Annotated in this window: 37 protein-coding genes; 16 read left to right on the top strand and 21 right to left on the bottom strand. The window is 65.8% G+C overall.

The window, feature by feature from the left end; genetic code table 11:
• Positions 1–132: 132 nt before the first annotated feature.
• Positions 133–2,004, top strand: a complete 1,872-nt coding sequence (locus ACG97_RS04080; protein WP_238377249.1) for a methyl-accepting chemotaxis protein — start codon at positions 133–135, stop codon at positions 2,002–2,004.
• A 63-nt stretch (positions 2,005–2,067) separates the two neighbouring features.
• Positions 2,068–3,006 carry a homocysteine S-methyltransferase gene (gene mmuM, locus ACG97_RS04085; protein WP_047966056.1) on the top strand — a complete coding sequence of 313 codons (939 nt, stop codon included), beginning with the start codon at positions 2,068–2,070 and terminating at the stop codon, positions 3,004–3,006.
• A 58-nt stretch (positions 3,007–3,064) separates the two neighbouring features.
• On the opposite strand, the gene ACG97_RS04090 is transcribed toward mmuM, so the two are convergent.
• Entirely contained in the window at positions 3,065–3,667 is a 603-nt protein-coding gene (locus tag ACG97_RS04090) for a LysE family translocator (protein WP_047966057.1), read from the bottom strand.
• 116 nt (positions 3,668–3,783) lie between these two features.
• Here ACG97_RS04090 and ACG97_RS04095 point away from each other — a divergent pair, with 116 nt between their 5' ends.
• Both ACG97_RS04095 and ACG97_RS04100 read left to right on the top strand, forming a co-directional pair.
• Positions 3,784–4,659 carry a LysR family transcriptional regulator gene (locus tag ACG97_RS04095; protein ID WP_047966058.1) on the top strand — a complete coding sequence of 292 codons (876 nt, stop codon included), beginning with the start codon at positions 3,784–3,786 and terminating at the stop codon, positions 4,657–4,659.
• 159 nt (positions 4,660–4,818) lie between these two features.
• Complete coding sequence (locus ACG97_RS04100; protein WP_047966059.1) at positions 4,819–5,454, top strand: YitT family protein; 636 nt, start codon at positions 4,819–4,821, stop codon at positions 5,452–5,454.
• A 3-nt stretch (positions 5,455–5,457) separates the two neighbouring features.
• Here the strand turns inward: ACG97_RS04100 and ACG97_RS04105 are convergent, their stop codons facing one another.
• On the bottom strand, positions 5,458–6,711 hold the full coding sequence (locus ACG97_RS04105) for an MFS transporter (RefSeq protein ID WP_047966060.1): 1,254 nt from the start codon (positions 6,709–6,711) through the stop codon (positions 5,458–5,460).
• A gap of 96 nt (positions 6,712–6,807) precedes the next feature.
• On the opposite strand from ACG97_RS04105, the gene ACG97_RS04110 reads away from it, so the two are divergent.
• Together ACG97_RS04110 and ACG97_RS16855 are read left to right on the top strand one after the other, a co-directional pair.
• Positions 6,808–7,707 carry a LysR family transcriptional regulator gene (locus ACG97_RS04110; RefSeq protein WP_047966061.1) on the top strand — a complete coding sequence of 300 codons (900 nt, stop codon included), beginning with the start codon at positions 6,808–6,810 and terminating at the stop codon, positions 7,705–7,707.
• Between the two features lie 248 nt (positions 7,708–7,955).
• Complete coding sequence (locus ACG97_RS16855; protein ID WP_053068055.1) at positions 7,956–9,545, top strand: response regulator; 1,590 nt, start codon at positions 7,956–7,958, stop codon at positions 9,543–9,545.
• Between the two features lie 67 nt (positions 9,546–9,612).
• On the opposite strand, the gene dbpA is transcribed toward ACG97_RS16855, so the two are convergent.
• The 9 genes from dbpA to rsxA form a co-directional block, all read right to left on the bottom strand.
• Positions 9,613–10,995, bottom strand: a complete 1,383-nt coding sequence (gene dbpA / locus ACG97_RS04120; RefSeq protein WP_047966101.1) for an ATP-dependent RNA helicase DbpA — start codon at positions 10,993–10,995, stop codon at positions 9,613–9,615.
• Positions 10,996–11,236: 241 nt separating this feature from the next.
• Entirely contained in the window at positions 11,237–12,715 is a 1,479-nt protein-coding gene (locus tag ACG97_RS04125) for a DegQ family serine endoprotease (protein WP_238377250.1), read from the bottom strand.
• Between the two features lie 71 nt (positions 12,716–12,786).
• Positions 12,787–13,419 (bottom strand): endonuclease III, encoded by a 633-nt coding sequence (gene nth / locus ACG97_RS04130; RefSeq protein WP_047966062.1) that lies wholly within the window; start codon positions 13,417–13,419, stop codon positions 12,787–12,789.
• Positions 13,416–14,138: an electron transport complex subunit E gene (locus ACG97_RS04135; RefSeq protein WP_047966063.1), complete on the bottom strand. Its 723-nt coding sequence runs from the start codon at positions 14,136–14,138 to the stop codon at positions 13,416–13,418. The genes nth and ACG97_RS04135 overlap by 4 nt, the downstream gene beginning before the upstream one ends.
• The gene (locus ACG97_RS04140) at positions 14,135–14,764 is read right to left on the bottom strand and encodes an RnfABCDGE type electron transport complex subunit G (RefSeq protein ID WP_047966064.1); all 630 of its coding nucleotides are present in this window, start codon (positions 14,762–14,764) and stop codon (positions 14,135–14,137) included. The genes ACG97_RS04135 and ACG97_RS04140 overlap by 4 nt, the downstream gene beginning before the upstream one ends.
• Positions 14,764–15,765 carry an RnfABCDGE type electron transport complex subunit D gene (locus ACG97_RS04145; RefSeq protein WP_047966065.1) on the bottom strand — a complete coding sequence of 334 codons (1,002 nt, stop codon included), beginning with the start codon at positions 15,763–15,765 and terminating at the stop codon, positions 14,764–14,766. Before ACG97_RS04145 ends, ACG97_RS04140 begins: the two co-directional genes overlap by 1 nt.
• Positions 15,762–17,681, bottom strand: a complete 1,920-nt coding sequence (gene rsxC / locus ACG97_RS04150) for an electron transport complex subunit RsxC (RefSeq protein WP_047966066.1) — start codon at positions 17,679–17,681, stop codon at positions 15,762–15,764. Before rsxC ends, ACG97_RS04145 begins: the two co-directional genes overlap by 4 nt.
• Entirely contained in the window at positions 17,678–18,253 is a 576-nt protein-coding gene (rsxB, locus tag ACG97_RS04155) for an electron transport complex subunit RsxB (RefSeq protein WP_047966067.1), read from the bottom strand. Before rsxB ends, rsxC begins: the two co-directional genes overlap by 4 nt.
• Positions 18,250–18,831, bottom strand: coding sequence for an electron transport complex subunit RsxA (gene rsxA / locus ACG97_RS04160; protein WP_202902697.1), 582 nt, complete (start codon positions 18,829–18,831; stop codon positions 18,250–18,252). Before rsxA ends, rsxB begins: the two co-directional genes overlap by 4 nt.
• Positions 18,832–19,101: 270 nt before the next feature.
• On the opposite strand from rsxA, the gene ACG97_RS04165 reads away from it, so the two are divergent.
• Together ACG97_RS04165 and clpB are read left to right on the top strand one after the other, a co-directional pair.
• Positions 19,102–21,135, top strand: a complete 2,034-nt coding sequence (locus ACG97_RS04165) for a methyl-accepting chemotaxis protein (RefSeq protein ID WP_047966068.1) — start codon at positions 19,102–19,104, stop codon at positions 21,133–21,135.
• A 252-nt stretch (positions 21,136–21,387) separates the two neighbouring features.
• Positions 21,388–23,964, top strand: coding sequence for an ATP-dependent chaperone ClpB (clpB, locus tag ACG97_RS04170; RefSeq protein ID WP_047966069.1), 2,577 nt, complete (start codon positions 21,388–21,390; stop codon positions 23,962–23,964).
• An 81-nt stretch (positions 23,965–24,045) separates the two neighbouring features.
• On the opposite strand, the gene ushA is transcribed toward clpB, so the two are convergent.
• Entirely contained in the window at positions 24,046–25,680 is a 1,635-nt protein-coding gene (gene ushA / locus ACG97_RS04175) for a bifunctional UDP-sugar hydrolase/5'-nucleotidase UshA (protein ID WP_047966070.1), read from the bottom strand.
• A gap of 114 nt (positions 25,681–25,794) precedes the next feature.
• Positions 25,795–27,480: a glutamine--tRNA ligase/YqeY domain fusion protein gene (locus tag ACG97_RS04180; RefSeq protein ID WP_047966071.1), complete on the bottom strand. Its 1,686-nt coding sequence runs from the start codon at positions 27,478–27,480 to the stop codon at positions 25,795–25,797.
• A gap of 375 nt (positions 27,481–27,855) precedes the next feature.
• Here ACG97_RS04180 and ppk2 point away from each other — a divergent pair, with 375 nt between their 5' ends.
• Positions 27,856–28,674, top strand: a complete 819-nt coding sequence (gene ppk2, locus ACG97_RS04185; RefSeq protein WP_202902699.1) for a polyphosphate kinase 2 — start codon at positions 27,856–27,858, stop codon at positions 28,672–28,674.
• Positions 28,675–28,787: 113 nt separating this feature from the next.
• On the opposite strand, the gene ACG97_RS04190 is transcribed toward ppk2, so the two are convergent.
• The 5 genes from ACG97_RS04190 to ACG97_RS04210 form a co-directional block, all read right to left on the bottom strand.
• A complete protein-coding gene (locus ACG97_RS04190; protein ID WP_047966073.1) occupies positions 28,788–29,765 on the bottom strand; it encodes an NAD(P)/FAD-dependent oxidoreductase in 978 nt (325 codons plus the stop codon).
• 144 nt (positions 29,766–29,909) lie between these two features.
• A complete protein-coding gene (locus tag ACG97_RS04195) occupies positions 29,910–31,085 on the bottom strand; it encodes an HD-GYP domain-containing protein (protein ID WP_047966074.1) in 1,176 nt (391 codons plus the stop codon).
• 120 nt (positions 31,086–31,205) lie between these two features.
• A complete protein-coding gene (hrpA, locus tag ACG97_RS04200; protein WP_047966075.1) occupies positions 31,206–35,165 on the bottom strand; it encodes an ATP-dependent RNA helicase HrpA in 3,960 nt (1,319 codons plus the stop codon).
• A gap of 248 nt (positions 35,166–35,413) precedes the next feature.
• Positions 35,414–35,782, bottom strand: coding sequence for a glutaredoxin domain-containing protein (locus ACG97_RS04205; RefSeq protein WP_047966076.1), 369 nt, complete (start codon positions 35,780–35,782; stop codon positions 35,414–35,416).
• Positions 35,783–35,864: 82 nt separating this feature from the next.
• Positions 35,865–36,659, bottom strand: a complete 795-nt coding sequence (locus tag ACG97_RS04210; protein WP_047966077.1) for a DeoR/GlpR family DNA-binding transcription regulator — start codon at positions 36,657–36,659, stop codon at positions 35,865–35,867.
• Positions 36,660–36,832: 173 nt separating this feature from the next.
• On the opposite strand from ACG97_RS04210, the gene ACG97_RS04215 reads away from it, so the two are divergent.
• Positions 36,833–37,627 carry a Cof-type HAD-IIB family hydrolase gene (locus tag ACG97_RS04215; protein ID WP_047966078.1) on the top strand — a complete coding sequence of 265 codons (795 nt, stop codon included), beginning with the start codon at positions 36,833–36,835 and terminating at the stop codon, positions 37,625–37,627.
• A 222-nt stretch (positions 37,628–37,849) separates the two neighbouring features.
• On the opposite strand, the gene ACG97_RS04220 is transcribed toward ACG97_RS04215, so the two are convergent.
• The 3 genes from ACG97_RS04220 to ACG97_RS04230 all read right to left on the bottom strand — a co-directional run bounded on the left by ACG97_RS04220 (position 37,850) and on the right by ACG97_RS04230 (position 42,852).
• Positions 37,850–39,328 carry a methyl-accepting chemotaxis protein gene (locus ACG97_RS04220; protein WP_047966079.1) on the bottom strand — a complete coding sequence of 493 codons (1,479 nt, stop codon included), beginning with the start codon at positions 39,326–39,328 and terminating at the stop codon, positions 37,850–37,852.
• Positions 39,329–39,560: 232 nt separating this feature from the next.
• A complete protein-coding gene (gene pta, locus ACG97_RS04225) occupies positions 39,561–41,648 on the bottom strand; it encodes a phosphate acetyltransferase (protein WP_047966080.1) in 2,088 nt (695 codons plus the stop codon).
• A 10-nt stretch (positions 41,649–41,658) separates the two neighbouring features.
• Positions 41,659–42,852 (bottom strand): acetate kinase, encoded by a 1,194-nt coding sequence (locus tag ACG97_RS04230; protein WP_047966081.1) that lies wholly within the window; start codon positions 42,850–42,852, stop codon positions 41,659–41,661.
• A 487-nt stretch (positions 42,853–43,339) separates the two neighbouring features.
• Between ACG97_RS04230 and ACG97_RS04235 the strand changes: the two genes are divergently transcribed.
• From ACG97_RS04235 to ACG97_RS04260, 6 genes are all read left to right on the top strand, one after another.
• A complete protein-coding gene (locus tag ACG97_RS04235; protein WP_047966082.1) occupies positions 43,340–44,449 on the top strand; it encodes an aromatic ring-hydroxylating dioxygenase subunit alpha in 1,110 nt (369 codons plus the stop codon).
• Between the two features lie 68 nt (positions 44,450–44,517).
• Positions 44,518–45,042, top strand: coding sequence for a hypothetical protein (locus ACG97_RS04240; RefSeq protein ID WP_047966083.1), 525 nt, complete (start codon positions 44,518–44,520; stop codon positions 45,040–45,042).
• The gene (locus tag ACG97_RS04245) at positions 45,039–45,878 is read left to right on the top strand and encodes a DMT family transporter (RefSeq protein ID WP_047966084.1); all 840 of its coding nucleotides are present in this window, start codon (positions 45,039–45,041) and stop codon (positions 45,876–45,878) included. Before ACG97_RS04240 ends, ACG97_RS04245 begins: the two co-directional genes overlap by 4 nt.
• Complete coding sequence (locus tag ACG97_RS04250) at positions 45,879–46,709, top strand: DMT family transporter (RefSeq protein WP_238377251.1); 831 nt, start codon at positions 45,879–45,881, stop codon at positions 46,707–46,709.
• Positions 46,710–46,758: 49 nt separating this feature from the next.
• Positions 46,759–47,115 carry an STAS/SEC14 domain-containing protein gene (locus ACG97_RS04255; RefSeq protein WP_047966085.1) on the top strand — a complete coding sequence of 119 codons (357 nt, stop codon included), beginning with the start codon at positions 46,759–46,761 and terminating at the stop codon, positions 47,113–47,115.
• Between the two features lie 58 nt (positions 47,116–47,173).
• On the top strand, positions 47,174–49,477 hold the full coding sequence (locus ACG97_RS04260) for a Tex family protein (protein WP_047966086.1): 2,304 nt from the start codon (positions 47,174–47,176) through the stop codon (positions 49,475–49,477).
• Positions 49,478–49,643 lie beyond the last annotated feature (166 nt).

Consider the following 49,643-nt stretch of genomic DNA (forward strand, 5'->3'; position numbering starts at 1 on the left):
CGCAGAATACAAAATTCCGTTGTTAACGAAATGCCATGAAATGGCTTTGTGAATATAAACAAATAACCACAGGTGGGCTTAGTAGTACTATGCCGCACCATAACTTACAAAATTCAGTGGGGAATACACATCATGATGTCATTGCGTACTCGCCTGATGGCCTTCGTGCTGCTGGTACTGACGGTACTCGCGGTCATGTTCTGTGCCGTCGCGTACTGGAAAATGAGCGACGCCCTGTCCAGTGCTATCCGTAACGAAATCAATCAGGCCGCCAACAGCAAGGCGAGCTTTGTTGCAGAGTGGGTGTCCACCCGCCAGAAGATCGTCGCCTCGGCGCTGCCGCGCTTCGGTACCGGCGAATTGCAGCCGGTGCTGGACCAGGCGCGCGATGCCGGTGGTTTTGACGACATGTACATCGGTCAGCCGGACAAGACTATGACCCAGTTCACCGGTGCGCCGAAAGTACCGGAAGGCTACGACCCGACCGGGCGGCCATGGTATCTGGCGGCCAAGGATGCGACCGGCCCGATCGCGTCGCCACCTTATATCGATGCTGCCACCAAGCGTCCGATCATCACCTTCGCCCAGGCGCGCAAGGATGGCGGCCAGCTGGTGGCCGTGGCCGGTGGTGACGTGACGCTGCAGCGCGTGGTGGACGAAGTGGTTGCCGCCAAGCTGCCGGGTGACGGCTATGCCTTCCTGGTGACCGGCGACGGCACCGTGATTGCGCACCCGGAAAAAGAATCCGGCCTGAAAAAGATCGGCGAGGTGGTGGCCGGCTACGACATGAACGCGGTGAACAAGGATGGCCAGATCGTGGACGTGTCGATCAACGGTGACGCCACCCTGACCGCGCTGTATCCGGTGGGCAAGACCGGCTGGTTCCTCGGCGTGATGGTGCCGGTGGCCGCCGCAATGGCTCCGGTAACGCAGCTGCTGATGGTGATGGTAGGCCTGCTGGTGATCGGCCTGGTGGTGTCCGGCATCTTCGCCTACGTTGGCGTGGCGCGCATGCTGTCCGGCCTGTCGGTGCTGCGCAATGCGATGCGTGAAGTGGCCAGCGGCCACGGCGACCTGACCAAGACGCTGCCGGTCGGCAACCGTGACGAAGTCGGCCAGATTGCCGAAGCCTTCAACCAGTTCGTGGCCAAGCTGCGCGAGATGTTCCTCACCGTGCGCGACGAATCCGATTCGCTGGCGCGCGACGCCGCCGACCTGAACCGCGTGGCGGAGCAGATCGCCCAGGATTCGCGCGTGCAGTCGTCGGAACTGTCTTCGACCGCCGCCACCATCGAACAGATCACCGTCAGCATCAACCACATTGCCGACCACGTTGGCGAAACCGAAGTGCTGGTGTCGCGTTCGCGTGACAACTCGCTGGATTCGCACCGCGCGATGGCGGAAGTGGCGCGCGAGGTGGAATCCATCGTTGGTGCCGTGTCGTCGCTGCAGGGCGTGATGTCCAACCTGTCCGGCCAGTCCGAGCAGATCAAGGGCATTGTCGGCGTGATCCGCGACATCGCCGACCAGACCAATATGCTGGCGCTGAATGCGGCGATCGAAGCGGCGCGTGCCGGCGAGCAGGGCCGCGGCTTTGCCGTGGTGGCCGACGAAGTGCGCAAGCTGGCCGAGCGTACCGCCAGCGCCACGGTGCAGATCGCCGAGCTGATCGATACCGTGATCCAGAAAACCGGCGAGGCGATCAACCATGCCGACGCCACCAACGCGAAAGTGGAAACCGGTGTCACCCTGTCGCGTGAAGCGGCCAGCAAGGTGGAGCTGATCAAGGGCAACGCCGAAGAGATCTCGACCCGCATGGGCGAAATCACTTCCTCCACCGCCGAGCAGGGTATCGCCACCAACGAAATGGCGCGCAGCGCCGAGCGAGTCAACTCGATGGCGCAGCAGACCGACAGCAGCCTGCAGGAAGCGCTGGCGACGATCCAGGTACTGGCCAGCCGCGGCGACCAGCTGAAGGCACTGGTATCGCAATTCCGTCTGTGATACATCTTGCATGCAGCAAGCCCCGGCCTGTGCCGGGGTTTTTCTTTTTGTGGAGTCTGTTCAATGTTTGCCAATCCTTTTGCCCGTTTTCAGGATGCCCCGCTGGTGCTGGATGGCGCGATGGCGTCCGAGCTGGAGCGTCGCGGTTGTGACCTGAATGACGCGTTGTGGTCGGCGCGGGTGCTGATCGAGCAGCCGGAGCTGATCCGCCAGGTGCACTTCGACTACTTTGCCGCCGGTGCCGATGTCGCCACCACCGCCAGCTACCAGGCGTCGTTCAGCGGCTTTGCCAAGCGCGGCCTGGACGAAGCCGCCGCCGCGGAACTGATGCAGCGCTCGGTGCAGCTGGCGCAGCAGGCGCGCGACGAGTTCTGGGCCGATGCGGCCAACCATGCCGGGCGCCAGAAGCCGCTGGTGGCGGCCTCGGTGGGTCCGTACGGCGCGATGCTGGCCGACGGTTCCGAATACCGTGGCGACTACGGCCGCAGCGAAACCGAGCTGATGGACTTCCATCGCCCGCGCATTGCCGCCTTGCTGGCCGCAGCGCCGGATCTGCTGGCGTGCGAGACCATTCCCTGCGCGGTGGAGGCGCGTGCCATTGCCCGCGTGCTGCAGCAGGACTTTCCGCAGGCAGCGGCGTGGATCAGCTTCTCCTGCCGCGATGACGCCAACCTGAGCGACGGCACGCCCTTGCTGGCGGCGGTAGCCGAGCTGGAAGCCTATCCGCAGATCGTGGCGGTGGGCGTCAACTGCACCGCGCCGCGCCATATCGTGCCGCTGCTGCAAACGTTGGCCGCACAGACCGGCAAGCGGCTGCTGACCTATCCCAACTCCGGCGAAGCCTACGACGCGGTGACCAAGACCTGGCACGGCAGCAGCGATCCGCTGGCCTTTGCCGAGGCGGCGCGGCAATGGCGTCTGGCCGGTGCCAGCTGCATCGGCGGCTGCTGCCGCACCTCGCCGGACGACATCCGCGCGCTGGCCGGCTGGCTGCGCGGCTAAGACTGTTCGGCGGCAAGCTCAGCCACGGCGACCATTTGGTCGCCGTTTTTCATGGCATCTACTGCAGCAGCGGGCCGGCGGCGAGCAGGCTGCCCAGCGCCATCAGCAGCAGGCCGATGCCGCGGTTGAGCCACAGCTGCACGCCGAGCAGGCGCTGGCGCAGACCGTCCTGCGCCAGCAGCACCGCCACCAGAGAAAACCACAGCACGTGCGCCAGCGACATGAACAGGCCGTAACCGAGCAGCACCGGCAGCGGCGTGCTGGCGGCGACGACCTGGGTGTAGGTGCTGATCACGAACAGCATGGTCTTGGGGTTGAGCGCATTGGTGAGGAAACCGTTGCGCAGCGCGCGGCCATGGCTGTCCGGCGCCGCCGCCTCGTTGACGGCGCCGCTGCGGAAGGTGCACCAGCCGACATACACCAGATAACCGGCACCCAGCACGCGCAGCAGCTGCAACAACAGCGGCGTCTGTTGCAGCAGGCTGGCGCCGAGCAGGGTGTACATCACGTGCACCTGTACGCCGAGGCCGATACCGAGTGCGGCGGCGAGGCCGGCGCGTTTGCCGTACAGCAGGCTGTTGCGGCTGATCATGGCGAAGTCGGCGCCGGGGCTGATCACGGCGAGCAGGGTAATGGTCATCACGGCAAACAGTTCGGTCATTGCGTATACTTTCGGTTAGTTTGGTGCGGGGTAAACGGATGACCGTCATTGTCACGCTTTGCCCTGGCAATGAATAACGATGGTTTTTGCCTGATTTACGTGAGAAAAACTAACCGATGAGCTTTGCCGCACTGCCGTCGCTGAACGCCTTGCGCGTGTTCGAGGCCGCTGCCCGTCACGGCAGCTTCGTGCGCGCGGCCGACGAGCTATGCGTGACGCACGGCGCGGTCAGCCGCCAGATCCGCCTGCTGGAAGAGCAGCTGGGCGTGGCGTTGTTCGAGCGCCGCAACCGTGCAGTCTTCCTCAGCGCCGCCGGCACCCGGCTGTTTGCCGCCTGCGGCGAGGCGCTGCACACCCTGCAGCAGGCGGTGACGCAACTGCAGCCGACCGCCACGCCGCCGCTGGCGGTATCGTGCGAGCCGACGCTGGCGATGCGCTGGCTGATTCCGCGCCTGCCACAGTTCCATGCGCTGCATCCCGATATCGAGGTCCACCTCAGCGCCGCCGGCGGCGCAGTGCGGCTGGAGAGCGGCCATGTCGAGCTGGCGATCCGGCGCGAGGACTTTGCCTTGCCGGCGCACTACTGCGTGCAAAGGTTGGCCGCAGAGCATGTCGGGCCGGTCTGTCGCGAGCAGGCGGCGGCGGTGCGGCTGCACACCCGTTCGCGGCCGCAGGCGTGGCCGGAGTGGCAGCGCTTGCAGCCGGCGGCCGCGATGGCGCTGGCCGGCAGCCGCGAGTTCGAGCACTTCTACCTCAGCCTGCAGGCGGCGCTGGCCGGGCTGGGGGTGGCGATGGCGTCGCTGTTCATGGTGGCCGACGATCTGGCGGCGCAGTCACTGCAGGCCCCGGCCGGCTTTGTCGCCGACGGCAGTCACTACGTGCTGCTGTCGCTGCAGCCGCTGGCGCAGGATGCGCGGCAGCAGGCGTTTGCCGCGTGGCTGGCGCACAGCATGCAGCAGACGCTGACCTTGCATGCAAACAGGATAATCTGAGCGTGGTGGCTCGGCATTTATATTGCGCCGAATTAATGGTTATGCCGTTATGTGTGCAAAATTTTGCCATTCACGGGTTTTTTGATCTGGATTCATTGCCTTCGGCGCACGGCTGGCTACAATCCGCGGCTGACATATTGCACTGCGGAATAATTCGAGATGACGAGCGCCAGCCACACCCTGTTGGATCCCGAAACCAACGACGTTTCCCATACCCTGCTGGAAGACATTCTGGCCATCCTGGTCGGCACCCTGCTGGTGGCCTTCGGCGTGGCGATGTTCAAGCAGGCCGGCCTGCTCACCGGCAGCACCGCCGGTATCGCCTTCCTGATCCACTACCAGAGCGGCATTCCGTTCGGGGTGGTGTTTTCGCTGATCAATGTGCCGTTCTACTGGCTGGCGGTGAAGCGCATGGGCTGGGCGTTCACCATCAAGACCTTTGTCGCGGTCAGCCTGCTGTCGCTGTTCTCCGGGCTGCACGCGCAGTTTGCCCATTTCGGGCCGCTGGATCCGTTCTACAGCGGCGTGGTCGGCGGCCTGATGATGGGCATGGGCTTTATCGCGTTGTTCCGCCACAAGGCCAGCCTCGGCGGCATCAACATCCTGGCGCTGTACCTGCAGGACCGCCACGGTATCCGTGCCGGCAAGCTGCAGCTGGGTGTCGACCTGATGATCCTGCTGGCGTCGCTGTTCATGGTCAGCGTGCCGGCCTTGCTCGGCTCCATCCTCGGCGCGCTGGCGCTGAACATGGTGATCGGCTTCAATCACCGGCCGGACCGCTATATCGCGATGTGAGGCTCAGGCGCCGGGCAGCGGCGGCAACCGGCGCAGGTGCAGGGCGATGGCCAGTGCCGCCAGCAGCAACAGGCTGAGGCAGGCGGCCACGCCCGGCCAGCGGTGCGATTCCCACAGCACGCCGGACAGCGTGCCCATCACGCTGGAGCCGGCGTAGTAGGCGGTCAGGTAACACGCCGACGCCAGCGCCCGAGCCTGCAGTGCGCGGCGCCCAACCCAGCTGCTGGCCACCGAGTGCGCGCCGAAGAAGCCGAAGGTGAACAGCGCGACGCCGCCGACCACCAACCATAGCTGCTGCGGCAGCGTCAGCAACAAGCCGGCCGCCATCACCACGATCATCAGCCACAGCACATTGCGCCGCCCGAGGCGGTCGGCGAGGGTGCCGGCCCACGCCGACGACCAGATCCCCACCACGTACAGCAGGAACACCAGGCCGATCTGGCTCTGGCTGAGGCCGAACGGCGCCTGCAGCAGGCGGTAGCCGAGGTAGTTGTACAGGCTGACGAAGCAGCCCATCAGCAAAAAGGCGGACAGGAACAGCCACGGCAGGCCGGCGTCGGCAAAGTGACGGCGACCGTTGTGCCACAGCTGCGCCAGACTGCCGCGTGCCGGCTGGAAGTGGCGCGATGCCGGCAGCTGCTTCCACACCAGTGCCGCCGCCAGCAGCCCGATGCCGCCCAGCACCGCCAGCGCCAGCCGCCAGCCGGCGATATCGGCCAGCAGCGCCGCCAGATAGCGGCCGCTCATGCCGCCCAGCGCATTGCCGGCGATATACAGCCCCAGCGCCTTGCCCAGCGAGCTGGCTTCCACTTCCTCACTCAGATACGCCATCGCCACCGCCGGCAAACCGGCCAGCACCATGCCGAAGGCGGCGCGCGACCAGACCAGCGCGGCAAAGCTCTGCGTCAGCGTTGCGGCCAACGTCAGCAGCGCCCCGACCAGCAGGGCGGCCACCATCAGCGGCTTGCGCCCGAGGCGGTCGGCCAGCAGGCTGGCCGGGATCAGCATCAGTGCCATCGACAGCGTGCCGGCAGAGAGCACGGTACTGGCGTGGGCGGCGCCGCTGCCGAATTCGGCCGAGAACAGCGGCAGCAGCGGCTGCACGCCATAGAGCATGGCGAAGGTGGCAAAGCCGGCGCAGAACAGCGCCCAGCCGGTACGACGGTAGGCGGCGGAGCCGGTGACCAGCTTGCCGGGGGCGGGCGCGGCCGGCGTGACGGAGCAGGGGGGTGACAGGGGTGCGCAATAGCTGGTCATGGCAAGGTACCGGGCAGAAGACAGGCTGATGCTAGGCTTGGCCAATCTGGCAGTCCAATATATATTTCAGTAGTTATTCATATCTAAAAGCGATTAATGGAACTGCGCCATCTGCGTTATTTCGTCACCGTGGCCGAAGAGCTGCACTTCACCCGTGCCGCCGAACGGCTGCACATCGGCCAGCCGCCGCTCAGCCAGCAAATCCAGGCGCTGGAGGCCGAGCTGGGGGTGCAACTGTTCCAGCGCAGCAAGCGGCGGGTGCTGCTGACCACGGCCGGCGAACGCCTGCTGTTGCGGGCGCGGCGTCTGCTGGCCGATGCCGAGGCCGCCGCCGAGGAAGCGCGCCGGGCCGGTCGCGGCGAGGTCGGCGAGCTGCGCATCGCGTTCACCTCGTCGATGCCGCTGGCCGGCGTGCTGCCGGATAGCCTGCGCCACTATCGCGAACGCTATCCGGCGGTCAGCCTCAAGCTGGAGGAAATGTTCAGCGGCGACCAGTACCTCGCGTTGCAGCAGCAGCGGCTGGATGTCGGTTTCGTGCGCTACAACGGAGATGAGGTGGTGCCTGGCATCCGCCGCCGCGAGCTGCGCCGCGACCGGCTGTGCGTGGTGATCCGCCGCAACCACCCGCTGGCGGCGCGCCCCCGGCTGGCGTTTGCCGAGCTGCGCGACGAAGGCTTCATCGTCTACCCGCCGGGGGTGTCCACCGGGCTGCCGGCGCTGATCCGGCAGCTGGCGCAGGCGGCCGGCTTCCAGCCGCGCATCGCGCAGACCTCCGGCGAGGCGATGACGCAGATCGCGCTGGTCGCCGCCGGGCTGGGCATCGCCATCCTGCCGTCGCCGCTGGCCTGCGTGCAGCTGGACGGGGTCTGCTACATCCCGCTCACCGATGCCGCCGCCTACCTGTCGATGGCGGTGGCGACCCGTGAGCAGGAATCGTCGCCGCTGGTGGCTGCGTTTCTGGACGTGCTGCCAACGTTGGCCGCAATCGCGCCGTAGCGCGTGCTGCGGGTGAAAAATGGCGCCGTAGCGCTGTCGGACGCAGTGATCTGCGCCACCTTGCCGCCCTGGCGTGGCGGCTGTGCCGCGTGCGGCTTGATCCACGGCAACACTGGCCGGCAGCGGGGTTCGCAACTATGGTAGTAACACCGGCTTTGCTGTATTTTTAGCCTCACGCCGCTGTGGTTGCAGCACTGGAGCAGGCCGTTTCGGCGGCAGATAACGATAAGAAAAACAAAGGAGGGCGTGTGAACACGTTCGATGAAAGCACCACGGTGCTGATTATTGAGGATTCGCATACCGTGCGGCAGTCGCTGCGCGCGATGCTGGCCCAGGTCGGCATCGCCCGTTCCGAGGCGGCGGTCAATGCCGCCGACGGTTTGCAGCGGATACGGCGCAAGCAGTTCGACGTCGTGCTGTGCGACTACAACCTGGGCGACGGCATGAGCGGGCAGGAGCTGCTCGAGCTGCTGCGCCGCAGCAATGCCTATCCGCTGACCTCGGTGTGGATCATGATCACCGGCGAGCGCAAGTACGAGCGCGTGGTCGCCGCCGCCGAAGTGGCGCCGGACGACTACATCCTGAAGCCGTTTTCCAGCCAGACCCTGTTCGACCGCCTGCGCCTGGCGCTGCAGCGCAAGCTGTTCCTGCGCCCGGCCCACCTCAAGCTGCTGGCCGGCGAGGTGTCGCAGGCGCTGCTGATCCTGCGCCAGCTGGAGAGCATTGCCGAAAACAATGTGCAGGTGATGGACGTGCTGCGGCTGATGGCGGAGACCTACATGCTCAACGACCAGTTCAGCGAGGCGCGGCAGGTGTACGAGAAGATCCTGGCGATGAAGGCGATCCCGTGGGCGAAGATGGGCATGGTGCGCATCCTGAAGGAACAGGACGACATCGAGCAGAGCACGGTCATCCTCAACGAGATCATCGCCGACGCCCCCAACTACACCGATGCCTACGATGCGCTGGCACAGAACCTGACCCACGGCGGCCAGTTCCAGGAGGCGCTGTCGATCCTGGAAAAGGCGGTGGCGCTGTCGCCGCGCAACTTCCAGCGCCTGTGCGCCTGTGGCGAGACGGCGCTGAACGTCGGCGACCCGCTGAAGGCGGCCACCTACCTGGAAAAGGCGGTGCTGATCGGGCGCAACAACAGCGCCTTCGGCCCCGGGGTCATGGTCGACCTGCTGCAGGCCTACAGCGAGGGCGAGCAGCTGGAGAAGATGGATCGCCTGTCGCAGGAGCTGGGCGGCCTGCTCAAGGGCGAGGCCGACCAGTTTCTGCTGCTGGTCTGTCGCGCGCTGTCGACGCTGGGGCGCAAGCGCTATACCGATGCCATGGCGTTGCTGCGTCAGGCGGCGGCCTTTCTGCTGCTGCCGCAAACCGGCTGGCGCGACGCTACCCGCTTCATCGAGGCGGTGGCCCGCCTGCCGCAGGACATCGACGGCTACTGTGCCGGTGAATGGCTGCAGCAGCTGGCCTTGCGCTTCGTGAAGAATCACCAGGACGTCACGCTGATGACTGCGCTGTCGCGCGACAACCAGGTGATGATCGCGGCGATCGAGGCGGCGCACACCACGCTGCAGGCGGCCAACGATCAGGCGGTGGCGATGGCGAAGAACGGCCAGAAACAGCAGGCGGCACTGATGCTGTACGGCGTGGCGACGCAGACCCGCAACGACCGTCTCGGCATGAACGCCTGTTCGCTGCTGCTGCAGGACAGTGCGCCGGAGAGCCTGGACAAGGTGCTGCAGCTGATGAAATGGCTGCCGCAGGACCACGAACGGGTGCAGGGCTTCAACGCCATCCTGTCCAAGCGCGAGATACTGTCCGAAGGCTGAGCCGGCGGCAGGTCACGAAAAAGCCCGGATCGGTGATCCGGGCTTTTGCATGCGGCGGGGTGGTGGTTTAGCTGACGAAGCGCATCTTGTAGCTCTTGGCCTTGATCTTGCCGACCGACAGCCGTTCCATCGCCTGCTGCGCGATGCCGCGCTCCAGTGCGACGAAGGTGCAGAACTCGAACACCATGATTTTGCCGACCTGGCTACCGGCAATGCCGCCTTCGCCGGTCAGCGCGCCGAGAATGTCGCCCGGGCGCAGCTTGTCACGCTTGCCGCCGCCGATTTCCAGCGTCAGCATCGGTGGCAGCAGCGGGCCGCCGGGTGCCGGCTTCAGCTCGCTGACTTCACCCCAGATCAGCGGCGCCTTCTGGTATTCCTCTACCGCCGAGGCGCGGCGCGCGTCGCTGGGGCTGACCAGGGTTAGCGCCAGGCCGTGCTTGTCGCCACGGCCGGTGCGGCCGATACGGTGGATGTGGATTTCCGGATCGTGCGCCACGTCGACGTTTATCACCAGATCGAGGTCCTTGATGTCCAGGCCGCGGGCGGCGACGTCGGTGGCGACCAGCACCGTGGTGCTCTTGTTGGCAAAGCGCGCCAGGATCTGGTCGCGGTCGCGCTGTTCCAGTTCGCCGTATAGCGCCAGTGCGGAGAAGCCGGCCTGTTCCAGCTCGGCCACCAGCTCCTTGCAGCGCAGCTTGGTGTTGCAGAACGCCAGCGCCGAGCTGGGGCGCACGCTTTGCAGCGCGCGCGCCACCACGTCCAGACGCTGGTCGGGGTCGATCTCGTAAAACCACTGCTCGATCTTGCTGTCGTCGTGCAGCGATTCCACCTTCACCTGCTGCGGGTTCTTCATGAACTGCTCGGCCAGCTTGCGGATATTGTCCGGGTAGGTGGCGGAGAACATCAGCGTCTGGCGCTGGCGCGGGCAGGCGCGCACGATGCCGACGATTTCTTCGATGAAACCCATGTCCACCATGCGGTCGGCCTCATCCAGCACCAGCGTTTTCACGCCGCTGAGGTTCAGCGATTCGCGGAACAGGTGATCCTGCAGCCGGCCGGGGGTGCCGACCACGATGTGGGCGCCGTGCTCCAGCGAGGCGCGTTGCGGCGCCATCGGCGTGCCGCCGCACAGGGTGATGACCTTGATGTTGTCGATGGCGCGCGCCAGACGGCGGATTTCCTGCGCCACCTGGTCGGCCAGTTCGCGCGTCGGGCACAGTACCAGTGCCTGCACGCCGAACCAGCGCGGATTCAGGCTGTTGATCAGGCCCAGTGCGAACGCCGCCGTCTTGCCGCTGCCGGTCTTGGCTTGCGCGATCACGTCACGGCCATCGAGGATGGCGGGCAGGCTTTCGGCCTGGATCGGCGTCATGCTGTGGTAGCCGAGGCTATCCAGATTGGAGAGCAGGTTTTGCGGCAGGGAGAGCGAGGAGAATTTGGCTTTGTTCACAATGACTTGGCGTTGATTAATCAGCAAGGGGCGGAGTGTAGCAGCAAGGGCGGCTGCGGCCAACCTTTCAGCGGTGGCGGGTGGCAAATCGGTGGCTGGGCGCAGGTAGTACTAAGCGGCTTGTTGTGCGGAGTTGTCTGGCTGGCTGGCGGGCGTGGATAGGAATGTCAGCCGGCCCCAGATGCGAACAACCCCGCCGTAGCGGGGTTGTGCACGATGACGGCAAGGTTGGCCGCACGCGTCAGTTCAGGCGCAGCGGCACGTACAGCGTGCTGTCCTGGCGGCGTACCAGCAGTGCGATATTGCCCTTGGCGTTTTGCAGCGCGCGTTCGAAGCTGCGGATGTTGCTGATCTCCATCTGGTTCAGGCCGATGATCACGTCGCCGTTCTGCAGCCCGGCCTGCGCCGACACGCCCTGCGCCTGCTGGATCACCAGCCCGCCGCGCACGCCCAGTGCTTCCTTGTCTTCCGCGCTCAGCTCGGACAGGGTCAGCCCCAGCTGGTCGAAGCGGTAGCTCTGCGGCAGCGCCGGGCTGTTGTTGCCCTGTGGCGTGGCCAGCTGTTCGCCCGGCAGTTCGATCAGGGTGGCGTCGATATTGCGCTCGCTGCCCTTGCGCCACACGCCCAGCTTGATGGTGGCGCCCGGCGGCTGGTCGCCGACCATGCGCGGCAGGTCGCGCGAGTTCTCCACCACCTGGCCGTTGAGGCGCAGGATGATGTCGCCCACCAGCAGGCCGGCCTTGCTGGCCGGGCCTTGCGGCTCGACACGCACCACCAGCGCCCCGCGCGGCCGGTCAAGGCCGAAGGACTGTGCCAGCTCTTTCGACACTTCCTGGATATGCACGCCCAGCTGGCCGCGGCTGACCTTGCCGCTGGTCTTCAGCTGGTCGGCCACCTTCATCGCCAGGTCGATCGGGATCGCGAACGAGATGCCCATGAAACCGCCGGAGCGGCTGTAGATCTGCGAGTTGATGCCGACCACTTCGCCCTTGAGGTTGAACAGCGGGCCGCCGGAGTTGCCGGGGTTGATCGCCACATCGGTCTGGATGAAGGGCACATAGCTCTCGTCCGGCAGGCTGCGGCCCTTGGCCGACACGATGCCGGCGGTGACGGTGTTCTCGAAGCCGAACGGCGCGCCGATCGCGGCCACCCATTCGCCGACTTTCAGCGCGTCCGGAGTGCCGATCTTGACGGTCGGCAGGTTGGCCGCGTCGATCTTCAGTACCGCTACGTCGGTGCGCTTGTCGAGGCCGATCAGGCGCGCGCGCATTTCACGCTTGTCGGTGAGCATCACCTTGATCTGGCTGCTGCCGCTGACCACGTGGGCATTGGTGAGGATGTAGCCGTCCTGGCTGAACACGAAGCCGGAGCCGAAGGACACGCTGTCCTGTGCCGGCGCCGGGTCCTGCTGCGCGTTCGGCGGCATGAAGCGGCGGAAGAATTCGTACAGCGGATCGTCTTCCGGCACCGGAATCGGCAGCTCGCTCTGGCGCGGGGTGCTGTCGGCGCGGCTGGCCTGGATGTTGACCACGGACGGGCCTTCGCGCTCCACCAGCAGGGTGAAGTCGGGCAGCAGCATGGCGACCTGGCCGTTTGCCTGCGCCGGAATGGCGACGGTGGAAACCGGCTTTTCGTCTTTGAACAGGCCTTCGATCTTGCCGCAGCCACCCAGGGCAGCGGCGATGGCGGCCACGATGAGCAGCCTTGTGTACGGATTCACCTCGGTATTCCTTTTAATGGTGTACTTTGCAGATGAGGTTTTGTCGCAAAACTTCAACTGGCAGGGAACTATCATAGCGGTTTTGCCGGATATTCGCAGAGGTCCGCGATGATGCAGCGCCAGCACTCCGGCTTGCGTGCCTTGCACACGTAGCGGCCGTGCAGGATCAGCCAGTGGTGGGCGTCGAGCCGGTATTCGGCCGGGATCAGCCGCACCAGCTTGTCCTCCACCTCGCGCACGTCCTTGCCGGGGGCGAGGCGGGTGCGGTTGGCGACGCGGAAAATGTGGGTGTCGACGGCGATGGTCGGCTGGCCGAAGGCGGTGTTGAGCACCACGTTGGCGGTCTTGCGGCCAACCCCTGGCAGCGCCTCCAGCGCCTCGCGCTGCTGCGGCACCTCGCCGCCGTGCTGTTCCAGCAGGATGCGGCAGGTGGCGATGGTGTTCTTCGCCTTGGTGCGGTACAGGCCGATGGTCTTGATGTACTCCTCCAGCCCTTCCTCACCCAGCGCCAGCATCTTGTCCGGTGTCGGCGCCACTGGGAACAACAGCCGGGTGGCCTTGTTGACGCCGACGTCGGTGGCTTGCGCCGACAGCAGCACGGCGATCAGCAGCTGGAACGGTGTCGCGTACTCCAGCTCGGTGGTGGGGTGCGGGTTCTGCGCCTGCAGGCGGGCAAAGATCTCGGCGCGGATGGCTTTGTTCATTCGGTACTCGCTACGCTTGAAGTCGGGGATGCCGCCTGGCTGGCACGCCGGGTGGCGCTGCGGCGGGCGCGTTCGTCCAGCCAGTTCTTGGCGGCGATCAGCAGCGCGAGGCCGATGAAGCCGCCCGGTGGCAGCATCGCCAGCAGGAACTGGTAGTTGGCCTCGGCCGGCACCAGGTGCAGCACCAGCGCGTGGCCGGCGTCACCCAGCAGCAGGTGTGCGCCGTCAAACAGCGTGCCCTTGCCCAGCACCTCGCGCAGGCCTCCGAGCAGCAGCAGCACCAGCGTCAGCCCCAGTCCCATCATCAGGCCGTCCAGTGCCGCCGCGCGCACGCTGTTGCGCGAGGCAAACGCCTCGGCCCGCGCCAGCACGATGCAGTTGGTGGTGATCAGTGGAATGAAAATGCCGAGCACCAGGTACAGGCCGTGCAGCCAGGCGTTCATCGCCAGATCGACGCAGGTCACCAGCGTGGCGATGATGATGATGAACACCGGATTGCGGATGTCGTTGGGGATCCACTGCCGCGCGGCCGCCACCGCGCTGCCGGAGAGGGTGGTCACCAGCGTGGTGGCCAGCCCCAGCGCCAGCGCGTTGATGGCGGTGTTGCTGATCGCCAGCACCGGGCACAGCCCCAGCAGTTGCACGAGGCCAGGGTTCTGTTTCCACAGCGCGTTGTGGCAGATGTCGCGCCAGCGGCTGGCGCTTGCGGGTGTGGTCATGGCGTATTCCGGGGCAGCAGAGTGCTGCGGTAGCGGTGGAAGGCGGCCACGGTGCGGCCAACCGCGGCGGTGACGGCGCGGGCGGAGACGGTAGCGCCGCTGACGTAGTCGAATTCGCCGCCATCCTTGCGCACGCGCCACGCCGGCAGGTTGGCCGCGCCCTTGCCGCCGAACTGGCGCGCCCATTCGCTGCGCGCGAGGTCGATGTAGTCGCCAAGGCCGGGGGTTTCCTGGTGCTTGACCACCCGTACCGCGTGCACGCTGCCATCCGGCAACAGGCCAATCAGCAAGCGGATGCGGCCGCTGTAGCCGTCCGGCGCCACGTTTTCGAACACCAGGCCGCTGACGCGGCCCTGGCGGCGCGCGGTATAGAACGCCAGCGCTTCAGGGCTGCCGAACGCCTGCTGGATGGCCGGCGGTAGCGGCTGGCGGCTGGCGGGCAGCACGTTGTCGAAGCTGGCCGCGGGCAGCGTCTGTGCCAGCAGCGCACTCTGCGCGGCGAGCTCGTTGGCGGCGACGGTGCGGTGGGTGGTCAGCCAGGTGCCGCCCAGCAGCAGCGTGGCGGTGGCGGCGAAACCGGCCAGGATCAGCGCGCTGCGTTGCGCCTGTTGCCACGGGCGGCGCATCAGGAACGCCCCTTGCGATGGCCGAACACGGTGGGGCGCGTGTACTGGTCCAGCAGCGGCACCGTCATGTTCATCAGCAACACGGCAAAGGCGATACCGTCCGGGAAGTTGCCGAACACGCGAATGACGTAGGTCAGCAGCCCGACACCAAAGCCGAAGATCAGCCGTCCCTTGGGCGTACTGGCGCCGGACACCGGATCGGTGACGATGAAGGCCGCCGCCAGCAGGGTGCCGCCTTGCAGCAGGTGCAGCAGCGGCGATGCGTACTGTGCCGGCTGCCACAGCCACAGCGGCAGCGCCAATGCCAGCAGCCCGGCCAGCATCGCCAGCGGCGTCTGCCACGGGATCAGCTTTTGCTGCCACAGCCACAGGCCGCCGGCCAGCCAGCCCAGCGCGATCAGCCCCTGCGCCGACGATTGCGGCAACAGCCCGGCCAGCGCCTGGCCCTGGCGCAGCCCGGTCTTGAGCACGTCCAGCGGCGTGGCGCTGCTGATCGCGTCCGGCACGCTGCCGGGCGCCAGCGTGTGCAGGAAGATCCACTGCCACTGTGCCGCGGCGTCCAGCGGCAGCTGCGGGCTGCCCCACTGCGCCATCTGCGCCGGGAACGACACCACCATCAGCGCAAAGCCGGCCATCGCCGGATTGAACGGGTTGTTGCCGAGGCCGCCGTACAGCTGCTTGGCGACGATGATGGCGAACAGGGTGGCGACCACGATCATCCACCAGCTGCCCAGCGGTGGCAGCGACAGCGCCAGCAGCCAGGCGGTGACGATGGCGGACAGGTCTTTCAGTGCCGGCCACACCGCCATGCCGCGCAGGCGCAGCATGACGGCCTCGGCGCCCAGTGCGGTGAGGCTGGCCAGCAGCAGTTGCAGCAGTATGCCGATGCCGTTGCAGTAGACGGACAGGGCGATGCCGGGCAGCAGCGCGGCGAGGACTTTCAGCATCACCGTGGACACGGTGGCCGGTTTGGCGATATGGGTCGAGTGGATGGCGGTCATGAGTCGGGTTGTTGTTTGGCCCTGGCTTGATCAGCGGCCGCCTTGCGTGCGGCGGCACGCGTCATCGCGGCGGCGATGGCCGCCTGCTTGGCGTCGTCGAGCCCGCTGCTCTGCGGTGGCGGGGAAGGTGGCTGGCCGCTGGCGGCCTTGGCTTCGTCGTCGGCACTCTTGCGCGCGGCGGCACGCGCCATCGCCGCGGCGATGGCCGCCTGCTTGGCGTCGTCGAGCCCGCTGCTCTGCAGAGGCGGGGCAGGTGGCTGGTCGCTGGCGGCCTTGGCTTCGTCGGCGGCGTTCTTGCGCGCGGCGGCGCGGGCCATTGCGGCGGCAATCGCCGCCTGCTTGGCGTCATTCAGGCCGCTGCTATGCTGTTCCGGCAGTGGCGCCGCTTCGCGCTGCGCGGCGGCCCGTGCCATGGCAGCGGCGATGGCGGCCTGTTTCGGGTCGGAGGTGGGCGCAAGGTTGGCCGCAGCGCTGTGGCCGGGTGTCTGGCGTGCGGCGGCCTGGGCTGCTGCCTTGTCGGCGAGACGCTGCGCTTTTTCGGCCTTGTCGCGCTGCAGGCGGAACTGGCGGAATTCGTGGCGCTGCCGCGCGAGATTGGCGGCGTTCTTGTCGCGCTCGGCGGCCCAGATCTCGCTCTTGGCGAATCGGTAGTAGTCGACCAGCGGAATCTGGCTGGGGCAGACATAACTGCAGGCGCCGCACTCGATGCAGTCGAACAGCTGCCACTGCTGCGCCTTGTCGAAGTTCTTCGCCTTGGCGAACCAGAACAGGTCCATCGGCTGCAGCGACACCGGGCAGGCGCTGGCGCAGTCGCCGCAGCGGATGCAGGCCTGCGCCGGCGGCCGCGGCGGGAACAGCGCCGGCGACTTGACGAGCAGGCAGTTGCCGGCCTTGGTCAGCCCGGCGCCAAGATCGGGCAGGGTAAAGCCCATCAGCGGGCCACCCATCACCACCTCGTGGCTGTCGCGGTGTGGCTGCGCCAGGGCCAGCAGGCTGGCGAGCGGTGTGCCGATCAGTGCCTCGACGTTGGCCGCAGCGTCCACCGCGCCGGTAAGGGTGACGATGCGGCTGATCAGCGGCTCGCCGTGCAGCACCGCGCGGCCGATGGCGTAGACGGTGGCGACGTTGAAGCACTGCACACCGTGTTCGGTGGCGCGCACGCCGTGCGGAATGGCCTTGCCGGTCAGCACGTGGATCAGCTGCTTGGCGCCACCGCTGGGGTATTTGGTTGGCACTGCCACCACGCGGTAGCCGTGCGCGGCGGCGGCGGCCTGCATCGCGGCGATTGCCTGCGGCTTGTTGTCCTCGATGCCGATCAGCACCTGGCGCGCCTGCAGTGCATGGCGGGTGACGGCGATGCCCTCGCAGATGGCGTCGGCGCGCTCGCGCATCAGGCGGTCGTCGCAGCTGATGTAGGGTTCGCACTCGGCACCGTTGATGACCAGTGTCTCCAGCGGGCTGACGCCGAGCTTGAGATGGCTGGGGAACACAGCGCCGCCGAGGCCGACGATGCCCATCTGCGCCAGGAAGTCGCGGATCTCGGCGCCGCTGCGCTGCGGCCAGTCGTACAGCGGCTGGCGATCAGTCCAGCGCTCCTCGCCGTCGCTGTCGAGGGTGATGCACAGTTCCGGCAGGCCGGATGGATGGGCGAACGGCTGCGGCGCGATGGCGCTGATCACGCCGGAAGTCGGCGCGTGCACCGCGGCCGACAGGCGGCCGTCGGCGGTGGCGATCAGCTGGCCCTTGGCGACACGGTCGCCGACCGCGACGCAGGGGCGCGCGGCATTACCCATGCTCTGGCGCAGCGCGACGTGCAGCTGCGGCGGCAGCGGTGCCTGGCGGATCGGCGCGGCGCTGGATTGCGCCTTGTTTTCCGGCGGGTGGATGCCGCCGGGAAAATCGAACAGCGGCATCATGGCTTGGCTCCGCTGGCGATGGATTTGATCGGGATGGTGGGGTAGCGCCACTGCCAGTTGGTGAGTTCGCTGCCCGGCGGAATCATGCGGATGCAGTCGACCGGACACGGCGCCAGGCACAGCTCGCAGCCGGTGCACTCGCTGGCGATCACGGTGTGCATCTGCTTGGCGGCGCCGAGGATGGCGTCCACCGGACAGGCCTGGATGCACAGGGTACAGCCGATGCAGGTGGCCTCGTCGATCAGCGCCACCGCCTTCGCTTTCGGCTGCGGCGCGCCCTCGCCGAACGGCTTGAACTCGACGCCGAGCAGCTCGGCCAGCTTGCGGATGCCGTCCTCGCCGCCGGGCGGGCACTTGTTGATGTCGTCGTTGCCGGCGGCCAGCGCCTCGGCGTAGGGGCGACAGCCGGGATGGCTGCACTGGCCACACTGCGTCTGCGGCAGGATGGCGTCGATCTTGTCCACCAGCGGGTTGGCCTTGACGCGGAAGCGCACCGAGGCATAGCCGAGAATGGCGCCCAGCAGCAGCGCCAGCAGCAGCATCAGCGCCACCGCGATCAGCAGTTCGCTCATTGCACCAGCCCCCCGAAACCCATGAAGGCGAGGCTCATCAGCCCGGCGGTGACCAGCGCGATCGCGGTGCCGCGAAACGGCAGCGGTACGTCGGCGCCTTCCAGTCGTTCGCGCATGGCACCGAACAGGATCAGGATCAGCGAGAAGCCGAGTGCGGAGCCGAGGCCGAACACCAGCGCCTCGGCAAAGCTGTGCTGTGCCTGCACGTTGAGCAGCGGTACGCCCAGCACCGCGCAGTTGGTGGTGATCAGCGGCAGGTAGATGCCCAGCGACTGGTACAGCACCGGGCTGGTCTTGTGGATCACCATTTCGGTGAACTGCACGATGGCGGCGATCACCACGATGAAGGACAGGGTGCGCAGGTACTCAAGATCGAGCGCGACCAGCAGCAGGTTGATCAGGTGGCTGCTGCCGGAGGCCAGCGTCAGCACGAAAGCGGTGGCGGCACCCATGCCGATGGCGGCTTCCAGCTTTCTGGATACCCCCATGAACGGGCACAGCCCGAGCATGCGCACCAGTATCACGTTGTTGACGAGTACGGTGCTGACCAGCAGCAAAAAGTAGTGTTGCAAATCCATTCCGGGGCCCGGTAAGCGTTATCCGCGGATTATCCGTGTTCACCGGTGCCGCTTCAACCTTGATCTGGATAAAGCGGCAGCCGGTTTTTGCCACGGTGGAGCAAATCTTGCTTGTCCACGCGAACGCGACTGTGTCACTGTATGCCTGTATACAGTTGCCAAAGTGGCCGTCCGCAACACGGGCGGCCGTTTTCCGCCAGCGCGGCGCTACCCCGCCGCCGCCGGCGTGACGGTGAGATGCCGGAATAAAAAAACGATAAGGAAGCAAGGATGAAGCGTGCGATCAGCATCGGCACCCGTCTGGTCTGGGCCCAGGTGGCCCTGATGTCACTGTTGGTGGTCGCCCTGATGGTGCCGGCCTATCTGTTTTCGCAAAAGCTGCTGTTCGAGCGCACCCAGGCGGTGCAGCAGCAGCTGATCCACCAGTCGGCCAATATGGCGGCCGGCTTCGACGACGCGCTGAAAATCTCCGCCCAGCAGTTCGAGCGCATGTTCATCGCCAGCTTCAGCGGCGCCTTTGCCGTGGCGGCCGAGGAGAAGGTCGATACCGGCGGCCAGCTGCTGCCGTCGCTGAAGGTGGGCGGGGTACTGCTCAACAACAATCACGATCTCGCCGGCGAGTTCGCGGTGCGCAGCGGCAACCCGGCCTCGGTGCTGGTCAAGGACGGCGACGACTTCTACCGGGTGTCGACCTCGCTGCTGACCGCCGACGGCCGCCGCGCGGTCGGCAGCAAGCTGGAGCGCAGCAGCCCGGTGTATGAGCGGCTGAGCCGCGGCATGCCGTTCCAGGGCAAGGTGGTGATGTTCGACAAGGAATACGTGGTCAGCTACAGCCCGCTGAAAAACGAGAACGACCAGGTGATCGGTGCCACCTCGGTGGCGCTCAGCGCCAGCGAGGGCGTCGGCGGCCTGCTGGCACGCCTGTCCAAGGTCAAGCTGGGCGACTCCGGCCATATCGTCATCATCGGCGCCGACAAGAACAGCAGCGAATTCGGCCGCTTCGTGCTGCACCCGAAACTGACCGGCCGCACCATCGACAAGGACGTCGATGCCGGCGGCCAACCTTACCTGGCCGAGATGCTGAACCAGGCCAGCGGCAGCCGCACCGTGCGCAAGCTGGACGACAACGGCAAGCCGGCCGAGCACATGCTGACCTGGCAGCGCTTTGACGCCTGGGGCTGGGTGATCGTCAGCGACGAGCTGACCGCCGAGCTGCAACGCGACAACAACATCCTGCTGCAGGGCCTGATCGGCGGCTGCCTGTTGCTGGTGGTGTTGCTGTCGCTGTCGCTGTGGCTGCTCACCGGCCGGCTGGTGGCCCGGCCGGTGCGGCTGCTGGTCAAGGCCGTCGGCGAGGTGCGCGACAGCAGCGACCTGACCCGCCGCCTCGACATCCCGCGCCGCGACGAAATCGGCGAGGTGGCCGGCGCGCTCAACAACCTGCTGGAGAGCTTCCGTCAGTCGCTGAACCGCACCCGCGCCCACGCCGAGGAGCTGGAAGCCGCTGCGCACGAGCTGGCCGGCAAGGCGGAAACCGCCGCCGTGGCCGCCGGTGAACAGCGCGACAGCGCCGGCGTGATGGACAGCCATGCCCGCCAGCTGAATGACGGCGTGCACCGTATCGAACACGTCGCCGGCGAGGCCAGCCGCGCCGCGCGCGCGTCCAGCGACGCCGCCAGCCAGGGTAGCCAGAGCCTGGTGGCGGCGGTGGACGAGGTCAACCGCATCGCCAACACCCTCGGCGCCGCAGAGGGCAGCCTGCACAGCCTGGAAGGCAGTGCCAGCCAGATCACCAGCATCATCAAGGTGATCCGCGACATTGCCGACCAGACCAATCTGCTGGCGTTGAATGCCGCGATCGAGGCTGCACGTGCCGGCGAATTCGGCCGCGGCTTTGCCGTGGTCGCCGACGAGGTACGCAAGCTGGCGGAGCGCACCAGCCAGTCGACGCAGGAGATCGGCGGCATGATTGGCGCCATGCAGCAGGCGACGCTGGCGGCGGTGGACGCGATGCGGCAGTCGGTGACGCTGGCCGCCAACGGCGCGGCGATCACCGGCGAGGCCCGCCACGCCATCGACAGCATTCTCGACGCCTCGCGCGAAACGATGGCGGTGGTGTCGCGCATCCACCAGCAGCTCGGCGAGCAGCGGCAGAGCGTGGAGGAGATCGCAGCGCAGGTGGCGACGGTGGCGTCGCAGGCGCAGGTCGGCAGCGAGGCGGCGCAGCGTTCGTCCGAGACGGCGCAGCACATGACCGGCCTTGCCGATGCGCTGCGCGACGAGGTCAGCGTGTTCCGTACCTGATACCGGATCGCTTGCGACCAACGTTGGCCGCAACGCGCCAGGCCCGTGTTCTGCCGTGAGGCGGACACGGGCCTTTTGCTTTTTGCCGGCTGCCGCCGCCGTTTGGGCTATGGTGGTACAAGCTGGTCAGCATTGCGGTGGCAGCGATCGCTGCGCCGCTTGATCCCGGACAAAAACGCTGCGGATGCCGCTTGAAAAGCCATGCGTGATGCCCAAGTTTGTCATCATCAAACTGCAAGCAAGGAGCCTGTGATGCGTTTCGACAAACTCACCACCAAATTCCAGCAAGCGCTGGGCGATTCCCAGAGCCTGGCACTGGCCGGCGACAATGCCTATATCGAGCCGCAGCACCTGCTGCTGGCGATGCTGGACGACGCCGACAGCGGCATCGTCAGCCTGCTGGCCCGCGCCGGCGTCAATGTCAGCGCGCTGAAAGGCAGCCTGCGCGACGCGGTGGCGCGCCTGCCGAAAGTCAGCGGTACCGGCGGCGAGGTCACCGTGTCGCGCGACCTGACCAACCTGCTCAACCTCGCCGACAAGGCGGCGATGAAGCGCGGCGACCAGTTCATCGCCAGCGAGCTGTTCCTGCTGGTGCTGGCCGAGGACAAGGGCGAGACCGGCCGCCTGCTGAAGCAGCACGGCGGTAACAGCGCGGCGATCCACGCCGCGGTGGAGGCGGTGCGCGGCGGCGATGCGGTCAACAGCGCCGATGCCGAAGAGCAGCGCGAGGCACTGAAAAAGTACACGCTGGACCTGACCGAACGCGCGCGGCAGGGCAAGCTGGACCCGGTGATCGGCCGTGACGACGAGATCCGCCGCGCCATCCAGGTGCTGCAGCGCCGCACCAAGAACAACCCGGTGCTGATCGGCGAACCGGGCGTCGGCAAGACCGCCATTGTCGAAGGCCTGGCACAGCGCATCGTCAACGGCGAGGTGCCGGAAAGCCTGAAGCACAAGAAACTGCTGGTGCTGGACATGGCCGGGCTGATCGCCGGTGCCAAGTTCCGCGGCGAGTTCGAGGAACGCCTGAAGGCGGTGCTCAGCGACATCGCCAAGGACGAGGGCAGCATCATCCTGTTCATCGACGAGATCCACACCATGGTCGGCGCCGGCAAGGCCGAGGGCGCGATGGACGCCGGCAATATGCTGAAGCCGGCGCTGGCGCGCGGCGAGCTGCACTGCCTCGGTGCCACCACGCTGGACGAGTACCGCAAGTACATCGAGAAGGATGCCGCGCTGGAGCGCCGCTTCCAGAAGGTGCTGGTCGACGAGCCGACGGTGGAGGACACCATCGCCATCCTGCGCGGGCTGCAGGAAAAGTACGAAATTCACCACGGCGTGGACATCACCGATCCGGCCATCGTCGCCGCCGCCGAGCTGTCGCACCGCTACATTACCGACCGTTTCCTGCCGGACAAGGCCATCGACCTGATCGACGAGGCTGCCTCCAAGATCAAGATGGAGCTGGACTCCAAGCCGGAAGAAATGGACAAGCTCGACCGCCGCCTGATCCAGCTGAAGATCGAGCGCGAGGCGGTGAAGCGCGAAACCGACGAAGCCTCGAAGAAACGCCTGCAGCTGATCGAGGAAGAAATCGGTGGCCTGTCGCGCGAATACGCCGACCTGGAAGAAATCTGGAAGGCGGAAAAGGCCAGCCAGCAGGGCAGCCAGTCGATCAAGGAAGAGATCGAGCGGCTGAAGGTGGAAATGGACGAGCTGAAACGCAAGGGCGACTGGCAGAAACTGGCCGAGTTGCAGTATGGCAAGCTGCCGCAGCTGGAAGGGCGGCTGAAGGATGCCGAGGCCGCCGCCAGCGGCGACAACAAGCCTAACCGTCTGCTGCGCACCCAGGTCGGCGCCGAGGAAATCGCCGAGGTGATCTCGCGCATGACCGGCATCCCGGTGTCCAAGATGCTCACCGGCGAGCGCGAGAAGCTGCTGCACATGGAAGCCGTGCTACACCAGCGTGTGGTGGGTCAGGACGAAGCGGTGACCGTGGTCGCCGACGCCATCCGCCGTTCGCGCTCCGGCCTCGCCGACCCCAACCGTCCGTACGGCTCCTTCCTGTTCCTCGGCCCCACCGGCGTCGGCAAGACCGAGTTGTGCAAGGCGCTGGCCGGTTTCCTGTTCGACAGCGAGGAGCACCTGATCCGCGTCGACATGTCGGAATACATGGAGAAGCACTCGGTCGCCCGCCTGATCGGCGCGCCACCGGGCTACGTCGGTTACGAGGAGGGTGGCATGCTCACCGAGCAGGTGCGCCGCAAGCCGTACAGCGTGATCCTGCTCGACGAGGTGGAAAAGGCGCACCCGGACGTGTTCAACGTGCTGCTGCAGGTGCTGGACGACGGCCGCCTGACCGACGGCCAGGGCCGCACCGTGGACTTCAAGAACACGGTGATCGTGATGACCTCCAATATGGGCAGCCAGCACATCCAGGCCATGGCCAGCGACGACTACCAGGTGGTGAAACTGGCGGTACTGGCGGAGGTGAAATCGCACTTCCGTCCGGAGTTTGTCAACCGCATCGATGAGCTGGTGGTATTCCATGCCTTGGCGGAAGCACAGATCAAGTCCATCGCCCGCATCCAGCTGAAGCGGCTGGAACAGCGCCTCGCCAAGCTGGAGCTGAACCTGCAGGTGAGCGAGGAAGCGCTGAGCCTGATCGCGGACGCCGGCTTCGACCCGGTATACGGCGCGCGGCCGCTGAAACGGGCGATCCAGAGCGAGATCGAAAACCCGCTGGCCAAGGCGATCCTGGCCGGGCATTACCTGCCGAAGGCAACAGTGATGGTGGATGTGCGCGGCGGGCAGCTGGTGTTCGACTAAGCCGGCGAGCGCTTGACGCGGCATTGAGCAAGGTTGGCCGCAAGCCTGTTTGGCTTGCGGCCAACCTTTTTTCGTTGCTGCTTAGTGGCGGATCACGCTATTGCCCGGCTCGAAATTGCTGCTCCGGATCGGGCTTTGTGTGCTGATGTAGGCCTTCAGCATGTCGGCATCGACAAAGCCGGTGTCGACAAAGCCGGGTTTGCCGGCAAGGCGCGGGTAGCCGTCGCCGCCGGCGGCCATGAAGCTGTTGATCGCCATGCGGTAGCGCCTGGTCGGGTCGATGGGCTGGCCGCCGATGCTGGCCTGTTTCACTTCACCGTTCTCGATCAGCAGCTGCACGCCGGCAAACTGCGCGAAGGCACCGGCGCCGGCGCTCATTTTCGCGGCGGCGGCGAGGTAGTCCAGCGCTTCCTTGCCGCTGAAGTCGATGAAGGTGAGGGTGCTGCCGAACGGGAACACCTTCAGCACGTCCTTGTAGCTGATCCGGCCGGCCGGCAGCGAGTCACGGATGCCGCCGGAGTTGACCACCGCAAAGTCGGCGCGGGCCTTGTCCATCATCGCCAGTGCGGTAAACACGCCGAGGCTGGTCGGCTCCTTGCGTACCTGGCTGCGATCGCCGTTGAGCTTACCGTCGCTGCTGCCGACTTCGACCGATAGTGCCGCCTGGCCCTTGTCCTGATACGGCTGCAGGAAGCCCAGCAGCGCAGGGTTCTCGGCGATCTCGGTGGTATACGGCACTTTCTGGCTGCTGCCGTCGGCGCGCTTGACTGTCTGTTTCAGGTTCACCGGCAGCAGCTGGTATTGCAGCAGCGTCAGCTCGCCGTTGCGGTACTGGAAGTCGGCGCGGCCAACGTACTTGCCCCATTCGTGCGCCTGCACGATCCAGGTGCCGTTCTGGCGATCCGGCGCGCACGGCTGACCGGGGACGTAGGCATCGTTGCGCACGTTTTCGGCCTGCATGCACACCGGGTTCTGGCTGTGACCGCCGACGATGAGGTCGAAGCCCTGCACCGCGCGGGCCATCTCCACGTCGCCCGCGGCATTCACGCCGTGGACGCCGTTGGTGTAATGGCCCATGTGGGTGGCGGCGATGACGATATTGGCGCGCGCCTTCAGCTCCGGCATCAGCGCGGCGGCCTCGGCGGCCGGCTGGCGGAATTCCACGCCCTTGACGTTGTCGGGGCTGACCAGCTTCCAGGTGTCGTCGGTGGTCAGGCCCATCACCGCTACCTTGACGCCGCCGAGATTGAAGATCTGGTAAGGCTGGAACAGGCGCTGTCCGTCCTTGTAGACGTTGGCCGCCAACATCGGGAAGTTTATCCAGCGCTGCTGCTTCTGCAGTACCGCCAGCGGCTTGTCGAACTCGTGGTTGCCGACCGCCATCGCGTCGTAGCCCAGCCGGTTCATGCCCTTGAAGTCCGGCTCGGCGTCCTGCAGGTCGGATTCCGGTACCCCGGTGTTGACGTCGCCGCCGTCCAGCAACAGGCTGTAGCCGCCCTGGGCCTTGACCTCGGCACGGATGCCGTCGATCAGCGTCTTGCGTGCGGCCATGCCGTACTCGCCGTCGCTGTTTTTCCAGAAACGGCCGTGGTGATCGTTGGTGTGCAGGATGGTGATGCGGTAGGTCTTGTCCGGCTGGTAGCCGCCCAGGCTGCTGCAACCGCTGATGCCCAGTGTCAGTAGCGACAGGCCGATGGTGGTGATGCGTGCCTTCATCTCGTTAACCCCTCAGTAAACGCGTGATGACGAAAAAATGGCAGGACATCGAGTCCTGCCATGCTTTGCATCATTAACTTAGCGCATCTGCGGGGATCATGCTATCCCGAATGCTTATTTCGCCCAGCTGTCTTTCAGGCCGACGGTGCGGTTAAACACGATCTTGCTGCCCGGCTGGTGCTGGTGGCGGTCGGTGACGAAGTAGCCGATGCGCTCGAACTGGTAGCGCGTTTCCGGCGCTGCGTCGCGGACCACTGGCTCGATGTAGCCGGTGATGGTCTGCAGCGAGTCCGGATTCAGGAACTGCATGAAGTCGACGTATTCGCCGTCTTCGCCGCGCACCGCGTCCGGCCGCGGCTCGTTGAACAGGCGGTCGTAGAGGCGCACTTCCGCAGTCACGGCATGGTCGGCCGCCAGCCAGTGGATCACGCCCTTCACCTTGCGGCCAACCGGGTTCTGCCCCAGCGTGTCGTGGTCGATGGAGCATTTCAGCTCGATCACCTTGCCGTCCGCGTCCTTGATCACTTCGTCACACTTGATCACGTAGCTGTAGCGCAGGCGCACTTCGCCGCCGACGGTGAGGCGCTGCCATTTCGGTGGCGGCACTTCGGCGAAGTCGTCACGCTCGATGTAGATCTCGCGCGCGATCGGTACTTCGCGTTCGCCGAATTCCGGATGGTGCGGATGGTACGGCGCGCTGCGGCTGGCGGTGACGCCGTCCTTATAGTTGGTGAGGGTGACCTTGATCGGGTCCAGCACCGCCATCACGCGCGGCGATTCGTTTTCTAGCATCTCGCGCACCGCGCCTTCGAGAATGGCCAGGTCGATGATGTTTTCACCGCGCGACACGCCGATGCGCTGCGAGAACAGGCGGATGCCGGCCGGGCTGTAGCCGCGGCGGCGCATGCCTTCGATGGTCGGCATGCGCGGGTCGTCCCAGCCGCTGACCTTGTTGTCGGTGACCAGCGCGTTCAGCTTGCGCTTGGAGGTCAGCGCGTACAGCAGCTCCAGGCGCGAGAATTCGTACTGGCGCGGGTGGCAGCCGATGCGGATGTTGTCCAGCACCCAGTCGTACAGCGGGCGGTGGTCTTCGAACTCCAGCGTGCACAGCGAGTGGGTGATGCCCTCGATCGCGTCCGAGATGCAGTGGGTGTAGTCGTACATCGGGTAGATGCACCACGCGTCGCCGGTGCGGTGGTGATGCGCGCGGCGGATACGGTAGATCACCGGGTCGCGCAGGTTGACGTTGCCGGAAGTCATGTCGATCTTCAGGCGCAGCGTCTTGCTGCCGTCGGCGAATTCACCGTTCTTCATGCGCGTGAACAGGTCGAGGTTTTCCGCCACGCTGCGCTCGCGGAACGGGCTGTTCTTGCCTGGCTCGGTCAGGCTGCCGCGGTATTCGCGCATCTGTTCGGCGTTGAGGTCGCAGACAAAGGCGTGGCCGGACTGGATCAACTCGATGGCGTAGTCGTACAGCTGCTGGAAGTAGTCGGAGGCGTAGCGCACGTTGCCGTCCCACTGGAAGCCGAGCCAGGCCACGCTGTCCTTGATGGCCTGCACGTACTCGTCGGATTCCTTCTCCGGGTTGGTGTCGTCCATGCGCAGGTTGCACTTGCCCTGATAGTCCTCGGCCAGGCCGAAGTTCAGGCAGATCGACTTGGCGTGGCCGATGTGCAGGTAGCCGTTGGGTTCCGGCGGGAAGCGGGTCACGATGCTGCTGTGTTTACCGGAGGCAAGGTCTTCATCGATGATGGCACGGATGAAGTTGCTGATGACTGGCGCGTTGTTTTCTACGGACATGGTGATGAATTCGGTCGGCAATAATCTGATCTTGCGATTGTACCTGATTCGCCTGTTGCCGCGCAGTGCCGCTGCAGTGCGGCGCTATTTGATCCGCATCAACTGCGCGCCAGCCAGCTCATGACGCTGACAATGGCGGGGGCGTAGCATGTTTTGTATTACCCCACCGTAAAGAGTCGCACCATGAATGACGAAAACAGCAAGGAACAGCCGTTGAACCAGGAAGCCGACAGCGTGGCTGCCGAGCCGCAAAAGCCGGCACCGGCACGGCGCCGCAGCGCGGTGGCCAAGGCGCGCGAGGCGGCGGCGCGCGAAATCGAGGCCATCAGCCATGCGCCGGTGGCGCTGCAGGTGGCGCACGCGCCGCACGGCACCATGGAGGACAGCACCAGCGCGCCGTTGCCGGCGGATTTTCCGTATCGCAGCCGCATCAAGCGCGACGATTACGAGCGGCAGAAGGCCGCGCTGCAGGTCGAGCTGCTGAAGGTGCAGAACTGGGTCAAGGAAACAGGGCAGAAGATCGTGGTGCTGTTCGAAGGCCGCGACGCCGCCGGCAAGGGCGGCACCATCAAGCGCTTCATGGAGCACCTCAATCCGCGCGGCGCGCGGGTGGTGGCGCTCGAGAAGCCGACCGAGCAGGAACGCGGCCAGTGGTACTTCCAGCGTTACATCCAGCACCTGCCCACCGCCGGCGAGATGGTGCTGTTCGACCGCAGCTGGTACAACCGTGCCGGCGTGGAGCGGGTGATGGGCTTCTGCACGCCGCAGGAGTACCTGGAATTCATGCGCCAGACACCGCAGCTGGAACGCATGCTGGTTAACAGCGGCATCCACCTGTTCAAGTTCTGGTTCTCGGTCAGCCGCGAGGAGCAGCTGCGCCGCTTCATCTCGCGTCGCGATGATCCGCTGAAACACTGGAAGCTGTCGCCGATCGACATCCAGTCGCTGGACAAATGGGACGACTATACCGAGGCGAAGAAGGCGATGTTCTTCCACACCGATACCGGCGACGCGCCGTGGGCGGTGATCAAGTCCGACGACAAGAAGCGTGCCCGTCTCAACTGCCTGCGCCATTTCCTGTGGCAGCTGCCGTACCCGGACAAGAACCTCGCCATCATCCGCCCGGATGACAAGATCGTCGGCGCCGCCGGCAGCGTGTTCGAGGCGTCGGAGAAGGAACTGGATCACTTCTGATCCGCCACGGCCGCGGCGGTGCATGAGGGCAGGGCGCCGTTGCCGGCATGAGGATGACCAAGGTTGGCCGCAATGGCGTGTGCTGTTGCGGCCAAGTTTTTGTCGTTTGTACCTTAGTGCGCTGCCAGCAGCGCGTCGGCAAGCCGCGTGCCGCTCAGATAGGCATCCTCGACGCGCTTGCCCAGGCACCAGTCACCGGCGACGCCGACACCGTCCTGCAGCAGGAAGCCGTCCGGTAGCGGATTGGCCGCCTGCGCGTACAGCCAGCGGTGCGCGCTCAGCTGGTGTGGTGACAGGCTGCCGCCGCAGTGCCCGGCCAACGCCGCGCACAGTGCTTGCGCCACCTGCGCCGGGTCGTCGTCCACGTGCTGCGCCGACCACGCGGGGTTGGCATGCAGCACCCAGCTTTCCATCGCCGGCCGCGCCGGCTTGCTGTTGTTGCGCGCCACCCACGACAGCGGACCCTCGCCGATGAAGGCGGCGTCGAAAGCCAGCGACAGCGGGCGGTCGCTGAGCAGCATCGCCGCCCAGCATGGCTGCATCTCGACGGCGGCAGCCCGTGTTTGCAGCGCCGGCAGCGCGGCCAGCAACGGCGCCGCCTGTGCTGGCGGTATCGCCAGCACCACCTGCTGCGCCTGCCACTGGCTGCCATCGTCAAAAGCCAGCTGCCAGCCGCTGCCGCTACGCTGCAGCGCGAGCAGGCGCAGCCGGTGCTGCACCGGCAGCCCGCTAGCCAGCGCGCGACACAGCGCGCTCATGCCAGGGGTGCCGACGAAGCGTGCCTCCGGCGCCAGCTCACGCGGCTGGCCGTCGTCCGCCAGTGTCACCACGCGGCCGGACCAGGGCGCGCACCAGCCGGCCTGCTGCCAGTGGGTCAGCGCGGCGACAAACTCCGGGGTGCGGGCGGTGAAGTACTGCGCGCCATGATCGAAGCTGAAACCGTCGCCGCGGCGGGTGGCCATGCGCCCGCCCATGCCCTTGCTCTTGTCGAAGATCACCACCTCGCGTCCGGCCGCCGCCAGCTGCCGTGTACAGCTGATGCCGGCCATGCCGGCGCCAATTACCGCGATGTCACACCGTTTTGCTGTCATCCGTCGTCGGCCTTTCTCGCCGCAATGTCGTCATTCACGGCGGGCATTGTCGGCGTCTATTGCATTTTTGTATAGTACAAATATCGGATGGGCAAAAAAATGCGGCCAATGTTGGCCGCAGACGGTCCGGCTGCTGTCAGCGCGTCAGCTGTTCCACAGTTTCAGCAGGAAGGCGGGGCGCACGCCGGCTTCCTGCGGTGACACCGGCTGGCTGATGGTGTAGTCGGCAAGGCCGGTGTTGCGCGGCATCGGCTCGCCGTACACCTCGCCGTTGGCCGCGCGCACGCTGGCAACGCGCGGCTGGGTGTTGTTGCCGTCGGCGGCGCGGTGGGTGACGATGGCGATTTCCTGGTTGGCGAGGCGAACGAAGCTGCCCGGCGGGTAGATGCCCAGTTCCTTGATCAGCAGCGCGACAAAGCGCGAATCGAACTCGCTGAATTCGCCCTTGTACAGCCGTGCCAGCGCGATCGACGGCAGCCGCCCGGCGCGGTGCGCCTGGCTGATCAGCAGCGAGGTCAGCACGTCGGTGAGGCGGATCAGGTGCGCACCGGGGTCGATCTCTTCCTTCTTCAGGCCGTAGGGATAGCCGGCGCCGTTCCATTCCTCGTGGTGCTGCTGCACCAGCAGGTGCCAGCGCTCGTTCTCCACGCCCAGATCGCGCAGCAGCGCGGAGGACAGCAGCGGGTGGCCGTACATCTGCTGTTGCTGCTCGTTGCTGAGCTTGGCCTGCTGCTTGGTCAGCTCGCTGTGTAGCCCGGTGGCGGAGATGTTCATGGTCAGCGCCGCGCACAGCAGCACCTGCATCTCGTCGGCCGGCAGCTTCAGGCGCCGCCCCAGCACCGCGAGGATGGCGGCGGTGTGCAGGCTGTGGGTACTGCCGTAGTCCTGGAACGGCACCAGCAGGCAGGAGGCGATCAGCCCGTCCGGCTGTTGCTCTGAGAGCGTGGCCAGTCGCTGCGCCACCTGTGTTACTTGTGCCTCGAATTCGCTGACGTGGAAGTAGTGGTTGAGCAGGCCGCGCATCTTGTGCGCCAGGCTGTCCATTTCCACCAGCGGGTTGCGGCCGCGGCTTTCGCGCTCCTTGCGCTGCTGCTCCTGCTGCTTTTCGCGGCGTTCGCGCAGCTCGCGCTCTGCGGCGGCCATCTTGGCGTCCTTGCTGATTTCGCCGTTGGCCAGCAGCCGCTGTTTTTGTTCCTCGGTCAGCACGTAGTGGCCGCGCTTGACCAGCAGCACGCCGCTCTTGTGGTACACGTCCATCTGCAATTCCTTGCCGACGATGACGTGGCTGGCACTCAATTTGGTAGTTGTTATCTCACTCATAAGCTGCGAGCCCGGCCCTTGTGATGACGCATCAGTGTGTGGGTGCGAATGGTCTTGTTATGGTGGTGTCCGGCGCGGCCGCGGCGCTGACGCCTGCGTGCGGCGGCTGCGGGATCGTGATCAGCGCAGGTTTTTCGGCAGCTCGTCCCACAGTTTCAGCAGCCGCTTCACCGATACCGGATACGGCGTCTTCAGCTCCTGGGCGAACAGGCCGACGCGCAGCTCCTCAATATGCCAGCGAAACAGTTGCAACGCCAAGCTGGCGCCGCCGCGCTCGTTTTCTTCCGCCATGCGCGCTTCCCATTTCTGCCACAGGTCACGGATTTCGGCGCCGCGCTGGCCGTCGCGCTGCGCGTTGGCCGGCTGCTTGTCCATGCGCAGGCTCATCGCCTTCATGTAGCGCGGCAGTTGTGGCAGCTGGCTCCACGGCGTGGCGGTGAGGAAACCCTTGTACACCAGGCGGCCCAGCTGTTGCGTCAGCTCGTGGCCGAGACGGTGCTTCTGCAGCTTGGGCAGCAGTGCCTGGTATTCGGCGGCGATCTGGTTCAGGTAGCTGGTCACCGCCTGCGTTACCGCCGGCAGCCGGGTACGGGCGCGCGCCTTCTGCTCGTTGAATGCCTTCTCGGTGCGCGGCGCGTCGTCGTCGCCGATGAAGGCGCGGTCGCAGATGGCGGTGATGGCGTCCTGCAGCAGCTCGTCGACATTGCACACATTGCGCAGCTGCAAGCCAAGCTGGGTCATGCCCGGCAGGCCCTTGTTCAGCTGCTTCATGTGCTCCTTCAGCTGGTACTGCAGCAGGCGCACCACGCCGCGGCGGTGCTCAAGGTTGGCCGCAGTTTCGGTGTCGAACAGGCGGATCGCCACCCGCTCGCCCTTGGCGTCGGTCTCGATGGTCAGCGCCGGGAAACCGGTCAGCTGCTGGCGGCCGCGCGCGAACTGGATCGCCTGCGGCAGCTCGCCAAAGTCCCACGCCTCGACATTGTCGCGCTCGAATTCGGCGCTGGTGTCGCGGAAGGTCAGCTGCGCCGCCTGGCCGAACTGCTTCTGCAGCGCGAGCAGGTCGCGGCCCATGCCGATTTCCTGCTTGCCGTCGTCGACGATGCGGAAGTTGAACAGCAGGTGCGCCGGCAATTCGGCCTGGCTGAATGCCAGCGGATCCACCTTCAGCCCGCCGGTGTGGCGCAGGATGAAGTGCGCCAGCTGCGGCGCGATCGGCTGCTGGGTGTCCGGATTGCCGAGCAAGAACTGGGTCACGAAATCCGGCACCGGCACGCAGCAGCGGCGGATCTGCTTCGGCAGGCCCTTGATCATCGCCTGCAGCTTTTCGCGGATCATGCCCGGCACCAGCCATTCGAACTCCGCCGGCTGCAGCGTGTTGAGCACCGCAAGCGGCAGGTCGATGGTGACGCCGTCCAGCGGGTGATTCGGCTCGAAACGGTAGCGCAGGCGGCAGCGGCTCTCCGCCAGCTCGCGCCATTCCGGGAACTGGTTTTCCGACACGTGCTCGGCGGCGTGGCGCATCAGCTCGTCGCGGGTCAGGAACAGGATTTTCGGGTTCTGCTGTTCCGCTTCCTTGCGCCACGCCTCGAAGCTGGCGGCATCGACAACGTCTGACCCAAGACGCTCGGCATAGAACGCAAACAGCGCGTCCTCGTCCACCAGCACATCCTGGCGTCGCGCCTTGTGCTCCAGCTGTTCCACCTCGCGGATCAGCTGCTGGTTGCGCTGGAAGAACGGCGCATTGCTCACGTACTCCATCGCCACCAGCGCGCCGCGGATGAACAGCTCGCGCGCCTCCTCCGGCGCGATGCGGCCGTAGCTCACCGGGCGGCGCGCGATCAGCGTCAGGCCGAACAACGTCACCCGCTCGCTGGCCACCACCTCGCCGCGCGATTTTTCCCAGTGCGGCTCGAAGTGGTGCAGCTTGACCAGGTGCGGCGCCACCGCCTCCACCCATTCCGGCTCGATGCGCGCCACGCAGCGGCCGTACAGCTTGGTGGTTTCCACCAGCTCGGCGGTGACGATCCATTTCGGGCGCACCTTTTTCAGGCCGGTGCCGGGGAACACCAGGAAACTGCCGCCACGCGCGCCGGTGTAGTCGTCGCTCTCCTGCGACTTCATGCCGATATTGCCGATCAGGCCGGTCAGCAGCGCCTTGTGCAGCTTCTCGTAGGCCAGCAGATCGGCCTGCGCGCGTTTCTTCGGCGTGGTCTCAAGGTTGGCCTGCACCGCCGCCGGCGCGTGCGCCTTGTCTTTTTCGATCAGGTTCAGCTCACTGGCGATGTCGGCCAGTTGCGCGTGCAGCTCGCGCCACTCGCGCATGCGCAGGTGCGACAGGAAGTGCTCGTGGCAGAGGTTGACCAGCTGGCGGTTGCTGGTCTTGTTGGCCAGCGCGTTGCTGAAGAAATCCCACAGGTGCAGGTAGGACAGGAAGTCGGACTTCTCGTCGTTGAAGCGCGCCTGCGCGCGGTCGGCGGCCTCGCGCGCCTCGAACGGCCGCTCGCGCGGGTCCTGGATCGACAGCCCGGCGGCGATGATCAGCACCTCGCGCACGCAGTGGTGCTCGCGCCCGGCCAGCAGCATGCGGCCAACCTTGGGGTCGACCGGAATGCGCGCCAGCTCGGTGCCCACGGCGGTGAGCTGCAACTGCTCGTCCACCGCGCCCAGCTCCTGCAAGACCTGGTAGCCATCGGCGATCAGGCGGCTGGACGGCGGTTCGATGAACGGGAATTCGTCGACCTTGCCCAGCCGCAGCGCGGCCATGCGCAGGATCACCGCCGCCAGGCTGGAGCGCACGATTTCCGGATCGGTAAACGCCGGGCGGGCGTTGAAATCGTCCTCGGCGTACAGCCGCACGCAGACGCCGGCCTCGATACGGCCGCAACGGCCGGCACGCTGGCGCGCGGCGGCCTGCGAGATTTTCTCTACTTGTAATTGCTCGACCTTGGCGCGCGGGCTGTAGCGCTTGATGCGGGCAAGGCCGGTGTCGATCACGTACTTGATGCCCGGCACGGTGAGCGAGGTCTCGGCCACGTTGGTGGCCAGCACGATGCGGCGGCCGCCGGAGGGCTTGAAAATCTTCTGCTGGTCTTCGTTGGACAGTCGCGCGAACAGCGGCAGGATCTCGTAGTGGCGGATGCCGCTGCGGCGCAGCTTGTCGGCGGTGTCGCGGATCTCGCGCTCGCCGGGCAGGAACACCAGGATGTCGCCGGCGCCGTGACGCGAGATTTCGTCGACGGCGTCGACGATGGCGTCTTCCATCTCCACCTCGCGCTCGTCCTCGTCGCGCTGCTTCAGCGGCCGATAGCGTACTTCCACCGGAAAGGTGCGGCCGGACACTTCCAGCACCGGCGCGCCGTCGAAGTGGCGGGCGAAGCGGTCGGCGTCGATGGTGGCCGAGGTGATGATGATCTTGAGATCGGGCCGGCGCGGCAGCAGCTGCTTCAGGTAGCCGAGCAGGAAGTCGATGTTGAGGCTGCGTTCGTGCGCCTCGTCGATGATGATGGTGTCGTAGGCTTCCAGGTAACGGTCGGTCTGCGTCTCCGCCAGCAGGATGCCGTCGGTCATCAGCTTGATCACGTTGCGCTCGGACTGCTTGTCGTTGAAGCGCACCTTGAAGCCGACGTGGGTGCCCAGCTCCGATCCCAGCTCCTGCGCGATGCGGGTTGCCACCGAACGTGCGGCCAACCTGCGCGGCTGGGTGTGGCCGATCAGGCCGTACACGCCACGGCCCAGTTCCAGGCAGATCTTCGGCAGCTGCGTGGTCTTGCCGGAGCCGGTCTCGCCGCAGATGATCACCACCTGGTTGCCCGCAATCGCTGCCTTGATGTCGTCCAGCTTCTGGTTGACCGGCAGCGCCTCGTCAAACGTTGGCCGCGGCCGGTGCTCGGCGCGCGCCGCGGCGCGGCCGGCGGAGCGGGTGATCTGCGCGGCGATGTCGGCCAGCAGCTTGTCGGTTGGCTGATTCTTGCGCAGGCGCTGCTCGGCGTCCTGCAGCTTGCGCTTGAGCGGCTGGCGGTCGCGCAGCAGGCAGGAGGACAGGGCGGCTTTGAGTGCGGCGGGTGTGGCGGTGGTGGTCATGCGTGGCTTCTAAAGAACAGGCTACGGAAGGGCGGCAGTATAGCAGAGTGGCATGCGGGCGAGACGGGCGGGCGGTGTCGGCCCGCCCGGGCATCAGAACCTGTTCAATGTCTGCTGCGACTGATCTCGACGTGGGGTGATGCGGCGTTGAAAACGTCTTCGGATACTTGTTATATCCAGCTCAACGCCGCTTCCTCAAGCCGTTTTTGCCTTGTCTCGCGTGAACTCGCGAGACTTTGAACGGACTCTCAGGCGGCGAAGTGCTGCTCCAGATAGCCGCGAATGGCTTTCGATTCGTACAGCCACTGCACCTTGCCGTCCTGCTCGATGCGCAGGCACGGCACCTGGATCTTGCCGCCGCCTTGCAGCAGCTCGTCGCGGTGCACGGCATTGTTTTTCGCGTCGCGCAGCGCCACCGGCACGTTGAGGCGGTGCAGCACGCGGCGGGTCTTGACGCAGAACGGGCAGGCGCGGAACTGGTACAGCGCGAGCTTGGCCGCGGCGGCGTCAACGCGCTGCTGGCTGGCGGCATCGCGGCGCAGCTTGCGTGGGCGGGTGAGGTAATCGGCGGCAACAATGGCGTTGCCTAGCGCGAGGCGCAGGGCTTTGATCAGCATGGCGGAATCCAGTCGGAAAATTGGCCGCCAGTGTAGCGGCTGCACCGGCCGGCGGCCAGCGTTTGCCGCGCTGCAACAGGCGCTAGTCGGCGATCAGCAGCGGCACGCCGCTGTGCTGCAGGCTGGCCAGCTTGTGCGGCTCGGCGTCGGCCTCGATCACCAGCCGGCCGATGTCGCGCATGGCGGCCACCGCGAACGGCGACGCGGTGCCGAGCTTCTCGTTGGTGACGGCGAGCACGATCTGGTTGCACTGGCTGACCAGCACGCGCTTGAACGCCGCTTCCTCGGCGATGGTGGTGCCGACGCCCAGTTCGATGTCCACCGAACAGGTGCCGAGAAAGCATACGTCGGGGCGCATGTCCTGCACCGCCAGCGTCGGGATGCTGCCCAGTGTGCCGCCGACGCGGTGGTCCATGCGCCCGCCGATCACCAGCACCTCGAACTGGCTGCGGCCGAACAGTACCGCGGCGATCGGGATCGAGTTGGTGGCCACCGTCAGCGGCATGTCCGGCAGCGCGCGCGCGATTTCCAGATTGGTGGTGCCGGCATCGAGGAACACGAACTGTCCCGGCTGCAGCAGGCGTACCGCCGCTGCGGCCAACCTTGCCTTGCGCGCCACGTTTTCGTGGCTGCGCTCGATAAAGCTGCCGGTATTGGGCGTCATCGCGATGGCGCCGCCATACACGCGCTGGCAGATGCCGGTGGCGGCCAGTTCGCGCAGGTCGCGGCGGATGGAGTCCTCGGACACGCCCAGCGTCTGCGCCAGTTCGGCGGCCAGCACGCGGCCTTCCTGTTGCAGGCGCTGGCGGATGTACTGGTGGCGGTCGCTGGGCAGGGCGATCGCCGGCGGGCGTTCTTTGCGTGCTTCGGTGCTCATGGGGCAGCCTCGATGAAAACAGGCAACATCGTGCATCAGTGTGCAGCGATGGTCAAATCCGGTGTCGTCTGCGGCGCGATTTTTGCCGGTTTGTGCGGGATTGTTTGCGTGTTTGTTCGTGAAGGTGCACAATCATGCCTGTTGTTGCCATTTTTTCTCTGGGGGAGACTGACATGTTCCGCGCCATTGCCACCGATCTTGACGGCACCCTGCTGGATGCCGAATCCCGCATTACCCCGCGCAGCGTCGCCGCCCTGCAGCGCGCCCACGCTGCCGGCTGCCGGCTGATCATCGCTACCGGCCGCCACTACCGCGACGTGCAGTTCCTGCTGGACGGCATCGAGCTGCCGGTCAGCGTGATCAGCTCAAACGGCGCACGGGTACACGCGGCGGACGGTACGCCGCTGGCTGCGGCCAACCTGGCGCCGGCGCTGGTGCAAAAGCTGGTGCAGCCGGCGCTGGTGCGCGACGTGGAGCTGGCGCTGTATCTGGATGACCGCAAGCTGGCCTGCCGCTACACCGGCTCGCTCAACGGCTATCTCGACCGCGCCGAGGTGCACGCCAGCCTGGCGGACTACCATGGCCGCGACGTGGCCAAGATCATCTATTGCGGCGATCCAGCGCAGCTGCGGCTGGTGGAGCAGGACATCCGCTACCGCTTCGACGGCCAGCTGGCGCTGACCTATTCGCAGGACTGCTATCTGGAAGTGATGGCGCCGGGGGTGAGCAAGGGCCAGGCGCTGCAGCAGCTGCTGGCCGGCATGGGCATCGCGGCGCAGGATTGTGCGGCGTTTGGCGATGCGATGAACGACGTCGAGATGCTGCAGCTGGTCGGCCACCCGCACCTGATGGCCAATGCCAGCCAGCATCTGCAAGAGCAGGTGCCGGACGGGCAGCGCATCGGCCACCACGCCGAGTCGGCGGTGGCGGCATTGCTGGAGAGCCGCTTCGCCGCCTGCGGCGTCTGAGAACCTGTTCATGATCTGCTGCGTTGATGTCAACGTGGCGTACCGCGTTGAAAACGGTTTCGGCATGCTTGTATATCTGGATAAACGCCGCTTCCTCAGCCGTTTTCGCCTTGTCTCACGCTAGCTCGCGAGACCGTGAGCACGACTGAGCACGGCCGCAGACCGCTGAATGAAAAAGCCGCCCGGCAGCTGCCGGGCGGCTTTTATTTTGGTGCGCTGCGTTCAGGCAGCGATGCCGCGGAACTGGCGCACGCTGTCGCCCAGCTCGGCCATCAACTGGTCCAGTCGCACCGTGGCGTGGGCGATGGTGTCGGTTTCGCCGGACAGGCTGCGGGTGGCGTCGCCGACGGCGCTGATGTCGCCGGCAAACTGGGCAAAGCCGTCATTCTGGCTCTGCTCCGCCTGCGATACCTGGCGCAGCAGGCCGACCAATGCGTGGGTGTCGCCGATGATGCCGGATAGCCGCTGCTGCGCGTCGACGGTGTTTTCGCGGCCGCTGCGCATTTGCGCGTTGCCTTCGCGGATCGCCTCGATCGCCTGGTTGGTGCCGTTCACGATCAGCTGGATCTTCTGCTCGATGTCCAGCGTCGCGCCCTGGGTGCGCTCGGCCAGCTTGCGCACCTCGTCGGCGACCACGGCGAAGCCGCGGCCCAGCTCGCCGGCACGGGCGGCCTCGATCGCCGCGTTCAGCGCCAGCAGGTTGGTCTGGTCGGCAATGTCACGGATCAGCTGCACGATGCCGCCCACCTCGGTGCTGCGCTGGCCGAGGTCTTCCATGCGTTCCGCAGCGCGGGCGATGACGCTGCCGGCCTGGTTCAGCTGCTGCACCGCGGCGTCCATCGCGGCACCGCCGGCGCTGGCCGCCTGGCCGGCGGTATCGGCCATGCTGGTGGCGCTGAGCGATTGCTCGGTGTTCTGGCTGGTGGTGACCGCCATCTGCTGCGCGATGGCGACCATGGTGTCGGCGCGGTGGCGCTGCTCGGTCATGGTGCGCGCCATCAGCTGGGTGCTGCTGGCGATGTCGCGGCTTTCGCTCTCGGCGGCGTCGAGCAGGCGGGTGACCTGCGCCATCATCTGCTTCATCGCCGCGGTGGCGCGTTCCGCCTCCTCGCGTGCCGATTCCAGCTTTTCGAAGGAGCGTGACTTGGCGCGTTCGTAGGACAGCCCCAGCGCCAGGATCACCAGCGTCAGGCCGATCAGCGATTTGGCCTGCAGCGCCGGCAGCTCGCTGTGCGGGATCGGCGACGCCGGGATGTCGCCGGCGGCGCTGAGCGCGAACATCAGGCCGATCATGGCAAAGCTGAGCAGCGTCCACACGATGCCGGAGCGGCGGCCGCTGACGAAGATGGCGGCAAACGGGATGATGGCGAACCACATGATGCTGGTGGAGAGGATGCCGCCGTTGACGTACACCATCCAGCTGACCATGCCGAACATCGACAGCACGATGCACTCGGCGACGAGGCGCAGCGCGCCGCTGAGCTTGAGCAGCAGTGGCCCCAGCAACAGCGCTAGGCCGCCGAGGAGGATGCCGCTGCCCATCGCCGGGTGATGCAGCTTGAAGTAGGAGAGGGCAAACAGCGGGGCGATGGCGCCGGCCAGCAGGCCGACACTGGTGACGGTACGGGCCCGGATCAGGGTGTCCGGGGATTGCCGGACGCTGTCCGGAATGAACCACTCGGTGATGCTGTTCAAAGACATCTGTGTTTCCTCGCGTTGTGTCGTGCGCTGTGGCCGTGGCGGCGCGGGCACGTTTTATCGTTATGTTTTTATCAAAGCGGGATCGATACTAAAACAGTTGTTTGAAACCATCAAGCAAGCATGGCAGGCGTGCTTTCTTTTGTTGCGTCATGGGTTTACAAGGTTGGCCGCAATGAAAAAACCCGATCATGCATGCATGATCGGGCGGGCTGGGCGGGAGTGCGACGGGCGTTTAGCGGCTGAACTGGTCGGCCTGGATTGCGGTCAGCGCGATGGTGTAGACGATGTCGTCCACCAGTGCGCCGCGCGACAGGTCGTTCACCGGCTTGCGCAGGCCCTGCAGCATCGGCCCGACCGACACCACGCCGGCGGAGCGCTGCACCGCCTTGTAGGTGGTGTTGCCGGTGTTGAGGTCGGGGAACACGAACACGGTGGCGCGGCCGGCGACAGGACTGTCCGGCGCCTTCTGGCGGCCGACCGACTCTACCGATGCCGCGTCGTACTGCATCGGACCGTCGATCAGCAGGTCCGGGCGTTTCTCGCGCGCGATGCGGGTGGCCTCGCGCACTTTTTCCACGTCGTCGCCGCTGCCGGAGGAGCCGGTGGAGTAGGAGATCATCGCTACCCGTGGCGGAATGCCGAAGGCGGCGGCGGAGTCCGCGCTCTGGATGGCGATATCGGCCAGCTCTTCCGCGCTCGGGTCCGGGTTGACCGCGCAGTCACCGTACACATAGACCTGGTCCGGCATCAGCATGAAGAACACGCTGGAAACCAGCTTGGCCTCCGGCGCGGTCTTGATCAGCTGCAGCGCCGGGCGGATGGTGTTGGCGGTGGTGTGGATGGCGCCGGACACCAGGCCGTCGACCTCGTTCAGTGCCAGCATCATGGTGCCCATCACCACGTTGTCTTCCAGCTGTTGCTCCGCCATCGGCGCGTTGAGGCCCTTGCTCTTGCGCAGCTCCACCATCGGCGGCACGTAGCGTGCGCGGACCTCGTTGGGGTCGACGATCTCGATGCCGGCGGGCAGGGTAATGCCCTGCGCCTCGGCCACCTGCAGGATCTCCTGGCGTTCGCCCAGCAGCACGCAGCGGGCGATGCCCTTCTCGTGGCAGATGGCAGCGGCGCGCACCGTGCGCGGCTCGTTGCCTTCCGGCAGCACGATGCGCTTGGCGGCGCGGCGCGCCTTTTCCATCAGCTGGTAGCGGAACGCAGGCGGCGACAGCCGCTTCTCGTGGTGCTCGCCGATGCGCTGGCGCAGCTGGCTGGTGCTGATGCGCTCGGCGACGAAATCGACCACCCGCTCCATGCGCTCCATGTCGTCGGCCGGCACCTGCCGGCTCATGGTCGAGATCAGGGTCGCGGTTTCCAGGGTGTTGGTGTCGATCGACAGCACCGGCAGGCCGCTGGTGAACGCCTTGTGGCACAGCTGCGCCACGCGCGGGTCCGGCTCGGCGTCGCAGGTCAGCAGCAGGCCGGCCAGTGGCACGCCGTTCATGGTCGCCATCGCGGTGGCGAGCACGATGTCCTCGCGGTCGCCGGGGGTGATGATCAGCGCGCCGGGCTTGAGCAGCTCGACGATGTGCGGTACCGAGCGCGCCATCACCGAGATGCTGCGCACGCGGCGGCGCGTCAGCTGGCCGGCGTGCAGCAACTTGGCTTTCAGGTAGTTGGCCACGTCCAGCGTGCGCGGTGCCTGTAGCTCCGGCTCGAACGGGATGCCGCCGAGGCAGGCAATGCGCCGGCTCTGGATCAGGCGGCTGGATTCGGTGATCTCTGCGGCCAACGTGGCCGGGTTCTGCCCCGGACGCAGGCGGTTGAGGATGTAGCCGGCCACCTGTCGCGGCTGGCCGCCGAAGGCCTGGATGGTGATCTCCAGCTGTTCCGCCAGCGTGTGGCTGGGTAGCTGGTCGGCGGCGCCGACCAGGATCACTTCCGCCTGCAGCGTGCGCGCGATCTTGCTGTTGATGTAGGTGGTGAATACCCGTTGCTGGTCCTGCACCAGGCCTTCCACGATGACCACGTCGACGCCGGCAGAGGCGCGCTGGAACAGGTGCACCACCTCTTCCATCAGCTGGTCGAGCTGGCCCTGGCTGAGCAGGTGCTCGGCGTGGTCCATCGGCAGCGGCTCCGGCGCGTTGAGGCGGCACAGCTCGCGGGCGAAGTGGGTGGAGCGTTCCGGCTCGCTGGTGTCGCTGCCCTGGGCGATCGGCTTGACGAAGCCGACCTTGAGGCCGTCCTGTTCCAGCGCGCGGATCAAGCCCAGCGAGACCGAGGTCAGGCCGGCGTCAACGCCGATCGGGGCGATCAGAAAAGTATGCATGGCTGTTCCCTCAGGCCGCCGGCTCGCACAGTGCGGCGGTGTCCAGCGCGATCATCAGCTCTTCATTGGTGTTGATGACCAGCGCTGGCGTGCTGCCGGCGCGGGTGATGCGGCCGGCCTTGCCGCGGAAGGCGGCATCGTTGGCCGCAGGGTCGAGCGCGAGGCCGAGGAAGCCGAGCAGCTTGATCACCTTGGCGCGCAGCAGTGGCGAGTTTTCGCCGATGCCGCCGGTGAACAGCAGCGCGTCGAGGCGGCCCAGCGCCACCGTCATCGCGGCGATCTGCTTGGCGAGGCGGTAGGCGAACACTTCCAGTGCGATCTGCGCGCCGGTATGGCCGGCGGCGGCGGCGTCTTCCAGCTCGCGGCAGTCGCTGGACAGCTCGGACAGGCCGAGCAGGCCGGACTGCTTGTTGAGGATGTCGGACACGCCCTGGATGTCGGTGTTCAGTTCGGTGGCGAGGTAACCAAAAATGCCGGGGTCGATGTCGCCGCAGCGGGTGCCCATCACCAGGCCTTCCAGCGGGGTCAGGCCCATGCTGGTGTCGACGCTCTTGCCGTTCAGTACCGCGGCCACCGAGGCGCCGTTGCCGAGGTGGGCGCAGACGAAGGCGGATTCCGCCAGCGGCTTGCCCAGCATCGCCGCGGCTTCGGCAGTGACGTAGCGGTGGCTGGTGCCGTGGAAGCCGTAGCGGCGCACGCCGTGCTCGCGGTACAGCGCCATCGGCACCGCGTACAGGTAGGCCTGCTCGGGCATGCTCTGGTGGAAGGCGGTGTCGAACACCGCCACTTGCGGCAGGTGCGGGAAGCAGGCCTGTGCGGTGCGGATGCCTTGCAGGTGCGCCGGGTTGTGCAGCGGCGCGAGGCGAGCGCAGTCCTCAATGGCAGCAATCACGCTGTCGTCGATCAGGGTGGACTGCTTGAAGGTCTCGCCGCCGTGTACCACGCGGTGGCCGATGGCGATCACGCTGCCGGTCAGCTCGCGCTCGTCAAAATAGGACAGGATCGCTTTCATGGCGCCGGCGTGATCGCCTTGCGCCAGGGTCAGTTCAACTTTCTTGCCGTCCTGCTTGAAACTGATGCAGGCGTCGGCGAGACCGAGCTTTTCGGCAATGCCGGTCACGGTGGTGCGCTGGCTGGCGGCATCGATCAGCGCAAATTTCAGCGACGAGCTGCCGCAGTTGATGACAAGTGTGTGGTTGGTCATGTCGGGTCCGTTAGCATGAAGACGTCTGATGGAGGTCTGTGCCGGTGTTGCGTTCTTTTTATTGGGGTGCTGCTGCGCCTGCGCCGGCAGCGTTTGGCCGCCGGCAGGGACACTGATGATAACCGGTGATTATCCGCTATTTTGGTGCAATGCACCATCGGGGATTCCCTTGCTGTCGATGTTGCCCGATGCGGGCTGATTATGTGGCGGCTGCTTGACAAGACAATGAATAGAAAAGGGTTTTGCCACGTAATTTGATCAGATGCCGGCTATGGCGGTTTCTTTTGAAAAAAGCCTGATCCAGCGCAATTGTGCGGCTAAAAAGTGCTTGCCCCAGGGGGGGATTTAGCCGACAATCCCGCCCCTGACCGCTTGGGCGGATCACGGAAGTCCGTGTTCTGGCAAGTGTTTTTTATAGCACTCCGTAAACTCGTTAAGAGCGAGATTCGGCTGGTCTTATATCTTCTTCCACGGAGGTGTGGGAATAATGTCTGATCTGGCTTCGTCCCAGTTGCTGAAAGCTTCTGCTGCGCAGTTGCCTGTCTTTACCTACTTTGATCCGGCGTACTACGCGCTGGAACAACAAGTCCTGTTCGCCAATGCCCCGCAGTATTACGGCCACGAGCTGATGGTGCCGAACGCCGGCGACTATCACACTCTGGACTGGCTCGGCCACGGCAAGATGCTGAAAAATGTCGATGGCGACATCAAGCTGATCTCCAACGTCTGCCGCCACCGCCAGGCACTGATCTACAAGGGGCGCGGCACCGGCAACCACATGGTGTGCAACCTGCACGGCTGGACCTACGACAACGGCGGCCAGTTGATCGGCGCGCCGCACTTCCCGGAAACGCCGTGCCTGAATCTGAACCAGACCGAACTGACCCGCTGGCAGGGCCTGCTGTTTGATGCCAAGCGCAACGTTGGCCGCGACCTGGAAAAGCTTGGCGTCGCCAAGCACATGACTTTCGAGAACTACGGTTATCACAAGTCGCTGACTACCGAGTACGACTTCAACTGGAAGACCTTCATCGAAGTCTATTCCGAGGACTACCACGTCGATCCGTTCCATCCAGGCCTCGGCAATTTCGTCGATTGCGCCGACCTGAAGTGGGAGTGGGGCGATCACTACCACGTGCAGACCGTGGGCGTGAAGAACGCTCTGGCCCGCTCCGGCAGCAAGGTATACGGCAAGTGGCACGACGAGGTGCTCAAGCGCTACGCCGACCAGCAGCCGGAGTTCGGTGCCATCTGGCTGACCTACTACCCGAACATCATGGTGGAGTGGTATCCGCACGTGCTGGTGATCAGCGTGGTGATTCCGCACGGCCCGGAAAAGTGCACGGTGATTACCGAGTTCTACTACCCGGAAGACATCCTGTGGTTCGAGCCGGAGTTCATCGAGGCGGAACAGGCGGCCTATATGGAAACCGCAGTCGAGGACGACGAGATCTGCCTGCGCATGCACGAGGGCCGCAAGGCGCTGTGGCTGCGCGGCGAGAGCGAGGTCGGGCCGTACCAGTCTCCGACCGAAGACGGGATGCAGCACTTCCACGAGTTCTATCGTCGGCAGATGGGTGAACATCTGGCTGGCTAAGACCGTGTTTTGTGCGGCACAATAAAAGGGCGCGGATTTCCGCGCCTTTTTTTGTCTGCCGGGCCATCATGCCATTTGTATTAAGCGTACTGTTCTCCGTGTTGTTCTCCGGGTTGGCCACTGCGGCGACCTATCGCAATCCCTACCTGGGTGTCACCATCAATGTGCCGGCGGCGTGGCAGGTGCGGCCGCATAGCGACGAGATGCTGCGCATCGTGCCGCCGCGGCAGGAAGACCGCGAACGCGGCGGCGTGCAGGTGCAGGTCAGTCGCCAGCTGTTACGCGGCAAGGAGCCGCTGAGCCGGCTGGCGGCGCGCTATCGCCGTGCGGACGACACGCGCGAGCCGGCGCAGGTGGTGCGCCTCGACCGGCTACGCGGCCGGCTGGTGCTGTCCTATCGCGAAGGGCTGTACGTGCAGAACGGGCTGTGGATCGTCAGCCAGCAGCTGGTGGTGTGGCAGCAGCAGGGCAATGGCCGCTACATCAAGGCGCACTGCAGTGCCAATGCCGCGGAATATGCGCGCTACCGGCGCGTGTTCGCCGATATCTGTCTCGGTCTCGCGGTGGCGCGGAAGGCGGAGGCGGGCGCATGAGTCGTCTCGGTTCCGGCTGGATGGTGGTGGCTGCGCTGTGCTTCGCGCTGATGAGCCTGTTTGCGGCGCAGGGGTCGAGCACGCTGCCGGCGTTCGAGGTGCTGTTCTATCGCACCTTCATCGGCCTGCTGGTGCTGCTGCCGCTGATGTGGCGGCGCGGCGAATCCTTGCGCAGCCCGCACTGGGGTGCCCATGCGCGGCGCAGCCTGATCGGCTACCTGTCGATGGCGATGCTGTTCTATGCGCTGAGCCGGCTGCCGCTGGCGGCGGCGGTGACCCTGAATTACACCTCTTCCTTGTCCTTTGCCCTCTGTTGCGTGCTGTTGCGCCGCGAGCGGCTGCCGCCGGCGGTGTGGTTTGCGCTGTCGCTGGGCTTCGTTGGCATCGCCTGCATGTTGCGGCCAACCTTTGACGCCGGGCAGTGGTTTGCCGGGCTGATGGGGCTGGGTTCCGGCCTTGGCGCCGGGCTGGCGCTGTTCCATGTGCGCGAGCTGGGCGAGCTGGGCGAGCGGCCGTCGGTTACCGTGTTCTGGCTATTCTTCCTGTCGTCGCTGTTTGGCCTGCTGGTGGTGCTGTTCAATGGCGGCTTTCATGTGCTGAACGGGTTGCAGCTGGCGCAAATGCTGGCCGTCGGGCTGATGGGGCTGGCCGGACAGCTGGCGATGACGCGTGCCTACAAGGAAGGGCGCAAGTTCGTGGTGTCCAGCCTCGCCTACCTGACGGTGGCGTTCTCGGCGCTGATGGGGCTGTTCCTGCACCAGCAGCAACTGCCCTTGTTGTCCTGGCTGGGCATGACGCTGATCATCGGCAGCGGCATTCTGGCGGCGCGTCGTTAGATGGCCGGCGCCTTGTGGATGGTGCTGGCCGCGGTCAGCTTTGGCCTGATGGGGGTGTTCGTCAAGCTCGGCGCGGCGTCGCTGGACACGGTGGCGCTGGTGTTCTGGCGCACGCTGTTCGCGGTACTGCTGCTGGGTACGGTGGCGTTGCTGCGGCGGCAGCGCTTCGCCACGCCACAGCTGGGGCGCCACCTCAAACGCGGCCTGATCGGCTACACTTCGCTGCTGGCCTACTTCTATGCCATCGGTCATCTGCCGCTGTCGACGGCGGTGACGCTCAACTACACCTCGCCGATGTTCCTGGCGCTGCTGTCGGTGCTGCTACTGAAAGAAAAACTGTCGCGGCACGCGCTGCTGGCGCTGCTGCTCGGCTTTGTCGGGGTGGCGCTGCTGTTGCGGCCAACCTTTGACGGTGCCGCGTGGCAGGCCGGGCTGCTGGGGCTGGGTTCCGGCCTGCTCGCCGGCTGGTCCTACCTGCACGTGCGCGAGCTGGGGCAGGCTGGCGAGGCGGAGTGGCGCACGGTGTTCTACTTTGCGCTGATCTCGACGCTAGGCGGCGGCCTGCTGCTGCTGGGGCGGCCGTGGCAGCCGCTGACCGCGGACAACCTGCCGTGGGTGCTGGGTCTTGGTGCCACCGCCACCGTGGCGCAGCTGGCGATGACGCGGGCCTACAAGGTTGGCCGCAAGCTGCTGGTCGCCAACCTGTCCTACCTGACGGTGGTGTTTTCCGCACTGTTCGGTGCGCTGGTGTGGCAGCAGCAGCTGGGCGCCGGCGAGCTGCTGGCGATGGCCTTGATTATTGTCAGCGGCATTCTGGCCGGCAGGCGCTAATATTCGGAATGCCAGTCCCTTCAATCCACTCTCACACAGGAGCCGCACCATGATTTCCATCCGCGAACAAGATTACGGTCTGGACGTTGCCCTCTACAACGAATTCACGCTCGGCGACTTCAAGCTGTTCGAGGAGGCGCTGCTCAAGCGCAGTGGCGAGCACGGCAAGCCGGATGTGCTGCTGGATCTTTCCGGCATCAAGGACTTCACGCTGGACATGGCGATGGAGGAGGTTCGCTTCATGCGCGCCCATGAGAACGAATTCGGCCGTTTTGCCGTGGTGGCCGACGACACCTGGATTCGTCTCGCGGCGCACCTGTCCGGTCTGCTCACCCGCGTTCCCGCCGAGTATTTCAATACGGTGGAAGATGCGCAGGCCTGGCTGAACAATCCGGTCACCGCTTGATTTTCCGGCGTATGCCGTTACAGTAGCGGCTTCCGTTTTCCGACAAGAACAACGCCGCATGTTGAAAAGTATCGCCAGCCGCCTCGCGACGGAACTCGCCGTCCGCGAGGCGCAAGTCACCGCCACCATCAATCTCATCGACGAAGGCGCTACCGTGCCCTTCATCGCCCGTTACCGCAAGGAAGTCACCGGCGGTCTGGACGACACCCAGTTGCGCCTGCTGGCCGAGCGTCTGGTCTACCTGCGCGAGCTGGATGACCGCCGCGTCACCATCCTGAAAAGCATCGCCGAGCAGGAAAAACTCACCCCGCAACTGGAGTCGGCGCTGTACGCCGCCGACAACAAGACCACGCTGGAAGACCTGTACCTGCCGTACAAGCCCAAGCGCCGCACCAAGGCGCAGATCGCGCGCGAAGCCGGGCTGGAGCCGCTGGCCGACAGCCTGCTCGCCGACCCGACGCAAGTGCCGGAAACGTTGGCCGCAGGCTATGTCGATGCCGACAAGGGCGTGGCCGATGCCAAGGCGGCGCTGGACGGCGCCCGCGCCATCCTGATCGAGCGCTTTGCCGAAGACGCTGCGCTGCTGGGCCGGTTGCGCGACAAGCTGTGGAACGAGGGCGAACTGGCGGCGGTGGTGATCGCCGGCAAGGAGCAGGAAGGCGCCAAGTTCGCCGATTACTTCGCGCATCGCGAGCCGCTGAAGTCGACGCCGTCGCACCGCGCGCTGGCACTCTTGCGTGGCCGCAACGAAGGCATCCTGTCGGTGGCGCTGAAATACCAGCCGGACGAAACGCCGATCACGCAGCGCTCGGCCTACGAAGAGCTGATCGCCGCGCAGTTCGGCATCAAGGATGCCGGTCGCGCCGCCGACAAGTGGTTGCTGGATGGGGTGCGCCTGTGCTGGCGCGCCAAGATCTTCCTGTCGCTCGAGCTGGAGCTGGTGTCGAAGCTGAAGGACGCCGCCGACGCCGAGGCGATCAAGGTGTTTGCGGCCAACCTGCACGACCTGCTGCTGGCGGCGCCGGCCGGCCCGCGCGCCACCATCGGCCTGGACCCCGGTCTGCGTACCGGCGTGAAAGTGGCGGTGGTCGACAATACCGGCAAGCTGCTCGATACCGCCACCATCTATCCGCACGAGCCACGCCGCGACTGGGAGCGCTCGGTGGCCATTCTTGGCGCGCTGGCGCACAAGCACCAGGTCGAGCTGGTCGCCATCGGCAACGGCACTGCCAGCCGTGAAACGGACAAACTGGCGCAGGACGTGATCAAGTCTTTCCCGCAGCTGAACCTGACCAAGATCGTGGTCAGTGAGGCCGGCGCCTCTGTGTACTCCGCCTCCGAGCTGGCGGCCAAAGAATTCCCGGAGCTGGACGTGTCCCTGCGCGGCGCAGTGTCGATCGCCCGCCGTCTGCAGGATCCGCTGGCCGAGCTGGTGAAGATCGATCCGAAATCGATCGGTGTCGGCCAGTACCAGCACGACGTCAACCAGAGTCAGCTGGCGAAGAGCCTGGACGCGGTGGTGGAAGACTGCGTCAACGCGGTCGGCGTCGACGTCAATATGGCGTCGGTGCCGCTGCTGACGCGCATTTCCGGTCTTAACAGCACGCTGGCGGCCAACATCGTCGCCCATCGCGATGCCAATGGTGCGTTCAAATCACGCAAGGAACTGCTCAAGGTCAGTCGTCTCGGCGAAAAAACCTTCGAGCAGGCTGCCGGCTTCCTGCGCATCAGCAATGGTGACAACCCGCTGGATGCCTCCTCGGTGCATCCTGAGGCCTACCCGGTGGTGGAGCAGATCGTCAGCAAGACCGGACGCGCGGTAAAGCAGATCGTCGGCGACTCGGTGTTCATCAAGGGGCTGCGTGCCAGCGATTACACCGACGAGCGCTTCGGCCTGCCGACGGTAATGGACATCCTGAAAGAGCTGGACAAGCCGGGGCGCGATCCGCGTCCGGAATTCAAGACCGCCACCTTTCAGGATGGGGTGGAAAGCCTGAAGGATCTGCAGCCGGGCATGGTGCTGGAAGGGGTGGTCACCAACGTCGCCAACTTCGGCGCCTTCGTCGATATCGGCGTGCACCAGGATGGTCTGGTGCACATTTCGGCACTGTCCAACAAGTTCATCGACGATCCGCGCAAGGTGGTCAAGGCCGGTGACGTGGTCAAGGTCAAGGTGGTGGAAGTCGACGTGCCGCGCAAGCGTGTCGCGCTGACCATGCGCCTGGATGACGAAGTCGGTACCGCGGTGCGCAGTGGTGCCGGTCGTGGCGACAATAACCGTCGCCAGAGTGCGAAACCGGCGGCGCAGGATAATACCAGTGGCGCCATGGCCGCCGCTTTTGCCAAATTGCGCGGTAAATAAGCCGGATTTAAGCCTGTTTCCCGGTTTGCCGGAATCGCCGAAGGTTGGCCGCAAGCACTGCGGCCAACCTTTTGCATTTTTCTTGGCGCTGGGGTGGCTGTGAAATCAAGGGCTTGCCGCTTTGGTGTCAAAAAGTACGTTTGCGGGTGTTGACGCGGCTGGCGGG

The sequence above is a fragment of the Vogesella sp. EB genome, assembly GCF_001037925.1.
GTDB classification, from domain to species: Bacteria; Pseudomonadota; Gammaproteobacteria; order Burkholderiales; family Chromobacteriaceae; genus Vogesella; species Vogesella indigofera.

Excerpts from the sequence above, each read along its gene's own strand:
- ACG97_RS04140 (WP_047966064.1), bottom strand. The coding sequence starts at position 14,764 with ATGCGCCGCCCGTGGCAACAGGCGCAACGCAGCGCGCTGATCCTGGCC.
- ACG97_RS04235 (WP_047966082.1), top strand. The coding sequence starts at position 43,340 with ATGTCTGATCTGGCTTCGTCCCAGTTGCTGAAAGCTTCTGCTGCGCAG.
- ACG97_RS04260 (WP_047966086.1), top strand. The coding sequence starts at position 47,174 with ATGTTGAAAAGTATCGCCAGCCGCCTCGCGACGGAACTCGCCGTCCGC.
- ushA (WP_047966070.1), bottom strand. The coding sequence starts at position 25,680 with ATGAAGGCACGCATCACCACCATCGGCCTGTCGCTACTGACACTGGGC.
- mmuM (WP_047966056.1), top strand. The coding sequence starts at position 2,068 with ATGTTTGCCAATCCTTTTGCCCGTTTTCAGGATGCCCCGCTGGTGCTG.
- ACG97_RS04205 (WP_047966076.1), bottom strand. The coding sequence starts at position 35,782 with ATGCTGATCAAAGCCCTGCGCCTCGCGCTAGGCAACGCCATTGTTGCC.
- ACG97_RS04255 (WP_047966085.1), top strand. The coding sequence starts at position 46,759 with ATGATTTCCATCCGCGAACAAGATTACGGTCTGGACGTTGCCCTCTAC.
- ACG97_RS04080 (WP_238377249.1), top strand. The coding sequence starts at position 133 with ATGATGTCATTGCGTACTCGCCTGATGGCCTTCGTGCTGCTGGTACTG.
- clpB (WP_047966069.1), top strand. The coding sequence starts at position 21,388 with ATGCGTTTCGACAAACTCACCACCAAATTCCAGCAAGCGCTGGGCGAT.
- ACG97_RS04190 (WP_047966073.1), bottom strand. The coding sequence starts at position 29,765 with ATGACAGCAAAACGGTGTGACATCGCGGTAATTGGCGCCGGCATGGCC.
- ACG97_RS04195 (WP_047966074.1), bottom strand. The coding sequence starts at position 31,085 with ATGAGTGAGATAACAACTACCAAATTGAGTGCCAGCCACGTCATCGTC.
- ACG97_RS04100 (WP_047966059.1), top strand. The coding sequence starts at position 4,819 with ATGACGAGCGCCAGCCACACCCTGTTGGATCCCGAAACCAACGACGTT.
- ACG97_RS04220 (WP_047966079.1), bottom strand. The coding sequence starts at position 39,328 with ATGTCTTTGAACAGCATCACCGAGTGGTTCATTCCGGACAGCGTCCGG.
- ACG97_RS04145 (WP_047966065.1), bottom strand. The coding sequence starts at position 15,765 with ATGACCGCCATCCACTCGACCCATATCGCCAAACCGGCCACCGTGTCC.
- ACG97_RS04165 (WP_047966068.1), top strand. The coding sequence starts at position 19,102 with ATGAAGCGTGCGATCAGCATCGGCACCCGTCTGGTCTGGGCCCAGGTG.
- rsxA (WP_202902697.1), bottom strand. The coding sequence starts at position 18,831 with ATGGATTTGCAACACTACTTTTTGCTGCTGGTCAGCACCGTACTCGTC.
- ACG97_RS04250 (WP_238377251.1), top strand. The coding sequence starts at position 45,879 with ATGGCCGGCGCCTTGTGGATGGTGCTGGCCGCGGTCAGCTTTGGCCTG.
- nth (WP_047966062.1), bottom strand. The coding sequence starts at position 13,419 with ATGAACAAAGCCATCCGCGCCGAGATCTTTGCCCGCCTGCAGGCGCAG.
- ACG97_RS04105 (WP_047966060.1), bottom strand. The coding sequence starts at position 6,711 with ATGACCAGCTATTGCGCACCCCTGTCACCCCCCTGCTCCGTCACGCCG.
- ACG97_RS04215 (WP_047966078.1), top strand. The coding sequence starts at position 36,833 with ATGTTCCGCGCCATTGCCACCGATCTTGACGGCACCCTGCTGGATGCC.
- rsxC (WP_047966066.1), bottom strand. The coding sequence starts at position 17,681 with ATGATGCCGCTGTTCGATTTTCCCGGCGGCATCCACCCGCCGGAAAAC.
- ACG97_RS04135 (WP_047966063.1), bottom strand. The coding sequence starts at position 14,138 with ATGACCACACCCGCAAGCGCCAGCCGCTGGCGCGACATCTGCCACAAC.
- ACG97_RS04230 (WP_047966081.1), bottom strand. The coding sequence starts at position 42,852 with ATGACCAACCACACACTTGTCATCAACTGCGGCAGCTCGTCGCTGAAA.
- ACG97_RS04245 (WP_047966084.1), top strand. The coding sequence starts at position 45,039 with ATGAGTCGTCTCGGTTCCGGCTGGATGGTGGTGGCTGCGCTGTGCTTC.
- ppk2 (WP_202902699.1), top strand. The coding sequence starts at position 27,856 with ATGGAGGACAGCACCAGCGCGCCGTTGCCGGCGGATTTTCCGTATCGC.
- rsxB (WP_047966067.1), bottom strand. The coding sequence starts at position 18,253 with ATGAGCGAACTGCTGATCGCGGTGGCGCTGATGCTGCTGCTGGCGCTG.
- ACG97_RS04210 (WP_047966077.1), bottom strand. The coding sequence starts at position 36,659 with ATGAGCACCGAAGCACGCAAAGAACGCCCGCCGGCGATCGCCCTGCCC.
- ACG97_RS04090 (WP_047966057.1), bottom strand. The coding sequence starts at position 3,667 with ATGACCGAACTGTTTGCCGTGATGACCATTACCCTGCTCGCCGTGATC.
- pta (WP_047966080.1), bottom strand. The coding sequence starts at position 41,648 with ATGCATACTTTTCTGATCGCCCCGATCGGCGTTGACGCCGGCCTGACC.
- ACG97_RS04110 (WP_047966061.1), top strand. The coding sequence starts at position 6,808 with ATGGAACTGCGCCATCTGCGTTATTTCGTCACCGTGGCCGAAGAGCTG.
- ACG97_RS04180 (WP_047966071.1), bottom strand. The coding sequence starts at position 27,480 with ATGTCCGTAGAAAACAACGCGCCAGTCATCAGCAACTTCATCCGTGCC.
- hrpA (WP_047966075.1), bottom strand. The coding sequence starts at position 35,165 with ATGACCACCACCGCCACACCCGCCGCACTCAAAGCCGCCCTGTCCTCC.
- ACG97_RS04095 (WP_047966058.1), top strand. The coding sequence starts at position 3,784 with ATGAGCTTTGCCGCACTGCCGTCGCTGAACGCCTTGCGCGTGTTCGAG.
- ACG97_RS04240 (WP_047966083.1), top strand. The coding sequence starts at position 44,518 with ATGCCATTTGTATTAAGCGTACTGTTCTCCGTGTTGTTCTCCGGGTTG.